The organism is Klebsiella sp. LY, from assembly GCF_004010915.1.
GTDB classification, from domain to species: domain Bacteria; phylum Pseudomonadota; class Gammaproteobacteria; order Enterobacterales; family Enterobacteriaceae; genus Klebsiella; species Klebsiella quasipneumoniae.
This window is the reverse complement of record NZ_CP022444.1, coordinates 4782386-4839904: the sequence shown is the minus strand read 5'-3', so window position 1 is coordinate 4839904 and position 57519 is coordinate 4782386. Positions and strand designations below refer to the sequence as shown.

Here is a 57519-nt window from a genome sequence, read left to right as displayed (position 1 = left end):
ATACGGGTCAGTCCGGACGAGATATTCACAATTCGCCCGCCATCCGCCAGCAGCGGCAATAATTTTTGGCTGAGGAAAAAAACCCCCTTCACATGGATGCGATAAAGCGCATCGAACTCCGCTTCGGTAGCATTCAGAAACCCCATGCCGCTGGCATTGCCGGCATTATTAACCAGGTAATGAAACCGATCGGCCCCCAGCGCCGTCAGCGCCTCCTGAAAGGCGCTGACAAACCCGTCAAAGGTGTCGGTTTCGCCGGCGCTGAAGGGCAGCGCGATCGCCCGCGAGCCCTGAGCTTCAACCCGCGCGATCTGGCATCCGGTGTGTTAACGGAGGTGCTGGCTGATTTTCGCCCTGCGCCGCTGCCGCTCTCCCTGCTCTACCCCAGCAGCCGGCAGCTCTCTGCCCGGGTACAGGTATTTATCGACTGGGTGACGGCGCTGATGAAGGCGCTCCTGGCGCAGCAGGCATCCGGAAGGCTAAAATAATGTTTGCTATTATTTGCGGCTCGTGCGTTAATCGTTAAGTTGATTTACCAGACGAAAAGTTATTATCTAAGTACGTGTTCTCATCTCCAGGCGTTATCCCTGATACCACCTTCCTTTGAGCAGTCCCGTTAGTATTTTGCTTTTTCTGTAAACAGGCCCTGTCAGCCCCCTGTTGGCTCGTTAAACAAGCCCTCCGACTGACCCAATACCCGGCTTACTCCTAACAAAAATCAGCCGCATTAATTTCCCTGAAAACGACCATTGTCTTTTCAACAGAACATTACCCATACAAGGTTTACATTATGATTGAACATATCCATTTTAGATGCCCATGCTGCCATGGCTCCCAGTACAGAACGTCCCAGTTTGACGTGACGGAAAAAAATCCCTTTGGTGCGAAATGCATTTTCTGCAAATCGGCCATGATGACGTTAGATACTCTTCGCCCTTATCACCTGGGCGCGCTGTCCACCGCTCAGGCCCAGCCATAAGACGGATGAAGAGGGTGAACGCGGGCGGGAAAATTCCCCCGGGGATTCACCTGGGGGCAAGCTCTGTTCCTTCACCTGACGCGATCGTCGGTGGAATGGCGAAGAGCGGCATCCGGCAACGCTTTTATCAGGGTCGTCACATTCTCCCCGGCGCGGGTTTCCACATTAAAATAGTCCACCGCGCGCAGAATAAGCCGCAAACCTCTGCCGCTTTCCGCTAACGGATCGACATCGAAGCGCTCATCGCCACGCGCCAGCGCCAGGCGCTCGGCCGGAAAGACCTCTCCCGCATCAATAAAGCGCAGCGTCACCCGGTCTTCCGCCGCGATAAATTCGACACGAAAAACACGTTGCCGATCCTCATGCAACGCATAGCGAATGATATTGGTGGCCGTCTCACAGACGGCAAGATCGAGCGCGAAGCGCCACTCCTCCCCGACGGGCAGCGGCGCCATTTGTTGAGCCAGCCACGCCGCCAGCGGTGATAGCGAGCTGAGTTGGGCAGGAAAATTCATGACGTTATTCACGGGCGCGTCACGGATTGAACTGCGCAAGGGCTGAAGTGCGATCCTCGCAAATACGAAAAATACGATCCATCCTGGTCAGGGTAAACATATTGCGAATGCCGGGGTTCAGCGCGCACAGTGTCATTTCTCCTTTACCGTTCATCATTTTCATCAGGGAAACCAGCGTTCCCAAACCGCTGCTGTCGATAAAATCGATTTTACTGAAATCAACAATCAGATCGGTGCTATCTTCGCCTATCTCCTGGGCGATTGCCGCCTTAAAGGCTACCGCGACGGAAGCATCCAGCCGACGCACCGCCGGCGTCAGGATCGTCACCGAGTCCTGCCGTTCAGTTTCAATTTTCATCACTGTCCCCTGTACGTTCAATAATCAAGAGTGAAACATCATCGGCCATCGCCTGGGTCTCCTGCGCGTCGCCGCTGCGCCAGCGGATCAGGTGCCGGGCAAACCGCGGCAGCAGCGCGGGCAGCGGCTGCGTCACGCTGTCCTGCAGCCACGCTTGCAAACGCGCCTCGCCAAACTGTTCACCGCTCCGGTTTTCACATTCGGTGATACCGTCGCTGAACAGGCACAGCCGCTCTCCCGGCGCCAGCGAAAAACTGACATCTGCCCACGAGAGATGGTCTATCAACCCCACCGGCGCCCCGCCGCTGCCGACCGGGCGGACGGTAGCGTCCGGGCTAACGATAAAAGGCGTGGGATGCCCGGCCTGACAGAGTTTGCCCGCACCGGTCTGCAGGTCGATCACGCCATAGATCAACGTGAAATAGCTGACGATCTCTGTTTCGTCACTGCAAAAACGACCATTGAGGATCGCCACCACCTCGGCCGGCGACGCCGGCTGGTTGTCTGCCGTAAAAAGAAAGCGCTCAACGGCCCTGCCATGCAGAAACTGGCGGGCGACGGCGAGCGACATCATCGCCGCCCCCACACCGTGTCCGGAGACATCCACGCAGTAAAATCCGAGACGATCGCCCAGCGGGAAGACGTTAAAAATATCCCCCGACACCCAGGCCGAGGGCAGGAAAATCCAGTCGGCGAAAAATCCCTGATGGCGCAGCTGATGAGCCGGGAGAACCGACTGTTGAATGCGCGCCGCCAGCTCCAGATCCTGTTCAATCTGTCGCAGCGCTTCGCTCAGCCGCGCATTGCGCGCGGCGAGGTCAGCCTCGAGGGAGAGGATCCGCGCCCCGGCGTGCAGCCGCGCCCGCAGCTCGCTCTGCTCTACCGGTTTGCTGAGAAAATCATCGGCCCCGGCCTCAAACCCCTGCGTTAGATCGCCAGGATCTTCGCGGGCGGTGAGCAATATCAGATAAACGTAGCGACCAAACTGGCGACGGCGAATTTCCCGGCACAGCGTCAGGCCATTCATCTCCGGCATTTCCCAGTCGCTTATCACCAGGCTGACAGGCTGGTTTTCGAGGATCGCCAGCGCGTCGACGCCGTTTTCCGCCTCACTGACGATATAGCCCCACTGCGTCAACATCCGACTTAGCAGCCGACGATAAACCAGCGAATCTTCAACAATCAGGACGTGCTGTGCCGACATCGCGCCTCCTAAATCGGCAAGAACCAGATAAGGCTGATCGTGCCTTCACGAAACTTGCCGCTGCCGCTGTCATGCCCCGGGTAGCGGGTACCGGCATAGTTGGCATACTGCACAGAGAACGATCCCGGCGTATAGCCCGCGTAGCCAAAACTGTAACTATAATCGCCATTCCACGGCTGCTGCTGACTACTGTCCGGATACCAGAAGGCGGTGGCGCGCACAAAAAAATGCTGCTTAAAGGTATATCCACACCCCCCAAGCAGCACATTTTTGTTTTTGCGGATATCGTTACTCTCCAGATCGTAATAACGCGGCACCCAGCTGTAGCCTGCCTGGCAGATAATGGCGTCGCCTTTGTTAATCAACAGCGCATGCTCCATGGGCTTCGGCAGCGAAAACTTATACGCCAGGGTAATCGCCCCCTGCTCAAAATAGGTGTGACGCTTGCTGCCCGAGGTCCAGAAGTGGTTATCGCCATAGTTACTGTAAACCAGGCTGAAGGTGTTGGCATGCCAGTCGTCGTAGCCAAAACTATAGCGAAAATCGGCGGTATAGCGGCTGGTGTCAGTCACCGGTAAACGGGATGTCACGTTGGCGAACCAGAAGCTGTAGGGCGAGTATTGCAGGCTAAGATTCAGAGTCTGATTATATTTTTTCTTCTGTTCTGCGCTGTCTGAGCTGTTGGGGACGGTCATCCACTGCTCTTTTAAACCCGAACTAAAGCTCAGCGCTCCCGAGAATACCTTGTCATTCCCGGAAAAAAGCCGTCCCCAGCGGCTGGTAAACACGCCGGCCTGCACCGGTTCACCATTTTTATCACGCAGCGGTTGTGCGTCGTTCTTCTCTGCGCCTTCCGCACCTGCGATGGCGCACCATAGCGCGCAGGCCAGCATATATTTCTCCCGCATTTGCCCTTCCTTAGTTAGGTATCCAGCGTGCGGCGACGCGGTATTTGGCCATCAGCCACAGAACGCCCAGCGCAGCGGCATGGATCAAGGTGTTCACTATCCACGCCTGGCGCCACAGATCGAAGGTGACCAGCTGGCTTACGGCGAGCACGATGTAAACATGCAAAATAAAGGTGTAGAGCGAACGCTGCCCGAGCGGGATCAGGAACCAGCCTGCCAGCCGGTTAAGGGGGCGCCAGCACCAGGTCAATAGCAGATAAATGGTGACCATCAGACTGATATCATTGAGGATCCGTACCGGACCGAGGCCGTTTTTCGCCGCCCAGGTATGGTAAAAGGCGTTAAAATCCGCCGGCGGGATTACGTGCATCAGCAGCGCGGGCGGCATAAAAGGATTGGTATGATTCTGGGCGACAAACGCAAGGATAAGCGCGATGAACACCAGCGCCGCCAAGGCGACTTTGCCGGGCGGCGTGCGGGCGAAAGAGATCAGTTCCGCTTTGTACCAGCCGCAGCACATGCCCAGCACAAAGATAAATTGCCAGGCCAGCAAGGGAAAGGCGAATTCAAATTCGCAGGGCGTGACCCGTATCGGCCAGCGTTGCCAGCAGCCGTATATCAGCAGCGAGGCGCCCAGTAAGGGGTAGACGTGACCCTTTTGCAGCATTCCCAGAAACAGCGGGCTGAGCAATAACAAAAAAATATAGAGTCCGAGGATCTGCGTCTGATGCGGGCCAATCTGCAGATAGAGGATAATGTTAAACCACGTCTCTTTTATTTGCGGGGTGAGCGGATAGAGCGACCAACTGGTCCCGGAAAAGCGGTCGGTAAAATGAGTGACTTCATAGACATTAATATAAGGCAAATATCTCAGCAAAAGAAAAGAGACAATAATAATAATATTAACCTGATATATTTTCCATGCGCGAAGATAAAGCCCCCAGCTCACCGTCAGTAATACTGCCTTTTGTAATCTGACACGATTTAGCATCCCTAACATGAAGCCGGACAGGATCACAAAGCCCTCGGCACCGGTGGTCAAACCAAATCGTTCCCAGCTGAAAATATTAAATATCGACATCACTTCGGTATGCGCCACCACCATCATCACAAGAGCAATACCGCGTATAAAGTCGATACGCAGGTCGCGATCCCCGGTCAGAGAGTAACGCCAGGGCATTGATTTATGAGTTTCTTTTTGCGAAATCGCTGAAGCAACCTGGCTCATTAGGGATCCTGCCGTCTACCCTGCAACATTTATTACAAATTATTTAGATAGTGTAGAATGGGCTATCTTGCAATGTTCGTTTTATAAATTCCGCCGGCGTGTATCACACTATGTTAAGTCATCCCGGTGACTATCAGTTCGCGCTGTTGAAATTTTTGCGCCACCATCTACACTCACTTTACTGTTATTTATAAGCCCCTGTGCGTTCTGCAGAACGCCCCCAATCGATAACAGACCTGTCATTCAAACTCAGCGCGGAATCAGGATATCCTTGCTATGGATTTTTATTTTTCCCGTTTTGAACATCGCCGACCGCCTGAACCGCTCAGCACCCCGCGCTGGGTGAGAATGATTTGGCAGGTATTAGCTGTGGCCGCCCTGGTTCTTGGCGCTAATTATATTTACTGGCGCTGGACCGCCTCCTTAAACACGGACGCCCTGTGGTATGCGATTCCTCTGGTGCTGGCGGAAACCCTGGCGTGGATTGGCACAGTTCTGTTCACCATTAATTTATGGCAGGAGAAAGATCCTCCGCCAGGGGTCCCCCCGACGGAGATCAACGACTGTCTGCGCGCGGATGAAGCGGTGGAGTCGAGGCCGATTAAAGTCGATCTGTTTATCGCCACCTACTCCGAAGACGTGGAGCTGGTCAGGCTATCGATTCGTGACGCCATGCGGATGACCTATCCTGGTCCGCTCGATTATAAGGTGCATGTCCTTGACGACGGGCGTCGCCCGGAGATGAAGGCGGTCTGCGAGCAGGAGGGGGCGAACTATATCACCCGTCAGAGCAATATCGGCTATAAGGCCGGTAACCTGCGCAACGGGCTGGAACATACCGATGGCGACTTTCTGATCATCTGTGATGCCGATACCCGCGTTTTCCCGACCCTGCTGAGCCACACGCTCGGCTATTTTCGCGATCCGGACGTCGCCTGGGTGCAGACCCCACAATGGTTTTTCGATCTCCCGGAGGGGGAGGATCTGGCGCGCTGGCTGCGGCGTAAAGCAGGCGGCGCAGGCTATGGCGTGGGCTGGCTGGCGCAGAAAATCGTCGGTCCGGTGACCATTGGTCGCGATCCTTTTTTCAACGATCCGCGCATGTTTTACGACGTGATTTTACGGCGCCGCAACTGGGCTAACGCCGCGTTCTGCTGTGGCGCCGCCTCCGTTCACCGACGGGAAGCGGTGATGCAGGCGGCGCTGCGCAGCTACGTCTGGAGCGTTGACGCCGAAATCGCGCGTCATACGCGGGATATTCGCGCCCCGGCAACGCGGGAAGCGCTGCAGGACGCCATGCGCCCCCACGTTGCCTTCGATACTGAACTGACGCCCTATAAGTTCCACGTCTCGGAAGATATTTATACCTCCATCCTGCTGCACGGCGACGCTGCCCGCCGCTGGCGCTCGGTAATGCACCCGCGGATCGAGTCGAAAATGCTCTCTCCGCAGGATATGCTGACGTGGATGATCCAGCGCTTTAAGTACGCCGCCGGATCGCTGGATATCCTGTTCCATGACAACATCTTCAACCGACGCCGCTTTAAACTCTCGCTGCCGCAAACGCTGATGTACGCGACCACCTTCTGGTCGTATCTGGCTTGCGTGTGGAACACCGTGTTCCTGATCTCGCCTGTTATCTATCTCTTCACCGGCATTCCGCCGGTGTCGGCGTGGTCTACCCCTTTCTATCTGCACTTTTTACCCTTTTTTATTGTCTCCGAACTGGCCTTTATGTTTGGCACCTGGGGCATTTCTGCCTGGGACGGCCGGGCCTCTTACCTCTCCTTTTTCTCGATGAATCTGCGGGCGCTGGACACCGTTTTGCGCGGGGAGCAGATCAAATTTCACGTTACGCCGAAAGAGCGACAGACGGGCCGTTTTCTCTATCTCGTCAAGCCGCAAATTGCCATCGTTTTGCTCACCCTGACGGGGCTGATATGGGGCGGTATTCAGGTGGTGCGCGGTCAGGTTGACGACCCCTCCGGGTACGTCATCAACATTTTCTGGGGCGCGGTGAATATTGCCGCCATGCTGCCACTGATCTTCGCCGCCATGTGGACGCCCCCCGAAGAGCAGGAGGCGAGCCGATGAGGATCCGCGACGCCCTGTTATCCGCGCGCAGCTATCTCACTATCCTCATTGGCTTCCTGCTGGGTTTTGCGATTGTCGTGTGGGTGGAAAAACAAATGCCCGCGCGCGTCGAGAGCAGCGGCGGGATGACGTTGAGCCAGGATTTTCCGCCGCTCCCTCCCCCGCGCGAGCTGACCTTTGACGAGGCGATCTGGGCGCGGGTGGCCTGGCAGTATTATGTCAACAATACCCAGCCAAACGGCCTGGCCAACGCGCACGATGGCGAACCCTGGCTCAGCCTGTGGAGCGTCGGCAGCTATCTTTTCGCCGTGGTCGCCGCAGAGCAGCTGCATATTGTGACCGCCGCCGAAGGTGATGAGCGCATTGCCGCCGCCCTGTTTACCCTCGGTCAACTGCCCCTCAACGCCCAGGGATTGCCCGCCGCTCAGTACCATGCCGACACGCTGCAGATCCTCGGCAACCCGGACTCCTCCGCCATCGGTATGGGACGCCTGCTCACCGCCCTGCAAACCCTGCTCTGGCGCTATCCTCAGCACGCCGCCGCGGTGCGGGATCTGTTTAATCAGTGGCGGGTCGGCGCGCTCATCAGCAACAGCCCCGCCAGCCAGGCCGCGGCGCCGCTGCACCACTGGGCGCTGGCGGCGGATGAACCGCGGGACAGCTTTGGCTACCGGCTGTACGCCAGCCATACGCTGCGGTTGATCGACAGCGCGGCGGGGCTGGCGGTGACCAACCCGCCGCAGGGGCAGCAGATGATCGATATCGACGGCATCATGGTGCCCGATGAGGGGCTGCGCACGCCCTGGGGTCGGCAGCCTTCGCTGATCAGCCTGCCGTACCTGCTCACCGGACTTGAGCTGGGCTTTGACGCGCAGAGTGCGGAGATCGCCTGGCGCATCATGCAAATCCAGCAGCGCCGTCATAGCCTGAGGGTCAGCAAGCCGCCGATCAGCACTGACTACGCCGAGCCCGCGCCGGATTATGCCAGCGCGCTGGCGGACCGGCAGCCGCAGAGCGCCTTCGCCCCACGCAGCACCGCCCCGGAGCAAACGGCGATCACCTCCACCCGCACCGCCTTTGCCTGGTACGCCCTGTTCCGTAATAGCTGGAGCGAGGCGCTGCGCCAGCAGGTGCAGACGCTGCAGGTCCCGGGCAAGGGCTGGCAGCGAGGGTTAAATCTCAACCGCAGCGTCAACGACGTTATTGACGGCGATACCAACGCGATCGTGCTGGAAAGCCTGGCCTACATTTCCCGGGGGCAGATGCTGTGTCTGGCCTGCCTGAGCCCTGCCCCTCTACCCTCTTCCTCAGCAGGAGCAACGCCATGAAGCTGACCTATTTTTCCCGTTTTCCCCTGCTGGCCGGACTCATGGCGCTGTGGCTCTCGCTCTCCGGCGCGCAGGCCGCGACCGGTCTGCCGGCTGCGGAATACGCCCCGCGCAGCGGGGAGCTGACGCCGAGGGAGATGACTATCGCCAGAAACGCCTGGCAATACTTCGTCGCCAACTTTCAGCCCACCACCGGGCTGGTGAATGCGGTAAACAAATACCCCTCCACCACCATGTGGGACAGCGCCTCCTATCTGGCCGCGATGACCGCAGCCCGTGAGTTGGGGATTATTGATAAGGCGGAGTTTGACCGTCGGATGCTGAAGTTTCTCGCCACGTTGAATAAGCTCGATTTATTCCGTAACGAACTACCCAACAAAGCCTATAACACGATAAGCGGACAAAAGGTTAACTACCAGAACAAGCCGGGTGAAATCGGCTTTTCGGCGCTGGATATCGGCAGAATGCTGATCTGGCTGAAGGTGATCAAGGAGCGCTATCCGGAATACAGCAACAGCATCGATAATGTGGTGCTGGGGTGGGATTTTAGCCATGTGGTCGATCCCTGCGGCACGCTGTACGGGGCGTATCTGGAAAACGGCCAGCCCAAATACGTTCAGGAAGGCCGTCTGGGATACGAGGAGTACGGCGCGGCGGGCTTTCAGCTGTGGGGATTTAACACCTGTCAGGCCAGCCGGCCGCAGCCCTACGAGCTGGCGGAGATTTACTGCGTGCTGGTCCCCTATGATTCGCGCGACCCACGGCAAACCAGCCAGCATAACTATGTGGTCAGTGAATCCTACGTGCTGTATGGCATGGAGTTTGGCTTTGATAACCCTGGTGACCGGAACAACAGCCCGCGCGAGTACTCCCATCCCTGGATGAAAAACTTCGCTGACCGGGTCTACCAGGCCCAGGAGAATCGCTACGCCATCACCGGGATCCTCACCGCCCGCTCCGAGCATCAGCTCGATAAATCCCCGTACTTTGTCTATGACACCGTGTTCAGCGACGGCTTTAACTGGAACACCATAACCGACAAGGGCCAGTTCGTACCGAATAGCGCCGCCGTGTCGCTCAAAGCGGCGATGGGGATGTGGGTGCTGTGGAACTCGCCCTATACCGATCGTCTGCTGGACGCCATTGAAAACGCGAACGAAGCGGGAAAAGGCTATTACGAGGGGTTGTATGAGAACGGCGACGGGCCAATCAATGAGTTTACCGCCAACAACAACGGCATCATGCTGGAAGCACTGCTATTTAAAAAGGAGGGAAAACTGCTGCAGTTTTCCAGCGACAATCCGAAAAACCGCGATTTCGCCCCGTCGCTGTGGGACAAGAAGCTGGTGGATCTCTTTGAACCCAATAACGGCCCGCGCAATCGCCCGTTCCTGAGCAACACCCCCGCCGTCAAAACATGGTGCGAGCAGACCGGGACCACGCAGCGCACCAAACCCGCCTGCCAGGCCTGCCAGTGTGCCGCCTGCAAGGCTGACGAGCCCGTTAAACTTCCGCCGGTGACCGCGCAATGCTTAAAACCATAGCCCGCTGGCTGGCCATCGCCGTCGTCCTTTTTCTTATCGCCCTGGCGCTGTTTGGTCGCGAAGGTGCGGGGTGGCGCTGGCTGACCAAAGGCGGCTGGCACACCACTGCCCGTATCAGCAGCCTGACGCCGCAGGAGCGAACGTGGGCGCAGATCGCCTGGCGGTACGTCGAGAACAATACCCAGCCGCAAACCGGCCTGGTCAACGGCAGCGACAAACAGCCCCGCGCAACGCTATGGCAGATGGGCGACACCCTTATCGCCCTGCTCGCCGCCAGAGAGCTGGGGTTGCTAAAGGAAGCGGAATTCGACGCCCGCCTGACGCCCCTGCTCGGCACCCTCAATCGCCTGACGCTGACCGACGGCGGTTCGCCGGGCAGGCTATACTCCACTCAGACGGCGACCCCTGTCGACTTCAGCGGCAAACCGGCGGCCAGCGGCTGGTCAGCAAAAGATATGGCCCGTCTGATGCTCGCCCTGCGGCTCACCGCCGAACGCGCGCCGCAGTATGGTGAATACATTGATAAAATTGTCCTGCGCTGGAACTTCTGTCCGGTTATCGATAAAGACGGGGAGCTGTGGTCCGCCTCACTGCAGAACGGTCAGCGGACGATCCGCGAGGAGCTCCGGCTGGGAGACAGTGAATACGCCGCCAGCGCGTTTCGCCTGTGGGGATTTCCGGCCGGCAAGGCCCTCTCCCCCCCGGCGCGCCATGTGATTATTTATCAGCGCCGCCTCGCCGTTGACGACCGCGACCCGCGAACCACCTGGCAACCCGTGGTGCTCTCTACACTGCCCGCCATGCTGCCTGGACTGGAGTTCGACTGGCGGCCGCCCGGCGTGCCGGAGATGGCGCAAAAAGCCATGCGCGAGCGGGCGGAAGGGATATGGCTCAGCCAGAAAACGCGCTGGACGCAGGATAAGGTGCTTACCGCCCGGGCCGATTTTTCGCTTACCCAGGCGCCCTGGCACGTGGAAGACACCGTCTGGGGGAATGGCTACGCCTGGAATACGCTCGGGGACGACGGGAAGTACTACCCCCGGCTGGCGCAGGTGACCACCAAAGCGGTCTTTGTCCTGTGGACGCTTTGGGAAACCGAGTATACCGATGCGCTGATGGCGGTCACTACCCATCTTAACGACCCGCAGCGCGGCTGGTTTGAAGGACGGGTCGAGGCCACCGGCGACGTCAACGCCACCCTCACCCTCTCCACCAACGCCATGGTGCTGGAGGCGCTGTTTTACAAACACAACGCCGGGCCGTTGTTCAAAAACGGCCTCGCGGATGACAACAGCTACTTTGCCCACCGCGCGACGGACGAATTTAACCCGCCCCGCCGCTGCCTGCCGGGCGAACGGGTCATGAGGAGCGCACCATGAAGTTTTATCGCGATCTCTTTGAAGCCAGCCTGAATCGCGTCGTACCAGAGCACGACAAACAGCGCTTCTTCCAGGCCTTCTACAGCACCTTTATCCATATGTCACCGGAAACCGAGCAGCACTTCTCCCAACGCTCCGGTGAGGAAGGCCAGCAGATGATCTTTAAGAGCTTTTTCGCCATGCTGGCGGTCAACGGCGACCTCTTTGTACCCGATTTTCTGGAACGGCTGGCGCGAGCGCAGAGCGAGGAAGGCCTGCGTCTACCGCCGCGGTTTTTTGCCCTCTGGCGGGAAGCGATGCTCAAAACCGTCCGCGCCTGCGATCCGCTGTGCGATGAGGAGATCCTCACCGCATGGGCAATGGCCATCGCCCCTGGGCTCGAGTATCTGCGCCGCCAGGCGGAGCTCCACTATCAAACTGTTGGCCAGTAATCATGCATGCCGCTAACCGTAACGACCTTAACCTCCTGCCCTCGGCGGTGATGATCTACGATGAGCGCGAACGACTGCAGGCCTGGAATGATAAGGTGGCGCTGTTTTATCCAACGATCGCGCCCTGGCTCGCCGTCGGCGCCTCTCTTGAGAGCCTGGCGGAGAAGTTTATCGATGCCGGATATAACATCGACCCAGGCCGGCAACAGACGCTGCGCGAGGCGATTATCCGCAACTGCCGCCAGACGAACCACTGCGAGGTCCGCCAGTCGGGCAACCGCCGGATTTACGTTCAGCATCAGCGGCTGGCGGATGGCGGGATTGTCAGCCTGCATACCGACATCACCGAGCTTGACGAGGCCCGGCGTTCGCGTCATCAACTGCATGATGACTTTTTATTCACCGCGGAGTCGATCCAGATCGGCATCTGGGACTGGCAGGTCTCCGGCGACAGCCTGCAGGTGAATGACACCCTGCTGGCGATGGTCGGCCAGTCGCGGGCGCAGTGGCGCTTTCCGCTGCGCTTTATGCTCAACCTGGTCCACGAGGACGATCGCGCCACTCTGCAGCAGGCGATGATCGCCTCGCAAAACGAGCACATGCCGGTTTTTGAATGTGAGCTTCGCGTCCAGCACCCGACGCAGGGCTGGCGCTGGATGCTGCTCTCGGGGCAGATCGTCACCCTCAACATGCAGCAGCAGGCAGAGCGGGTGATCGGCACCTTGCAGGATATTACCCGGCGCAAAGCCGCAGAGCTGCTGGCCATTGAGGCGGCGAAGGAGGCCCGTGAGGCGAACGAAGCGAAAAGCGCTTTCCTCGCCAATATGAGCCACGAAATCCGCACCCCGATGAACGGCATTCTCGGCATGACGCAGCTCTGCCTCGACACGCCGCTGACCGCGGAGCAGCGGGAGTACCTTTCGCTGGTGATGAGCTCAGCCCAGTCGCTGCTGCACATTATCAATGACATTCTTGATTTTTCACGCATTGAGTCGGGCAAGATGCAGGTGGACGTAGAGCCGCTGGAGATCCGCCCTTTTGTTCAGTCGCTGATCCGCCCGCATATGCCTGCCGCCAGCGAAAAGGGCATTGAGCTGCTGGTGGATATCTCCCCTGCGGTGCCTGAGGTGCTGATCGTCGATGGCCCCCGGCTGCGGCAAATCCTGACCAACCTGCTGGGTAATGCCCTGAAGTTCACTCATCAGGGGGAGGTCCTACTGGCGATAGCGCCGGCCGAGGACGAAAACCACTGGTGCTTTCGCATTCGCGATACCGGCATCGGCATTGCCCCGGAGAAGCAAAAGGCGATCTTCGAGGCCTTCAGCCAGGCCGATAGCTCTACCACCCGTCGCTACGGCGGCACCGGACTGGGGTTAACCATTTCGGCCCGCCTGGTCAGCCTGATGGGCGGTGAGCTGACGGTGGAGAGCCAGCCTGGGGCAGGCAGCGAATTTGCCTTCACCCTGCCGCTGGAAGGCCTGAACGCCGCGGCCTCCGGTAGCGCCCCGCTGAGCCGCTTCAATCACCAGCGGGTGCTGGTGGTTGACGACAACAGCACCAACCTGCGCCTGCTTGACGCCATGCTTCGCCAGATGGGACTGATGCCAACCTGCGTGAACAACGCTGGCGAGGCGCTACGCCGGGCCGCCGAAGGCCCGCCATGGCAGCTGATCCTGCTGGACGCGCAGATGCCGGATATGGACGGCGTATCCCTGGCGCTGGAGCTCTCCGCTTTGCCTGAAGCCAGGCAAAGCCAGATTATTATGCTCAGCTCCATGAGCCGTCATTTTGACGCCAATATGCTTAAGCGCATCGGCATTGCCCACTATCTGCATAAACCGGTGGCACAGCGCGAACTGCATCAGGTTATCGCCGGCATTCTGGTGCCCACGCCGGTGGTGACGACAACGCCTGCCCCCGTTGCGCAACCGGTCAGGGACCAGACCGGGCTAAATATCCTGCTCGCCGAGGACAACCTGGTAAACCAGAAGGTCGCCAGACGGCTGCTGGAGCAGTTGGGTCACCGCTGCGAGGTGGTGAACAACGGTCGGGAAGCGCTGGAGCGCTGGCGCGCAGCCTGCTGGGATCTTCTGCTGATCGATCTGCAAATGCCGGAGATGGACGGTGAAACCGCCATCCGCCTGCTGCGGGAAGAGACCCAGGCGCAGGGCAGACAACATCAGCCCACGATTGCCATGACCGCCCACGCTATGCAGGGCGATAGAGAACGCTGTCTGGCGATGGGTTTTGACGGCTATATCGCCAAGCCGGTGAGCCAGGAGGCGCTACGGGAAGCCATCGCCCGCGTCGGCGCGGCGGAAGATAGCGCGCCGGAGGAAGAGGAAGGCCTGCCGGACGAAGCCCGCCTGCTGAAACAGTGCGCCGACGATCCTGAGCTTGTCGAGGAGTTGCTGGGACTCTTCGCTGCAGGACTTAATGCTGCGGCCGCCGCCCTCAACCACGCCATTGACGCCAATGACCGGGAGACATGGCGCCGCGCCGCCCACAAGCTGCGCGGCGAGGCGGCCACCCTAGGTTTTCAACGCCTTGCCAGTGTGCTCCAGCGGCTGGAGAGCCAGGCGGCCTCGCCAGACCAAAGCGTGCCGGGCGACCTGCGCGACGCGCTGACCGAGGCGATCGCGGGCTGCCACCTGTGGCTGCGCCGCAGAACGCAGGAGGTTCCCCGTGATCGCTAGACGTCTACTGCTGCTGGTCATTTGCCTGCCGCTGGCGCACGCCGGTTCTGCGCCGGTGACCTGGTCACTGGCCGGACAATGGCGGGTGCATGACGCCAACGACAGCGCCTTCGCCGGCGCGCAGGCTTCGGACGGCGACTGGCGCACGCTGCGGGTACCGGCAAACTGGTACAGCGCCGGATACGATCATCAGGGCGCCCTGTGGTATCGCCATCAATTTACCCTGCATGGCCTGACGCCGGACGCCATGGCTACGCTGGTGTTTGACGGCGTCGATTACTTTGCCGAGGTGGCGCTCAACGGCAAGACGCTGACCCGGCACGAAGGCTATTTTCAGCGCTTCCCGGTGGACATCACCGGGGCCGTTCGCCGCCATAATCAGCTCGCCGTGCGGGTCGACAGCCCCTATGAAGACCCGCAAAAGATCTGGCCGCTGCACAAGACGCTGATGAAAGGGATCCTCAATCAGCACGATACCCGTCCGGGCGGCGCCTGGTCGGTTCAGGGGCAGGATGCCAACTCCGGGGGGATCTGGGCGCCGGTGAAGCTCCATCTGAGCCGCGGCGTCACTATCGACGAGGTGATCCTGCGCCCGGACTGGCGACAGGGGCTGGAGAAGCCCATGCTGCGTGCCGAAATCCGCTATCGGGCCGTGACGCCCGGCCCCGTCACGCTGCGCCTGACGGCCACCCCGGACAATTTTTCTGGCCCGCCTTTTCAGCAGGCCTTTGCGGTCACCCTGGAGAATACCGCAGGCACTCTGCGCGTCTCGCTGCCCATGCCCTCGGCAAAGCTCTGGTGGCCGGTGGGCACAGGTAAACCGAACCTGTACCGCGTGCGCGCCACCCTCGTGGATAAGCGGGGGATCATGGATACCGCCGTCACCCGCACCGGATTACGTAAGGTGGAAGCGCTGGCGGATAATCAAGGCTGGCGCATCAATGACAGACGGCTGTTCATCAAGGGCAGCAACTATATTGGCTCGCCGTGGCTGAGCACCATGACGCGGAAAAAGTATCTCCGGGATTTCAGACTGGTCACGGCGATGAACGCCAACGCCATCCGCGTTCATGGCCACGTGGCGGGCCGCGCGCTGTATGAGGTGGCCGATGAGATGGGACTCATAATTTGGCAGGATGTCCCGCTGCAGTGGGGTTATGATGACAGCGCCGCCTTCGCCGATAACGCCGTGCGCCAGACCCGGGCGATGATGGACCAGTTCGGCAATTCGCCGGCGATTATTGTCTGGGGCGGTCACAACGAGCCGCCGTGGAACTCGCCGTGGATGGAGAAACGCTTCCCCGACTGGCGTAAAACCTTAAACCAGACCCTGACGCAGCGGGTGGGCGATGCGCTGGCGGAAGACACCTCCCGCATCGTGCATCGCTTTTCCGCTGTCGAAGAGCACTACTGGGCAGGGTGGTATTTCGGCACCCTGCGCGACCTGCTCGCCCCGGCGAAAACCGGGATTATTACCGAGTTTGGCGCCCAGGCGCTGCCCCGCCTCTCCACCCTGAAGACCATTATCCCGGCCCGTCTGCTGTGGCCGAAAACCACCGCCGCCGACGATCCCGGCTGGGTGCGATGGAAGTACCATAATTTTCAGCCTTTCCAGACCTTTAAATTCGCCGGGATTCCGCGAGGCAACAATATTCAGGAGATGATTGAAAACACCCAGGCGTATCAGGCCAGGCTGGTGGCCCTGGCGGCGGAGAGCTATCGTCGCCAGCGTTATCAGCCGGTGACCGCCCTGTTCCAGTTTATGTTTGTCGAGACATGGCCCTCCATCAACTGGGGGGTGGTGGATTATCTGCGCCAGCCAAAGGCGGGTTACTATGCCCTGCAGCGCGCCTATCAGCCGATCCTGCCGTCCATCGAGCCGGTGACCGCCAGCTGGCGTCAGGGTAGCCCGGCGACGGTGCGCCTGTGGGCGATTAACGATACCTGGACAGCCTGCGAGGATTGTCGCCTGACCTGGCAGGTCAGGCAAAATGGTCGGATACTGACTCAGGGGGAAACCACGCGGACCCTGCCGCCCGACGCCGGCCAGATGGTCAGGGAGCTGACCGTCACCCCCGCCGGCCAGCAGCCCGTGACGATCGTCTACCGTATTGACAACCGTCGCGGCAAACGCGTGGGGGCTAACCAGCATAGCGAACCCGTCGCCGCGGCCCAGGCAGCGAAATGAAGGAGGCTTCCCGCTGAGCCGCGATCAGTCGTGGATTTTCACCCCCAGACAACCGCGAACGAATTGAGGGTTAAAGTGTTTTACCGCTTCGCCGACATAGCCTAAATCCAGAGCGCTGATTTGCGCCATTTCGCGCGCGGTGAGCGAGAAATCCCAGATGGCAAAGTTCTCTTCAATACGCTCCTGGCGGGTGGATTTTGGAATTACCGTGACGCCACGCTGCACGTTCCAGCGCAGGATAACCTGCGCAATGGTTTTATGATGGGCATCGGCAATCTCCTGCAGCGTTGCCTCTTCATACGGGTTATGTCTGCCGCCGCCTAACGGCGCCCAGGCTTCCGGCTGAACGTGATAGTGCTTCATGGTTTCCAGCGCCGCGGGCTGGGCGAAATAAGGATGCAGTTCGACCTGGTTCACCATCGGCTTAATTCTGACGGTTTCGCAGAAGTTCGCTAACACATGGGCGTAGAAATTGGACACGCCAATCGCTTTCAGGATACCGGCCTCATAAGCCTCCTCCAGCGCGCGCCAGGCGCTGAAATAATCGCCCATCGCCTGATGCAACAGATAAAGATCGAAGTATTCCAGCCCGGATTTTTTTAAGGACGCGGCGATACCGGCTTTCGCCATCCCGGCGTTGGCCATGTCCTGAACCCACAGTTTGGAGGTGATAAATAGCGCCTCGCGGGTACACAGACCTTCGGCGATGGCTTCGCGAACGGCCTCCCCCACCGCATCTTCATTATCGTAGACGGCAGCGGTATCGATAAGGCGATAGCCGGTACGAATAGCGTTCAGCACCGCCCGCTTACACTCTGCTTTATCGGTCACCTTAAAAACGCCAAAACCCAGCATCGGCATTTTACGGTTGTTACTTAATACACAATATTCCACGGTGCAGTCTCAGTTTGTTAAAAATTTCATGATAGACCAGAAACATCGCCGCGATTACCCCGTCATTTGTGATTTGACTTATGCATCCAGCTCATTAATCGCAGTGCGCTGATATCTCCTGTGTTTGACAGAAAGCAGGAAGCTCCCCCCTGCCGCGCCCAAAAGTAACAGACCGCTCAGAGCAAAAGTGCTGCGCCATCCCAGACTATCAAACACCAGGCCTCCTGCCGTTGACCCGAGGGCAATCGATAGTTGGATCACGGCGACCATCAGACCACCGCCCGCCTCCGCATCCTCGGGCAGCGTCCGCGCAATCCATGTCCACCAGCCGGTGGGCGCTGCCGTCGCCAGCAGGCCCCACAGGCTTAACAGTACGGCGACTGAACCTGTGTGGTGCCCGGCCAGCAGAAGCGTTCCGGCAATCGCGGCCATTAACAAAGGGATAGCCACCAGTGTCGGATAAAACCGGGCGTTCAGAACGGTCGTAATAAGCAGCGTGCCGACAAAACCGGCGGCGCCAATCGCCAGTAATATCAGGGAGAGGCCAGAAGGCTTGACTCGAGTCACTATCTCCAGAAACGGTCGCACATAGGTAAATAAGGTAAACTGCCCCATAAAGAACAGCCCGCAGGCCAACAATCCAAGGGATACCGTCGAGCGACGGAACAGACGCAGCACGGTTCCCTGCCGCTCTGGTGCGCGCTGACTTTTCATCGATGGCAGGCTAACGCATTGCCAGATGAAGGCTACCATCGCCAGCGGGACGAGACATAAAAAGGCGCCGCGCCAGCCGACGGTGGCCCCCAGGTAGCTGCCCAGCGGGGCCGCGACGACCGTGGCCAATGCGTTACCACCGTTAAAAATGGCCAGCGCGCGGGGAACCTGGCGTTGCGGCACCAGCCGAATGGCCGTTGCTGCCGACAATGACCAGAATCCGCCAATGACGATCCCGATGAGCGCCCTGCCCAGCATATAAACCGGAAAACTGGACGCCTGGGCAATCATCAATCCTGAGGCCGCCATCAGCGCCGTGAGCCCCAGCAGCAGCCATTTACGGTCCAGCGACCCGGTAAGAGGGGAAATCGTCAGGCTGGTCAGTACCGCCAGCGCGCCAGAAAGCGCGATCCCCTGGCCTGCTAATCCCTCGGTAATGTGTAAATCACCCGCGATGGGTGTCAACAGACTGACCGGCATAAACTCTGAGGCAATGAGCACAAATACGCAGAGCGTCATCGCCAGGACGCCGCTCCAGTATGCGCGGGTGTTATGTAATCCAGACATTATTTATCTCCGACAAAACAAAGCCGCCAGCAGGCGGCTTTGGGGATGTCTCCGGCACAGGAGAGCGATTACAGGTTGGTTTCGAAAAACTGCGCGAACGTAGCAAAGGGAATTTTGCCCGCGGCGTTGTCATAGAGGTCGACATGGTTTGCCCCAGGGACAATCACCAGCGCTTTCTCTTTGCTGCCGATCGCCTTGAAAGCATCTTCGGCAAAATAGCGTGAATGGGCTTGTTCGCCGGTCACAATAAGCGTCGGAATAGTCACCTCGCTGGCGTAACTCAGCAGCGGCATATTCATAAACGACAGCGGCATCGTCGCATTCCATGCCCCGGTTGAATTAACCGAACGCGCATGGAAACCTCGCGGCATACGGTAATAATCGAAGAACTCTTTCAGCACCGGGTTGGGGTTGGCGGGCAAGGTTTCCGGCAAAATACGAGCGGCAGCGCTGACGTTGCCTTTATCATCAACATATATGTCATGCCCACCTGGGGCGAAAGTGCCGTTTGCCGCATCCTTCCAGCGCTGCGCGTTCAAGTACTGCAGTACCGCTCGGCGGTCGGCTGTCGTGTAGCGGTCTTTGCCATCGCCTACCCCATGACCCATCGCGCGGCTCATGTCATACATGACGCTGGTCGCCACCGCTTTGACGCGTGTATCCATCGCCGCGTCGTTTAGGGCCATACCACCCCAGCCGCAAATGCCGAGCAAACCGATACGGTTGCGATCCACCTCTTTTTGCAGGCCCAGAAAGTCCACCGCGGCACTGAAATCCTCGGTATTGATATCCGGTGAGGCCACGTTGCGTGGGTAGCCACCGCTTTCGCCCGTATAGGATGGGTCAAACGCCAGGGTGACAAACCCCTGTTCGGCCAGCGTCTGGGCATACAGGCCGCTGGACTGCTCTTTTACCGCGCCGAAGGGACCGCTCACAGCAATAGCTGCCAGTTTGCGTTCACCGCGATCCTTCGGCAGGTAGAGATCTCCAACTAAGGTAATCCCGTAGCGGTTCTGAAAGGTCACCTTACGGTGATCCACTTTTGCGCTCTCCGGGAATGTTTTATCCCATTGTTCAATCAATGAAACAGGTGCGTTCGGGTTAGTTGTATCAGCATAACTCATCGTTGTGGCTCCACTTAATAAGGCGCAAAGCAGCATGGCGGGTATCGTGGCTGTCATATTTTTGCTGAAAACCGTCATTAAATCCCCCTAAATAAACGTGTGAAAACCAGTCTCCAGAGGACAACGCTGCTGGGCTTTGTTGTCATGCGCTTATTGTAGCTAGCAATAAAAGTGCTTATTAGAGGCTAAAAAATGCTAAGATTAATACCATTTAGTTCTAAATAGCGCGATTGTTACGAGGCGGAAGATGGCGAAACGGGAAAACTATAATGACCTCTACCTGTTTATGCAGGTGGTACGGGAAGGCAGTTTTACCGCCGCAGCGCAACGACTGGGTCTGGCGCAGTCCGGGATCAGCCGTGCGGTTCGCGAACTCGAAGAGCGGCTGGGCGTTCAGCTTCTGGTGCGCACCACCCGCCGGTTGTCGCTCACTCAGGCGGGTGAGCAGCTCTATCACAATGTCGAATCCGGTTTCGACGCCTTAGATATGGGACTCGCCACGCTGGCCCATTATCGGCAAACACCGTCCGGTACGGTTCGCATCAATGCCAGCCAGCACGCTATTGATAAAGTTCTGCTGCCTAAGCTGGCGATATTTAAACAACGCTATCCCGATATCCGCCTGGAACTGATCACCGAAAGCCGGTTCGTCGATATTATTGCGGAGCGTTTCGATGCGGGCGTGCGTCTGGGCCCGGAAGTGGGGAGTGGCATGATTGCGGTACGTATTTCGCCCGATATGGAGATGGCGGTTGTCGGAACCCCGGAGCATTTTCGTCGCTACGGCTTTCCGCAAACCCCTGCCGATTTAACCGGTCATCCCTGCATCGCCTATCAGTTCGGCGACGGCAGCCTTTACGCCTGGGAACTTAACGTGGAAGGCAAAAAAATTACCCACCCGCCTCAGGGACAGTGGGCTTTCGCCGACAGCTATATGGAGGCCAAAGCGGCGCGGCTGGGGCTGGGACTGGCTTATGTCCCGGAGGAGCTGGTCACAGATGATCTGCAACGCGGTACGCTTATCCGGGTGCTCCAGCGCTATAGCCAGCGTCTGGAAGGTTCATTTCTCTATTACCCGCACCGAAATGTGTCGCCCGCGCTGAGAGCGGTCATTGAGACATTGCGAATGTAGTAGAGGTCGCCTCCAGGCTTAGAGAAAACTGGTATTTTCACTTAAGTCGATCTTCGGTGCGACCAGTTACTGAATATATAATATGAAAAGGACAGCCTTTTTATATATTTCGAACATAAAATGTTATTTAGTTATGGTTCATCATTATAGGAATGACGATATAAATTTTTAAGATCTGGCAAAGCTTAAAGCACCAAATTCTCAATTGGCTGATTTACTTATTAATAAATAACTGGCGCCGCAATCCGCGCCAGTTCTGGGTTCAGCAATGGCTACCTGCCCTGAGCAGGAGGCCAGTACGCATCAGTGTTTAACGATATACATGGTACGGCTGTAGGCCACATCTTCCGGGTTGGTGATCGGGTAGCCTTTCAGCCACGGCTTAATCAGCCGACCGTTGGTGTACTGGTAGATCGGCGCAATTGGCGCTTTGGCCATAATGATCTTCTCCGCCGCGTTGTAATCGTCGTTACGCGCTTTGGCCGAATTCTCCACCGCCGCCTGGGCGAGGATTTTGTCGTACGCCGGATCGTTAAAGCGGGAAATATTTCCGCTGTGGGTGGAAGTCAGTAGCGACAGGAAAGTGGACGGCTCGTTGTAATCCCCTACCCAGGAGGCGCGGATCACATCGAAATTGCCGGTGTTGCGGCTGTCGATATAGGTTTTCCACTCCTGATTCTGCAGTTTCACATCCACGCCGAGGTTCTTTTTCCACATCGACGCCACTGCGATGGCAATCTTCTGATGGTTCTCAGAGGTATTATACAGCAGCGTCAGCTTCAGCGGGCGATTCGGGCCATAGCCGGCGGCGGCCAGCAGGGCTTTCGCCTGGGCGTTAAGCTCGGCCTGACTCATACTCTCAAACTGCGAGGGCTGCGGCGTGAAGCCCGCCGTTACGTCCGGTGTGAAACGCCAGGCCGGTTTTTCCCCGGTCCCTAGCACTTTCTCCGCCATCACCCGGCGATCGATGGTCATACTCAGCGCCAGTCGCACCCGCTCGTCCGCTGTCGGCCCTTTTTGGGTATTAAAGGCGTAATAGTAGGTGCCCAGCTGCGGCGGGGTATACACCTGTCCAGGAATATCCTTCAGCAGCTTCTGGTACATATTTTTCGGGAAAGATTCGGTGATATCGATATCGCCGGCCAGATAGCGCTTGGTGGCGGCGGACTCCTGGTTGATCGGCACAAAGGTGACCTGCTGGATCACCGTTTTGGCGTTATCCCAGTAGTGGTTGTTCGGCACCAGCATCAGCTTTTCATTCACGACGCGATCTTTCAGAACATAGGCGCCGTTGCCCACCAGGCTGCCGGGCCGCGTCCAGTTCGCGCCGCTGTCGACATTGGCTTTTTGCACCGGATAGAAGGCAAAGCTGGCGGTCAGGTTGCTGAACCATGGCAGCGGCTTATCCAGCTGCACCCGCAGGGTGTGGGCGTCGACGGCGGTGACCCCCAGGGTCTCCGCCGCGGCTTTGCCGTCGATGATGTTCTGCGCGTTGGCGATCCCCGCCAGCGCCGCGAACCAGGCGAACGGCGAAGTGGTTTTCGGATCCACCAGACGCCGCCAGCTATAGACGAAATCCTCGGCGGTGACCGGCGTACCGTCGGACCAGCGGGCGTTATCGCGCAGGGTAAAGGTCCAGACGCGGTTATCATTGCTCTGCCAGCGGGTCGCCACCCCCGGCACCAGGTTGCCTTTCGCATCCTGATTGACTAAACCTTCAAACAGATCGCGGATCACCTGGATTTCCGGCAGGCCCACCGCTTTGGCGGGATCTAACGAGGCGGGTTCATCTTTGATATGGCGCACCAACTGCTGTTTTTCCGCCAGTACCGTGCCCGGCGGTACGTCCGCCGCCCAGGCCAGAGAAGATACGCTGGCTAACCACAGCGCGCCGCATGTCAAAGCGACAGGATACTTCATAAGATCCCCTTTAAAATGAGAAAAAACACCGCCAACAGAGCGATAATTATTTGTTTCATCACCTGAAATTGCAAACAACATATGATAGAAAATTGATGTGCCGTCGGATTTCACGCCTCAGGGAATGGGTTTGATTCCAACACGCTTTTCGCCAACACTGAATAATAACGACACACAGGAAGCCCTATGTCTATTTCACGTCCTCGCCCGCAGCGCGGCGACTTTCCGCCGGGAACCCGGCAGTACGGCAGCTCTGAACTGGGCGCGCCGCTGCTGTGGTTTCCTGCGCCGATGGCCGACAGCCGCAGCGGCCTGATTATTGCCGGCACCCACGGCGATGAGAATTCGTCGATTGTGACCCTCTCCTGCGCCCTGCGCACCCTGAAGGCGGAGCTACGCCGCCACCACGTGGTCCTGACGGTCAATCCTGACGGCTGTCAGCTCGGGCTACGCGCCAACGCCCGCGGCGTGGACCTCAACCGTAACTTTCCGGCCGCTAACTGGAGACAAGGGGAAACGGTGTACCGCTGGAACAGCGCGGCGGCGGAACGAGACGTGGTGCTGTTGACCGGCGAGCAGCCTGGCTCGGAGCGGGAGACCCAGGCCCTGTGTCAGTTGATCCATCAGATCCATCCGGCGTGGGTGGTCTCCTTTCACGATCCGCTGGCCTGCATCGAAGACCCGGGACACAGCCCGCTGGGACACTGGCTGGCGGACGCCTTCTCACTGCCGCTGGTGGGCAGCGTGGGCTACGACACCCCAGGTTCCTTTGGCAGCTGGTGCGCCGATATCGGGCTCCCCTGCATCACCGCCGAGTTTCCGCCGGTCTCCGCCGACGAGGCAACGGAGCGTTACCTGCCGGCGATGACCGACCTGCTGCGCTGGCAGGCTTAAACTTAAAGATGAAGCACGCCGGTGCTGAACCGCAGCGCCGGCTCAACGTCCACCGCCAGCCATGTCGGGCCGTCGAGGTCGGCGAAGCGCGCCAGCGGCGCCAGGGGGAGCGCGGCGGCGATCCCGCGCGAGGTGCAGAGCATACAGCCCAGCATCCGTTCAAAGCCCTGCCGTTCCGCCTCCCCGGCCAGGGCCAGCGCTTCGGTCAGGCCGCCGGTTTTGTCCAGTTTGATATTGATCATCTCATAGCGCCCGCGCAGCCTCGGCAGGCTCTCCCGGGTATGGCAGCTCTCGTCGGCGCAAATCGGTAACGGATGAACGAAGTTTTCCAGCGCCGCATCGGCGTCGGCGGGGAGCGGCTGCTCAAGCATCGCCACGCCGAGGTCCGCCAGCAGCTGGCAGCGCGCCGCCAGCCCCTCGCTGTGCCAGGATTCATTGGCATCGACAATCAACGTGGCCTGCGGCGCCGCCTGGCGAATAGCGATTAACCGCTCGCTGATAAGCCGGTCGTCGAGCTTCACCTTCAACAGTTGAGCACCCTTCTGCCACAGCGTCGCGGCGCTGGCCGCCATCTGATCCGCCGTGCCAATGACCACCGTCTGGGCGGTGATCACCCGCTCGGGCAACGTCACTCCCAGCAGTTGGGGCAAGGTTTTGCCTTCGCGCCGCGCCTGCAGATCCCACAGGGCGCAGTCAATGGCATTGCGCGCGGCGCCTGCGGGCAGCAGCCGCTGCAGCTGTTCGCGGGTAAGTCCCGCCTCCAGCTGCTCGCCGATAGCCATCACCTGGGCCATGACCGACGCGATGCTTTCGCCATAGCGTGGATAAGGCGTGCATTCGCCCACGCCTTTCACACCGTCCTCTTCCAGTTCCACCACCACCACTTTTGCTTCGCTGCGGCTGCCGCGGGCGATCACAAAGGGGGTGTGGAGCGGCCAGGCTTCCTCATACACTCGCACGTTACGCATTCCCTTGTCCTCTCTGGTCAATGTTAAATAGGGTTTGCCGTGTAGCTGGCGGATGTCATACACTACTCGCGACGTTAACTATATGTAAACAGGAAGATAACCATGTCACAAACCGTGCATTTCCAGGGCAACCCCGTTTCTGTTCAGGGCACCATTCCGCAGGCAGGCGCTAAAGCGCAGCCGTTTACGCTGGTCGCCAAAGATCTCTCTGACGTCGCGCTGAGCCAGTACGCCGGCAAACGTAAAGTACTGAATATTTTCCCGAGCATTGATACCGGCGTGTGCGCCGCATCAGTGCGTAAATTCAACCAGCTGGCCGCTGAACTGGACAACACCGTGGTGCTGTGCATTTCCGCTGACCTGCCGTTCGCCCAGTCTCGCTTCTGCGGCGCCGAAGGCCTGAGCAACGTGGTGACCCTTTCCACGCTGCGCGGCGCATCGTTCCTCGCTGACTACGGCGTCGCTATCTCTGCCGGTCCGCTGGCTGGCCTGGCCGCTCGCGCCGTGGTCGTTATCGATGAAAACGATCAGGTCGTCTACAGCCAGCTGGTGAACGAAATCACCGAAGAGCCAGACTACGACGCCGCGCTGGCCGCCCTGAAAGCCTGATAACAGACTGCCCTGGCGCATCGCGCCTGCGGACATTCGCTTTGCTCAGCCCCCGCTCTGCGGGGGCTTTTTATTGCCGCGGCGCATAGCGGGAAATCGTCCGCGCCATCGCCGGACCGGTCAGCAAAATGGTAAACAGCCGCAGCGTCTGCAGCGCCATGATGAACGACATATCCGCCCGGGTACCGGCGGCGATAATCGCCACGGTGTCCAGCCCGCCGGGGCTGGTGGCCAGATAGGCGGTCATAAAGTCCATCGGCAAAATATGAGTCAGGGCAAGGGCCATCAGGGCGCACATCAGGATCAGCCCGAGGATGGAGGCGATAATCTGCGGCAGCGTCTTCAGGGCCAGTAGAAAAACCGCTTTGTTAAACTGCAGGCCCACCGTCCAGCCCAGCACCGCGTAGGCCATCGCCAGCAACCACTCCGGCAGCTCCAGCATCACCCAGCCGCCGCCCTGGACCAGCGCGCCGAACAGCATCGGCAGCAGCATGGCTCCTGAAGGGATACGCAGCCGGACGCCCAGCCAACAGGCCGCCGCCGTCAGCAACAGCGTGATAGGAAAATTGAGGGTCAACGGCGCAAACCAGACGATGGCCTGGCTCATTGCCTGCGCCTCGTTGCCCAGGGTATAGCGCACCACCAGCGCCGCCGCGCCGACGACAAACAGCACCCGTAGATACTGCATCAGCGCCACCAGCCGCACATCTGCCCCGTACTCCTGGGCCATCACTACCATTGCCGACGCCCCGCCGGGAGAGCTTCCCCAGGCGCCGGTGGCGCCCGGCAGCGCGCTATAGCGAACCAACAGCCAGCCGGTGAGGCCGCTGATCGCCAGGGTGGTCAACAGGATCGCCAGCACCAGCGCCCAGTTAGCGAACAGTACGCCAAAAACAGAGGGATTAATCGCCCTGGCGATCATGCAGCCAACAATGGCCTGCGCCGCCAGATAACAGGGGCGAGGTATGCTCAGCTTCACCCCGCGCAGGCTCAAAATGAGACCGGCGATCAGCGGCCCCAGCAGCAGCGCTGCCGGCAAATGAAGGCGTAACAGCAGCGAGGAAAAGAGAACGGAGAGCAGCAGCAATATCAGCCACTGCCCGATCGCGCGACGCGACGCCAAGATGCACCACCCCGGAAAAAGAATTAAAAAACCAGTATATACAGGTTTGGCCCGCTTTGCAGGCCGAATGCCGGCGACATAGGTCGCCGGCCTGGCGGGATTATTCGTCGCCCTTTTTCTGACTCAGACCATATTCACGCAGCTTATTAGCGATGGCGGTATGCGACACCCCCAGCCGCTTCGCCAGCTTACGGGTGCTGGGGTAGCTGCGATAGAGCTGGGTCAGCACCGAGCGCTCAAAACGGCGGGTAATGTCGTCCAGCGACCCTTCCATGGCCTCCTCGCCCACCGGCAGCGAGGCGACGTCGTGGTCCGGCAGCAGAATGTCCTGCGGACGCAGTTCGAATCCTTCCAGCTGGGTTAGCGCGCGATAGACAGCATTCTTCAGCTGACGAACGTTGCCGGGCCAGCTGTAGCGGGTAAGCACCGTACTCAGGTCGGCGGAGAGCTTCGGCCGCGGGATCCCCTGCTCATCAGCAAAGCGGGCAACAAACAGCTCCGTCAGCGGCATAATGTCCTGCGGGCAGTCGCGCAGCGGCGGCAGATACAGGGTCAGGACGTTGAGGCGATAGTAGAGATCTTCGCGGAACAGCCCTTTCTGCACCAGCTCGACCAGGTTTTTCTGCGTCGCGCAGATCACCCGCACATCGACGTGTACTTCATGATCCTCGCCGACGCGGCGGAAGGTGCCGTCGTTGAGAAAGCGCAGCAGCTTGGTCTGCATTCGCGGCGACATCTCGCCAATTTCATCCAGCAGCACCGAACCGCCGTTGGCCTGCTCGAAGAAGCCTTTTTTGCCCTGCAGGGCGTCGCCGAACAGTTCGCTCTCGACCGCGTCCTCGGGAATGGAGCCACAGTTAAGCGCCAGATAGGGTTTGCCCGCCCGCGGGCTGGCCAGATGGCAGGCATGCGCCAGCAGATCTTTGCCGGTGCCCGTATCGCCGACAATCAACAGCGGCGCGCTGAGCATCGCCAGCTTGCGCGCTTGCTCCACCACGTGGCGCATTTTCGGCCCCACCGCGAGGATCTGACTGAAGGCGCTGGTGTCCTGGCTGGTCATGGTCTGCAGCTGCCGTCCCATGCGCACGGTTGAGCGCAGCATCGCCACGGCGCCGGTCAGCACTCGCTCGTTATGCTCCCCTTCCAGATAGACCGGGGTCACTTCCAGCAGGTAGTTCTGCCCGTTCACCACCACATGCTCCGCATGCGTCTCCTGCGGGCTACTTTCCAGCCAGCGCTGGACGTTGAAATCGGCGATCAGCTGGGCCACCGGATGGTTGCGCAGCTTCGCCTGGCTTTGGCCAAACAGCAGGCAGCTGGCGGGGTTGGCCAGTTCGACCCTGCCTTTGGTATCCAGCGACAGCACCGGCTCCGGCATCGCCACCAGCAGCGCGCTGAGCGCAAGATGTTCACGCTCAGATGGCATCCACGGCACGGTGCGCACGTCTGTCACGCCGGCGATACGGCGGATCTCCGCCATCAGGCTGCTGAAGGTGGCGAACTCCAGTTCGGCAAAATTGAGGTAGATACGGCCAATAGGGTCAATATCGATACCACGCAGATCAATGCCGCGCAGCACCAGCAAATCGAGCAATTCACGAGTCAGACCGAGGCGGTCTTCACAAAAGACTTCAAGACGCATGGGAGTGTTCACCCTAAAAGTGCCAATGACCGGAGAATAATAGGCCAGGAATGGACTTTCGGGAAGCTAACTGTCAACAATTATTGACAGCATGGCGGAAAAATGGGCGTTGCGCCGTAAAGTCAGGCGGTCAGTGGTCAATTAACCGGCCATCCGGCCGGTTAATTGGGGGTTAAGCATGGAAGGCAGGCAGCCACTGGCGGTTATGGGCGATCACGTCATCCAACGCTTGTTCGAGCTTCTCGCCGCTGACAATCAGCGGATTCAGCACCAGCGCGCGCCACGCCGTATGGCGGTTGCCGGTGATGGCGGCCTCGATGGTCAGCTGTTCGAAAGATTTCATCAGCTGCAGCAAACGCAGGGTATCGTCAGGGAACGGCGCCACGTTGAGGGGCAGCGGACCGGAAGCGGTGATCAGCGAGCTGACCTCCACCGCACAGTCATCCGGCAGGCCATTGATGGCGCCGTTGTTGCGCGTGTTGACGTGCATGATAATGCGCTTGTCGTTGTAGATGGCATTCATCAGCTCGCAGGCCGCCTCGGAATAGTACTGACCGCCACGGCCCTCCAGCGCCTTCGGTTTAACCGCGAGGTGCGGGTCGCTGTACTGTTCAAACAAGGTTTTTTCCAGTTGCTTAACCACTTCGCCACGGGTCCCTTCGCCGCCCGCCTCCGCCAGCTCCTGACGCAGCAGATCGTCCTTCATGTAGTAATAACGCAGATAGGCGCAGGGGATCATGCCTAAGCCCTGCAGGAGATGCGACGGCCAACGGAACGGCGGAATGTTGCGCGGCACCAGCGGATCCCGACCGGCATTGATCTCGGCGATGACCTCCGGCAGCCACTCTTTTCCTTTGTGCAGGATCTGGCGCACGAAGATAAAGTGGTTCAGGCCGGCGACCTGCATCACTACCTCCTTTTCGTCAGCGCATTGCAGCAGGGTGGTCACCCCTTTTTGCATAATCACCGGCACATTACACAGGCCGACGGCTTTGATGCGACTGTGGCGCAGGATCGCTTCGGTCACCATCCCCGACGGGTTGGTAAAGTTCAGCAGCCAGGCGTCAGGGCAGAGTCGTTCCATATCGGCAGCAATCGCCAGGGCGATGGGAATGGTACGGCAGGCATTGGCGAAGCCCCCAAGGCCGTTGGTCTCCTGGCCGATCAGGCCATACTTGAGGGAAATACGTTCATCGCTGATGCGGGCGTCAAGGCAGCCGGCGCGAAACTGCGAGCAGACGAAATCGGCATCGCGCAGGGCGCTTTCCCGATCCAGGGTAGCCACCACCTCGATGGTCAGCCCGGCTTTGGCGATCATTCGCCGCGCCAGTCCGGCGATGATCTCGACTTTCTCTCTGCCCTCTTCAATGTCCACCAACCATAGCGAAGCGACCGGCATCTCGTGATAGCGGTTAAGCAAACCTTCAATCAGTTCCGGGGTGTAGCTGGAGCCGCCGCCAATCACCACAATTTTGAGTCCTGACATGGTATACCTCGGTTTAGTTACGATATAACTATTTAAAACCGGCCAAACTGGCGTAACAAACGAATTAAATCGGCCTATGCAAGAAGCAAATTAATGCATAAGGGAGACAACCTGTGCTTGAACAACAAAGCATCCTTGCGCTGCTGCAGACCTTTGAGGTGACCGCCCGCCATTTGAGTTTTACCCTCGCCGCGCATGAAATGAACCTGACCCAGGGGGCGGTCAGCCATCGGATCCGCAAGCTGGAGATGCATATCGGATTTCGCCTGTTTATTCGCATGACGCGTAAACTGGCGCTGACGGAGGAAGGCAAACGCCTGCTGACGACGTTGAGCCATTCGCTGCGGGCGATTAACGATGAAATTGAGGATATTCGCGAACAGGATCTGCGCGGCACGCTGCATATTGGTATTGCGCCGACCCTGGCCCATCTTTGGCTGATGCCGCGTCTGCCCCGCTTCCAGGCCCAGTGGCCGGGACTAAATCTACAGTTTCGCGTCCGCGCCGGGGTGATGGATTTTAACGAGGAGCGGGTGGATCTGGCAATTTACTACGGCGCCACGCGCTACCCCGATCTTTATCAACAGCGGCTGATGGCGGAAAGTTTGCTCCCGGTCTGCTCCCCGCGTTATCGCCAGCAGTATCGTCCGCTGAGCGGCGGCGACCCGGCGGCGCTCGTCTGGATCCATGCGTGCGAATCCACCGACGTACAGGATCAATTTGCGGAATGGCGCCTGTGGTGCCAGCACAGCGGACAGGCGTTACCTTTTGACGGCCGGTATTACGCGGTGAATAACCACTCGCTGGCCATCGAGATGGCGCTCAATGGACTCGGCGTGGTGATGGGGCGTAAAACGCTGATCCAGCCGCTGCTCGACGCCGGCAGGCTGGTGGCTTTGTCTGAAAATGAAGCGCCCTCGCCCTTTGGCTATGATCTGATTTGTCCGCAGGAGAACCGCTCGCGCCCGCGCTTTCGCGCCTTCAGCGAGTGGCTGGCGGCGGAATGCGTATGACCGGACATTGCCCGCGGCGCGGCAGGTGCGCAAGCCTGGACTCGACCTCGCAGGCCGGGCAAGGCGAAGCCGCCGCCCGGCAATGTCTCTGAGCGGAGGTTACTTCTCCGGACTGGTTTTGCTTTTCTGCAGGGTTTCTTTCAGCTGGCCAATCAGCTCACGACGAAAATCGCCGAGCCGCGGTTTATCATCGGCGAGCCACGGCAGCGGGCGGCACAGCTCCATTGCCTTGATCCCGAGGCGGGCGGTGAGCAGGCCGGCGCCGATGCCCTGCGCGGCGCGCGCCGACAACCGGGCCGCCAGATCCTGCGACATCCAGTCCATGCCCACCTCACGCACCAGTTCGCTGGCGCCGGCGAAAGCGATATTCAGCAGCACCAGGCGAAACAGGCGCAGGCGGCTGTAATACCCGAGCTCAATGCCGTACAGGGTGGCAATCCGGTTGATCAACCGCAGATTGCGCCAGGCGATAAACGCCATATCCACCAGCGCCAGCGGGCTGACGGCGATCATCAGCGTCGACTCCGCCGCCGAACGGCTGATTTCCCGCCGCGCCTGAGCATCAAGCACCGGCTGCACCAGTTGGGCATAGAGGCTGACCACTTCCCGGTCGCTTTGCGTTTCGTGGATGGCGGCATACCAGCGCTGCAGCGCCGGATGCGACTGATCCAGCCCGGCCTGCTGCGCCAGCTTCTCACAAAAGGCTTTCCCTTTACCGACCGCGTGACTGTGCAGCATATCGCGGGCTTCATCGCGTTCGTGGGCGCGCTGGCGCAGTCGCCACAGGCGGCGCCACTCGGTGGCCACCGATCCGACGCCGGCGCCGACGATCAGCGCCCCGGCGACGCAGCCGCCCAGCGCAATCCAGTCCTGGGTCTGCCAGGCGTTGGCGGTCCACTGCACCCCTTGCGCCACGACGCTGACGCCGAAGATCGCCAGGCCAGCGCTGACCATCCGCCGCCACAGACTGCGTTTCGGCCGCAGCACTGACTCCACCACCGCCTCTGCCGCCCCCTCTTCCTCTTCGCCGGTCACCAGACGCGCCGGCGCGAAGTTATCGGCTTCCAGTCGGTCGAAGGCGCGAGCGCTTTTCAGCGGCGGCGTTTTTTCCGCCTGCAGCGGGCCATCAAAATCAATCCGCGGTTTTAACGGTTCGCTCATCGCAGTTTATCTCCAATCAAAAATTCCAGCGCCGCGTCGAGGCGAATGTGCGGCAAGGGCCGATCGACATCCATGACCTGCGGACGAAAGTTTTCAAACTGAAAGCCCTGCTGCTGCCAGAAGGCCTGGCCCGGCAGGCGCGCTGGCACCTCGCCGGGATAGATGGTCAACGGCTGGCCGTCGCTCAGCCGATTGCCGCGCAGGGCGGGAATTTTCTCGCCGTTCAGCTCAATCAGCCCGCTCTGGGTCGCCTGAATGGACGCCAGCCCCAGACAATCCATACTGATCCCCTCGAAGGCGGCATTCTGCCACGCATCCTGGATCAACTGCTGCAGGAGCGACACCATATTGCTGTGCTGATCCACCGTGACGTGGTCGGCTTTGGTGGCAGCGAACAGCAGCTTGTCGATGACCGGCGAAAACAGCCGGCGAAATAAGGTGCGCTGCCCGTAATGGAAACTTTGCATCAGCTGGGTCAGCGCCAGGCGCATATCGTTAAACGCCTGCGGCCCGCTGTTGAGCGGCTGCAGGCAGTCCACCAGCACAATCTGCCGGTCGAAGCGCAGGAAGTGCTCTTTGTAGAACCCCTTCACTACCTTTTCGCAGTAGTACTTATAGCGTTCGCGCAGCATGCCGGCGTTGCTGTGTTTATCAGCTTGCGCCAGCTTGGCTTCGCCGACGGCGTCGACGTCTGGCCATGGGAAGAACTGTAGCGCCGGCGCGCCGGCCATTTCGCCGGGCAGGACAAAGCGCCCGGGCTGGATAAAGTGCAACCCTTCACGCTTACAGGCGTGCAGATAGTCCGTCCAGGCGGCGGCGATGTCGGCCAGACGGGCCTCGTCGGCAGGAGCCAGCGGATCCAGCCCGGCGCAGAGCTGCCGCCAGCGGGCCGACCACTCTGCACGCTGTCCCTGCAGGAGTCCGGTCATCTGCCGCGACCAGCTCAGATAATCCTGCGCCAGCATCGGTAAATCGAGCAGCCACTCCCCCGGATAGTCGACAATCTCCAGATACAGCGTGGAGGTGTCTTTAAAGTGGCGCAGCAGGGAGTCATTGGAACGGTAGCGCAGCGCGAGACGGATCTCGCTCACGCCGCGCGTCGGGGTTGGCCACATGGGCGGCTGGCCGTACAGCTGGGCCAGCCCTTCATCGTAGGTGAATCGCGGAATGCCGAAGTCCCGCTGCGGCACGCGCTTGACCCCAAGCAGTCGCTCTTCGCGCGCGGCGCTCAGCAGCGGCAGGCGGGCGCCGGTGTGAATATTTAACAGTTGGTTGACCAGCGCGGTGATAAACGCCGTTTTGCCGCTGCGGCTCAGGCCGGTCACCGCCAGGCGTAAATGCCGGTCAACCCCGCGGTTGACCAGCGCATTCAGTTCAGTTTTCAGTCGCTTCATCGCCAGTCCGTTATGCCCTGAAGGTGTGTCTCGTCATCATAAGCTATCCGCCGGGAATAAGCAGGACAACGTTAATCCTTTTGCGCCTTCCCCACGGCGGCGTTATTTCATCCCGCGCGTGACGCGGTTGGCCAGCCGGCTGAGCAGCGGCTCCAGCGCCACCGCCAGCAGCATTTTCAGCGGCCGCCGCGCGACCGATTTGACCGCCCAGCCGGCAACGCCCGCCGGGCCATAACGCAGCGCGGTCAGCAGCGCTAGCTTACCGACGATTTTCAGACCGGGCTTCAACTGCTGCCCGGCGCGTTGCCATTTGCTATTCATGCGTTGCCTCACTCGTTAACATCAGGGTTTACAGCTGACGAAAGCGGCTGCGCAGCGTAAAGGTGTCGGAGGTGACATACCGTTCCATCTCACGCAGACGCTGTTCGCCGGAGGCCAGTTCGGCATCCACGGCGGCCAACAGATCGCCATTGCTCGGCGCTTTATGGCCGTACAGCTCACTGTCCGGCATCGGGTCCAGGGCGAAGGTCAGAATGATGTAGGCCACCAGGACGAAGAAAAAGAGGCCAAAAATCATCGCCAGCACGGTAATCAGGCGCACCAGCTTCACCGGGACGTCAAGATGCTGAGCAATGCCCGCGCAGACGCCCTTGACCATCCCGCGCTGCGGAATACGCCACAGTTTTTTATTCAGATCCAGTCCAGCCATTATTTGTCTCTCCAGTTCGGATGTTCGGCATCCAGGATCGCTTCCAGCGCCTGAATGCGCTCGCGCATCCGCTTCGCGTCATCGGTCAACTGCAGCAGCCGTTGCTGCTCATTTTGCGTCAGACTGCCGTTGGCGCCGCGATTGTTGTAGTGCAGCCATAGCCAGACCGGCAGAACAAACAGCACAAACAGCGTCAGCGGAATGGCGAGAAAAAGCATGCTCATGTGTACTCCTTACAGGGGGTGAGCCGCGGCGCAACGCCGCGCCGCGCAATCGTACTTACTGGTTGGACTGATTCATTTTGGCTTTCAACGCCGCCAGCTGCTCGCTGATTTCATCGTCCGCTTTCAGTTCGGCAAACTGCTGATCCAGCGTCTGCTGCTTGCCAAAGCGGTGGCTCTCCGCTTCCGCTTCCATCTGATCGATGCGACGCTCAAAGGATTCAAAGCGGGCCATCGCCTCATCCAGTTTACCGCTGTCCAGCTGGCGACGCACATCGCGCGACGAACTCGCCGCCTGATGACGCAGCGCCAGCGCCTGCTGACGAGCGCGGGTTTCGCTGAGTTTGTTCTCCAGCTCGCCAATCTCTTTCTTCATCCGCGCCAGCGTTTCATCCACCAGCTGCACTTCGTGGTCCAACTGAGCAATAAGGTCGGTCAGCTTCTGTTTTTCGATCAGCGCCGCCCGGGCCAGATCCTCTTTCTCTTTGCGCAGGGCCAGCTCGGCCTTTTCCTGCCATTCCGCCTGCTGGGCGACCGCCTGCTCAATACGACGGGTCAGCTGTTTCTTTTCGGCCAGCGCGCGGGCCGACGTGGAACGTACCTCAACCAGCGTGTCTTCCATCTCCTGGATCATCAGACGCACCAGCTTTTGCGGGTCCTCCGCTTTCTCCAGCAGGGAGTTGATGTTGGCGTTCACGATGTCGGCAAAACGAGAAAAAATACCCATAATTTCAGTCCTCATAGTTCTGGTTGCAGGCATTCACCTGTGGGTTAGCTAATACAAATGGCGTGCCAACTTTTTATATTATTGATTTTAAACAGAGTGGTTGCGAATTGCGCAGGGCATTGCTACAGTCACCTGGTTAATCCCACTATTTAATGGCGAAATTCATCATGGCGCAGTACAAGGATAATCTGCTGGGCGAGGCCAACAGCTTTCTCGAGGTGCTGGAACAGGTTTCCCGACTGGCTCCGCTGGATAAGCCGGTGCTGGTCATCGGCGAGCGCGGTACCGGGAAAGAACTTATCGCCAACCGTCTGCACTACCTCTCCGCCCGCTGGCAGGGGCCGTTTATCTCGCTGAACTGCGCGGCGCTGAACGACAATCTGCTCGATTCGGAACTATTCGGCCACGAAGCCGGGGCCTTCACCGGCGCCAGCAAGCGCCATCCCGGGCGCTTCGAGCGCGCCGACGGCGGGACGCTGTTTCTCGATGAGCTGGCGACAGCCCCGATGCTGGTGCAGGAGAAGCTGTTAAGAGTGATTGAATATGGCGAGCTGGAGCGCGTGGGCGGCAGCCAGCCGCTGCAGGTTAACGTCCGGCTGGTGTGCGCCACCAACGCTGACCTGCCGCGGATGGTGGAGGAAGGCCACTTTCGCGCCGACCTGCTCGACCGTCTGGCCTTCGACGTGGTGCAGCTCCCGCCGCTGCGCGAACGGCAGAGCGATATCATGCTGCTCGCCAACCAGTTTGCCATTCAGATGTGCCGCGAGCTCGGTCTGCCGCTGTTTCCCGGCTTCAGCGAACGTGCCACCACAACGCTGCTCGGCTACCACTGGCCGGGGAATATTCGTGAACTGAAGAACGTCGTCGAGCGCTCGGTCTATCGCCATGGCGACAGCGAGCACGAGCTGGACGCCATTATCCTCAACCCTTTCCGTCAGACCGCCGCCTCCGTGCCGGAGGCCGCGTCCGGGGACGAACTGCCCGCCCTGCCGCTGGATCTACGCGATTTTCAGCTACAGCAGGAAAAACGCCTGCTGCAGCGGAGTCTGCAGCAGGCGAAGTATCATCAGAAGCAGGCGGCGGAGCTGCTGGGGTTAACCTATCACCAGCTCCGCGCGCTGCTGAAAAAGCATCAGCTGTGAGAGGTACGCGGCAGCAGCAGCGCGCTCACCGCCATCGCCCCCAGGCATAAGGCGGCGTTGAACCACAGGGCATACTGGGCGGCATGGGCCATGCCCAGCGGCAAAAACAGCGCGAAAAGTGACGCTGTCACGGCAATGCCCATCGCCCCGCCCAGCGAGCTGCCCATCTTGTAGATCCCCGAGGCGACGCCAATTTTGTTCTCCGGCGCGTTGGCCACCGCCGTATCCGTTGACGGCGTGGCGTAGCAGCCCAGGCCGAGGCCGAACAGCACGTTGCTGGCGAATACCACGCCGATATACAGCGCCTTATCGAGGAAGGTGCAGGATATCAGGCCGATGGCGATGGCGGTCAGCACCGGGCCGGCCATCATCGGCAGCCGGGCGCCATAGCGCTGCAGCAGCTTCTCGCCGACCCGGATCATCGCCAGGACGGTGACCAGATAGCCGAGGGTCATCATTCCGCTCTCCAGCGGCGTCAGGTGGTGCCCTTGCTGTAGCCAGATGCTGGCGATCATCATGGTGCCAATCGCCCCGTTGAGCAGAAAGTTCGACAGCACCGCCGCACCGTAGGCCCGGTTGCGAAACAGCGCAAAATCGATCAGCGCCGCCTCGCCTTTGCGCAGCCCGCTGCGAATAAACACCGCGCCAGCGATCAGCGCCCCCGCCAGCATGATCAACGACAGCGGACTGGCCCAACCCCAGCCGTGGCCTTTGCTGATAAACAGGTTCACCAGCACCAGCCCGACGATCAGGCTCAGCAGGCCGCCAACGTCCAGCTTATTCTGGCTGGCGCTGGCGCTGCGGCTCTCCGGCGTGCCGCGCAGCAAAAACAGCGCCAGCAGAGCGACGGCAATGGAGAAGACAAAGATCCAGCGCCAGCCCAGGCCGGTGGCGATAGCTCCGCCAACGAAAGAGCACAGGCCGCTGCCGCCCCACGAGCCGATGACCCAAAAGCTGACCGCCCGCTGACGCGCTCGCCCCTGGTACCAGGTCTTAATCAGCGCCAGCGTCGCCGGCATAATGCACGCCGCCGACAGCCCCTGCAGCACCCGGCCGGCGAGGAACAGCCCTGGCCCCTGGGCCAGTACCAGCATGGCGCTGCCGATGATGCTCAGCCCCAGTCCGAGGGCGGTCATCCGCATGCGGCCAAACTTGTCCGCCAGACCGCCGCTGGCCACCACGAAACAGCCGCTGAACAGCGCGCTGAGGCTGACGGCCAGGGTTAGGGTCTCAAGGGAAATATCAAGACTGCTTTTCATCGCCGGCACGACGTTAATCACCGACTGGGCAAACAGCCAGAAGGTTAAAACGCTCAGCACAATCCCTACCAGCAGACGATCGCTGCCGACAAAGGGGGTGTCGCTTACGGTGACAGTGCTCATTGCATGGCCCTCCCGTTTCCGGTGATTAACGCAGATAGTGTTCCGTCAGGCCGCACCACAGCGCCGCGCCGGTCAGCAACAGCGCGTCGTTGAAGTCATAGCCCGGGTTATGCACCATGCAGCGATCCGGCTCGTCGCCAGCGCCGATAGTGAAATAACTGCCGTGGGGGTGCTGCTCCAGCATGAAAGCGAAATCTTCACTGCCCATAAACGGCTTCACCTCGCCCACCTGCTCTGCGCCAAACAGCGCTGTCGCCACCTCCCGCACCATAGCGTTTGCCGCCGGATCGTTACGCAATACCGGGCTGCCGTTGACGTGGGTCAGCGTGGCCGTGGCGTTGAAGCTCTCCGCCTGGGCCACGGCAATGTCATGGATCCGCTGCAGCACGGTTTCACGTACCTGCTCATTGAGGGTGCGCACCGTGAGCTTCATCAGCACGTGATCGTTAATGATATTGGGCGCATGTCCGGCCTGGATGCTGCCGACGGTCACCACCGCCGGCTCAAACGGGGTGATATTGCGCGAGACGATGGACTGCAGCGCGAGGGTAATATGGCAGGCCACCAGCGTGGCATCCACCGTATGCTCCGGCACCGCGCCGTGGCCGCCAACGCCCTTCACTTCAATATGCAGCGTATCGGAGGAGGCCATCATCGCCCCGTCGCGCAGGCCGATTTTACCCAGCGGCTGACCCGGCATATTGTGCAGGCCGAAGATGGCGTCGCAGGGAAACTGGTCAAACAGACCGTCCTCGACCATTACCCGCCCACCGTACAGTAACTCTTCCGCAGGCTGGAAAATCAGCTGCAGCGTCCCGTTAAACTGGCGTGTGCGCGCCAGATATTCAGCCGCGTAGAGCAGCGTAGTGGTGTGCCCGTCATGGCCGCAGCCGTGAAAGCGCCCTTCGACCTGGCTTGCCCACGGCTTCCCGCTCCGCTCCTGCATCGGCAGCGCATCCATATCGGCCCGCAGGCCGAGGCGTTTTTTTCCGTGGCCGACGCGCAGCGTGCCCACCACTCCGGTGCCCGCCAGGCCGCGGTGAACCTCGTATCCCCACTCGCCAAGCAGTCGGGCGATCTCGCTGCTGGTCTGATGCTCTTCAAAGCCGATCTCCGGCTGCTGGTGGAACCGGCGACGTAAGGCAATAAATTGCGCCTCGTTGACCTGCAAGGCTTCAAGCAACGGATGTGTCATTTTTTTTATTCCTGTGTTGTGTTTGCACGACACTTTCGAGTTTATGCGGGTGAAACAGCTTTCAGGCACGGTTTTTTGTTTTATATTGACGAGAAATCAATGAGTGTTTTTCATACATATCGGTTATGACAAAAAACAACCGGTTGCTTTTTGTCGACAGAGGAGAGCCATGTGGAGCAGCATTCAGGCGACTTTAGCGTCACCGTGCGCGATGTGCGTCAGCTGAGCCAGCCGGAAAGCGATCTGCTGACGCTGCTGTGGGTGCTGGAAGGGAGCGTAAATCTAACGGAGGCGGAAGGTGCGCCGCAGCAGCTTGCCGTCGACGAGCTGGCGATCGTTAACCGCAACCGTCGCTGGAGCCTGCGCAGCGCCGGGGGCAACGCGGTGATGATCCTGACCCTCGCCGCCAGCTGGCTGGCCCGCCTCGACACCACTTTTTTTGCCGTCGACTACCAGATATCGCCGCGCACCCGGGATGCCGATGACGGCCTGCGCCGCCTGATGCGCCAGCTGCTGGTGAGCGGTCTGGTCAATCATCCCGGCCATTACCGGCTGGAGGCCAACCGCTGGTTGAGCGAGATAGCGCTGCTGCTGGCCACGCGCTTCAGCCAGCCCATCGTCTCCACGCCGCGACGCGATTCAGAAAAATGGAGCCGGAGGATAGCCAGCGTGGTGGCGCGGATCGACGCCAACTATCAGCGCCGTCTCTCTTTACAGGAGGTGGCGGCCGCAGAGTTTGTCTCCGAGGCCTGGCTGTCACGCCTGTTTCACAAGGAGGTTGGCGTCAGTTTTGTTCAGTACCTCACCGCGCTGCGCCTGCGCCACGCCGCCGACCAGCTGTTAACCACGCGCAAACCCGTTCAGCAAATTGCCCGCGAACAGGGGTTCGCCAGCACGCGAATGATGAGCGATCTGTTTAAGCGCCACCATGGCGTGACGCCGCGCCAGTATCGCGAGCAGTCCCCCCGGGAGCCTGGCCGACCGCGCCCGCCGCAGGGAGATCGCTGGCAGCCGGTGGCCGTGGACCGGCTCTACGCCCGCCTTAATGAGCCGGAACCACCCGACAGGGAGAGCCAGCCGCTGCTGATCAATCCGCCGCAAACCCGGGAGATCAACCTGCACCAGCGACCGGCGCGCGCCGCAGTGCTGCGCCATACCCGGATGGTGGTGACCGTGCGCGAGCTGGACGATCTGCTGCGGGAGGACGTGCGCCGCGAGCTGGAGCAGTTGCACCGCGTCCTGCCTGTGTATGCCATCGATATCAACGACGCCTTTCTCAGCAGCCGCCTGTTCGGCACCGGCTGGGACGATCCGCAGATGGCTGGCTACGCCTGCTGGTACAACCTGCAGCAGATCTTCAGCTGGCTGGCGGTGATGGGCTGGCAGGTGATCCTGCATACCGGGGTCACCACTCGCAGCGACCTGCTGCAGCGCTTCCTGCAACTCGCTGCCAACCATTTTCCGCCGGCGACGCTCAGCAGCTGGCGCTTTGTCTGGCACTGGTCGCCGCAGGCGAGCGAAGCGGCCCGCCAGGCCGCCTGGCGGCAGCAGCGCGAGGTTCTTCACCGTCTTCTGCCGCAGCCGCAGCTGGGGATCTGGCACCGCTTTGCCGCCAGCGCGCCGGGGGACGATTCCCTGTTCCACTCGCCGCTGCTGGCGGAAGCCGATTTTCTCGCCTGCCAGGCGGATGCCAACGAACAGCTCGATCTGGCCCAGGCGGACAGCAGCAGTCTGGCCTCCAGCGAGCACTATCCGGCGCATAAGCTGCGGCAGATCCACAGCGCCCTGCGTCAACGGCAGCTCAACCTGCCGCTATGGCTGCTCTCGTGGAATACGCTGACCGGCGATACGCGAGACACAAACGGGCGCTTTTTTCGCGGCGCGCTGTTGATGGATAATCTGCTGGGGGTCGCTGACCAGGTCTGGCTGGCGGGCTTCTGGTTAAATTCCGGCCTTCAGGGCGAAGCCCGCGCCAACGGCAAGCTGGATACCTCCAGCCTGGCGCTGCACTACCTGCACGGGCTGCCGCGCCCGGTTTACTGGGTGCTGTGGCTCTGGCGACGGCTGCGCGGCGAGATCCTGTTCCACGACAAAAACCTGCTGCTGCTCCATCATCAGGGGCACTACCAGCTACTGCTGCGCAATACGGTGGTCTACAACCCATGGCTCTCCAGCGAAGCGGCTTTTATTCAACGCTTCAGCCAGCCGTACAGTGTGCGGCTGCAGGGGCTCAAGGGCCGCTGGCGCGTCAAACAGCACCTGTTCGATCAGCACCACGGCGCGCTGTTCCCGCTGGTGGACGCCTTTCGCAGCCGCAGCGGCCCCGACGCCGAAGATTATCAGTGGCTGATGCATCAGGCTCGTCCGGCGCTCAGCGTGGAGGAGGCCCGGCTCGATGGCCACTGGCTGCGGGTCGACTCGCTGGAGAGCAACGCCCTGGCGCTGTACGAATTTACCCCTCAGCTCTCCCCCGGCGAGGATCCTGACGCCTGAAGCAAACCGTGAATTTTGCGCTGGCTCTCCGTCGTCGCCGGGTTGAAAACCAGCAGCGACAGATCGGGGCGGCCTTCCACGGCAAAAGAGGTGAACTCCAGATCGAGCGGGCCCATCTGCGGGTGGTTAATGCGCTTATAGCCTTCGCCGTGGCCGGCGACGTCATGGCTTTGCCAGAAACGGGCGAACTCGACGCTTTGCTGGCTGAGCTCCGCGATCAGTTGGTCAGTTTCTTTCGTGGCGCCCATTCGCGTGACGTCGGCGCGAAAGGCGTTAACGATAAGCTGCCCCACCGTCTGCCAGTCCTCCAGGGTGCAGCGGGCCTCAGGCCGGGTAAACAGGCGGCGCAGCACGTTGCGCTCCGCCAGCGGCAGCTGGCCGTAGTCGGTCAGCACCCTCGCCGCCGCCGTGTTCCAGGCGATCACGTCCCAGCTGGCGGAACGGATAATCGCCGGAATGGTGAAGGCGTCCAGCACCCGCTGCAGCCGCGGCGTCATATCATCTGTGACCGTCAAACGGGTCTGCGGCGGATGGCCGAAGGCAAGAATAAACAGATGTTCGCGCTCCGGGGTGGTCAGCCGCAGACCGCGGGCGATCCGCTCCAGCACCTCGCGGGAAGGCGCCCCGCCGCGGCCCTGTTCAAGCCAGGTATACCAGGTCGGGCTGATGCTGGCGAGTTGGGCGACCTCTTCACGACGCAGGCCCGGCGTGCGCCGGCGTCCCGCCGGGAAGCCAAACGTCGCCGGGTCGAGACGCTGACGCCTGGCGCGGAGAAAATCACCTAAAGCATGATTGTCAAAAGTGTTCATCATCTGCCTGTGAGTCTGCCTGTTAGAATTTATACCCCGATAATGTCTCTACTTTTATAGTATGACATCGTGGGTAGGATACGCCTGAAAACCCGTTCAGGAGGTTCATGATGCGTATATTTCTTACCGGCGCGAGCGGATTTATCGGCTCGCGTATTCTTCCGGCGCTGCAGGCGTCGGGTCATCAGGTTATCGGCCTCGCGCGCAGCGACGCTACGGCGCAGGCCCTGGAAGCGGCAGGCGTCGAGGTGCATCGCGGCACGCTGGATGCCCCCGATTCGCTGCTGGCGGGCGTCGAGCGCGCCGACGCGGTGATCCATACCGCTTTCGACCACGACTTCAGCCGCTTTGCCGCCAACTGCGAGAAAGACCGCCAGGCGATCCTGACCATGGGCCAGGCGCTGCGCGGCAGCGAGCGGCCGCTGGTCATCACCTCCGGCACGCTGATGGGCGACGACGGGAGCGGCGCCCCGGCCCGCGAGTCGTGCTTTAACGCAGCGCACCCCAGCCCGCGCACCGCTTCAGAGCTCGCCGGCCAGCAGCTGCTGGAGGCGGGAGTGGACGTCCGGGTGGTTCGCCTGCCGCAGGTGCATGACACCGTGCGCCAGGGGCTGCTGACCTGCTATATCGAGCGCGCGGTCACCAGCGGCGCGGTGGCCTTGCGCGGCGAGGGGAACAACCGCTGGTCCGCCGCCCATGTCGATGACGTCGCGCTCCTGTACGTCAGCGCCCTGCTGCAGGGCGCTGCGGGCGAACGCTACCATGCGGTGGCTGAAGAGGGGATCGCGTTACGAGAGATCGCCGCAGTCATCGCCCGGGGTTTAAATCTGCCGCTGACCCAGTTGGATGAGACGCAGGCCGACGCCTGGTTCGGCTGGTTTGCCCCCTTTACCGCCCTTGAGCTGCGCGCCAGCTCGGCATGGACCCGCGAGCGATTGCAGTGGCAGCCGGTCGGCCCCGGGCTGCTGGAGGATTTACGGAATATGGATTACCAAAAAGTGACGTTGTCACAATAAACGAAGACCTTCCGCCCCTTTATTACACCCGACGGGTAGGGTTAGCCGCCCGTCGGACCATCTGCTTTCTCCCCGCTATACTAAAGCTATTTCCCGGCGCTGGCGCCGTTTCCGCCGTCTTGTCAGCCGCGGCCAAACAGAGCTGACTGGCGATATCGGCGATAAAAAGTTACCATGTTTCATTATACAGACTCGGTTCCGCGACTATTTTAATCAATTGACTGAATACTATACGCCCCCGGTAACCGCATTATCCCTCAGGCTTGTTGAAGGCGGTGGTGAATGTCTATGAATCTTAATAAGATAGAGTTCAACTCTATAATCAAACAGAAAATATGCGCCTGAAATTGTCATCTCTCCTGGCAGCGGTTTCCCTGCTGTGTGGGCAGGCTTTTGCCGCCCCTGCGCTCCCCGACCGCGCCGATATTCGCGACAGCGGTTTCGTCTATTGCGTCAGCGGCCAGGTGAATACCTTTAATCCGCAGAAAGTGAGCAGCGGACTGATCGTCGATACGCTGGCTGCGCAGATCTACGATCGCCTGCTTGACGTCGACCCTTATACCTATCGGCTGGTCCCCGAGCTGGCGGAGAGCTGGGAAGTCCTTGATAACGGCGCCACCTACCGTTTTCACCTGCGTCGCCACGTCCCGTTTCAACGCACGGCATGGTTCTCCCCGACGCGGGATTTCAACGCCGATGACGTGATCTTTACCTTTGGCCGCATCTTTAACCGCGATCACCCTTGGCACAGCGTCAACGGCAGCAGCTTCCCCTACTTCGACAGCCTGCAGTTTGCCGACAGCGTGGAAAGCGTCCGCAAGCTCGATAATCAGACCGTGGAATTTCGCCTCAAGCGGCCGGACGCCTCATTCCTCTGGCATCTTGCCACCCACTATGCGTCGATTACCTCCGCCGAATATGCCGCCCGCTTAACGCAGGACGATCGTCAGGAACAGCTCGATCGCCAGCCGGTGGGCACCGGCCCGTTCCAGTTGTCCGAGTACCGCTCCGGACAGTATGTTCGCCTTCAGCGCCACCCCGGCTACTGGCGCGGCAAACCGTTGATGCCGCAGGTGGTGGTCGACCTCGGCTCCGGCGGTACCGGCCGCCTGTCAAAACTGCTGACCGGCGAATGCGACGTGCTGGCCTGGCCGGCCGCCAGCCAGTTGACGATCCTGCGTGACGACCCGCGCCTGCGCCTGACGCTGCGTCCGGGGATGAACATTGCCTGGTTGGCCTTCAACACCGCCAAGCCGCCGCTGGACAACCCGGAGGTACGCCACGCGCTGGCGCTGGCCATCAACAACCAGCGCCTAATGCAATCCATCTACTACGGCACCGCGGAGACGGCGGCGTCGATGCTGCCGCGCGCCTCCTGGGCCTACGATAACGACGCTAAGATTACCGAATATAATCCCCAAGAGGCTCGTGCTCGTCTGAAGGCGCTGGGGCTGGAAAATCTTACCCTCAAGCTGTGGGTTCCCACCAGCTCGCAGGCGTGGAACCCCAGCCCGTTGAAAACAGCCGAGCTGATCCAGGCGGATATGGCGCAGATTGGCGTCAAAGTGATCATCATGCCGGTGGAGGGGCGCTTCCAGGAGGCGCGGCTGATGGACATGAACCATGACCTGACGCTCTCCGGCTGGGCGACGGACAGTAACGATCCGGACAGTTTTTTCCGGCCGCTGCTGAGCTGCGCGGCGATCGCCTCGCAAACCAACTTTGCCCACTGGTGTAACCGGGAATTTGATGACGTGCTGCAAAAAGCGCTGCTCTCGCAACAGCTCTCGTCGCGGATGGACGCTTACAAAGAGGCCCAGCGCATCCTCGCCCGTGAACTGCCGGTCCTGCCGCTGGCCTCGTCGCTGCGGTTGCAGGCCTATCGCTATGATATGAAAGGTCTGGTGCTTAGCCCCTTCGGTAACGCTTCCTTCGCTGGCGTATCGCGGGAGAAAAACGAAGAGGTGAAAAAACCATGATTATTTTTACCCTGCGCCGTCTGCTGCTGCTGTTGGTCACCCTCTTTTTTCTGACCTTTGTCGGCTTCAGCCTGAGCTACTTCACCCCCCATGCCCCGCTGCAGGGCGCGACCCTGTGGAATGCGTGGCTGTTCTGGTTTGAAGGGGTACTACACTGGGATTTTGGCGTCTCCAGCATCAACGGCCAGCTGATTTCCGAGCAGTTGCGCGAGGTGTTCCCGGCGACCATGGAGCTGTGCATCCTCGCCTTCGGCTTTGCCCTGCTGATTGGCATTCCGGTGGGGATGATCGCCGGCGTGATGCGCAACAAATGGCCCGATACCCTGATCAGCGCCGTTGCGCTGGTCGGTTTTTCGATCCCGGTCTTCTGGCTCGCGCTGCTCCTGACCCTCTTCTTCTCCCTGACCCTCGGCTGGCTTCCGGTCTCCGGCCGCTTCGACCTGCTGTATGAGGTGAAAAACGTCACCGGTTTCGCGCTGATCGACGCCTGGCTTTCGGACTCGCCGTGGCGCCATGAGATGATCGTCAGCGCCGCCCGGCATATGGTGCTGCCGGTGCTGACCCTGGCGGTAGCCCCTACTACCGAAGTGATCCGCCTGATGCGCATTAGCACCAGCGAGGTCTATGACACCAACTACGTCAAGGCGGCCGCCACCCGCGGCGTGTCGCGACGCAAAATTCTACTGCGCCACGTGCTGCACAACGCCCTGCCGCCGGTGATCCCGCGCCTCGGCCTGCAGTTTTCCACCATGCTCACCCTGGCGATGATCACCGAGATGGTGTTCAGCTGGCCCGGACTGGGCCGCTGGCTGATCAACGCCATTCGTCAGCAGGACTACGCGGCGATCTCCGCCGGAGTAATGGTGATTGGCGCGCTGGTGATTATTGTCAACGTGATTTCCGATATTCTCGGTGCCATGGCTAACCCACTGAAACATAAGGAATGGTATGCCCTACGATAGCGTTTATCTGGAAAAGCGTCCGCCCGGCGCGCTGCGCACCGTATGGCGTAAATTCTATGGCGACACCACGGCGATGATCGGCCTGTACGGCTGCGCGGGGCTGCTGCTGCTCTGCGTCTTCGGCGGCTGGTTCGCCCCCTACGGCATCGACCAGCAGTTCCTCGGCTACCAGCTACTGCCGCCATCGTGGTCGCGCTATGGCGAAGTCTCTTTCTTCCTCGGGACCGATGACCTGGGGCGCGATGTGCTCAGCCGGCTGCTGAGCGGCGCGGCGCCGACCGTCGGCGGCGCTTTTGTCGTCACCCTCGGCGCCACGCTGTTTGGCCTGGTGCTGGGCGTCATTGCCGGGTCGACCCACGGCCTGCGCTCGGCGGTGATGAACCATATCCTCGATACCCTGCTCTCCATCCCCTCGCTACTGCTGGCCATCATCGTCGTCGCCTTTGCCGGGCCGCACCTCAGCCATGCGATGTTTGCCGTCTGGCTGGCGCTGCTGCCGCGGATGGTGCGTTCCGTCTACAGCATGGTCCACGATGAGCTGGAGAAAGAGTACATCATCGCCGCCCGCCTCGACGGGGCGTCGACGCTGAATATTCTGTTGTTCGCCATTCTGCCCAATATCGCCTCAGGCCTGGTGACCGAGATCACCCGCGCCCTGTCGATGGCTATTCTGGATATCGCCGCGCTGGGCTTTCTTGACCTCGGCGCTCAGCTGCCTTCGCCGGAATGGGGAGCGATGCTGGGCGATGCGCTGGAGCTTATCTATGTTGCGCCGTGGACCGTGATGCTGCCCGGGGCCGCGATTATGCTCAGCGTACTGCTGGTCAACCTGCTGGGCGACGGTATTCGCCGGGCGATCATTGCCGGGGTAGAATAATGCCGTTACTCGATATTCGTCACTTAACCATCGAATTTAAAACCAACGAAGGCTGGGTGAAAGCCGTCGATCGTGTCAGCCTGACCCTGACCGAAGGCGAAATCCGTGGCCTGGTCGGGGAATCCGGCTCCGGGAAGAGCCTGATCGCCAAAGCTATCTGCGGCGTGACAAAGGACAACTGGCGGGTCACGGCCGACCGCATGCGCTTCGACGACATCGACCTGCTGCGGCTGTCGAACCGCGAGCGCCGAAAACTGATCGGCCACAACGTGTCGATGATATTCCAGGAGCCGCAGTCGTGCCTCGATCCCTCTGAGCGCATCGGCCAGCAGCTGATCCAGAGTATTCCCGGCTGGACTTACAAAGGGCGCTGGTGGCAGCGACTTGGCTGGCGCAAGCGGCGGGCCATCGAGCTGTTGCACCGCGTCGGGATTAAAGATCACAAAGACGCCATGCGCAGCTTCCCCTATCAGCTGACCGAAGGCGAGTGCCAGAAGGTGATGATTGCCATCGCCCTGGCCAACCAGCCACGCCTGCTGATCGCCGATGAGCCGACCAACGCCATGGAGCCAACGACTCAGGCGCAGATTATCCGCCTGCTGACGCGGCTCAACCAGAACAACAACACCACCATTTTGCTGATCAGCCACGACCTGCAGATGCTCAGCAAATGGGCGGATAAAATCAACGTCATGTACTGCGGGCAGACGGTGGAGAGCGGGCCCAGCGAAGAGCTGATCACCCTGCCGCATCACCCCTACACCCAGGCGTTAATCCGCGCTATCCCGGATTTTGGCAGCGCCATGCCGCATAAAAGCCGCCTCAACACCCTGCCGGGGGCGATCCCGCTGCTGGAGCAGCTGCCCATCGGCTGCCGGCTGGGGCCCCGCTGCCCGTACGCCCAGCGCGAGTGTATTGAAACGCCGCGTCTTACCGGGGTGCGCAATCACCTGTACGCCTGTCATTTCCCGCTGAACATGGAGAAAGAGTGAAATGGTCGAAACATTGCTGGAAGTGCGCCAACTCAGTAAGACCTTTCGCTACCGCACCGGCTGGTTTCACCGCCAGACGGTGGAGGCGGTTAAGCCGCTGAGTTTTACCCTGCGCGAACGGCAGACGCTGGCGATTATCGGCGAGAATGGCTCCGGAAAATCCACCCTCGCGAAGATGCTGGCGGGCATGGTGGAGCCCACCAGCGGCGAGGTGCTGATCGACGACCATCCGTTGACCTTCGGGGATTACTCCTACCGCAGCCAGAAAATTCGCATGATCTTTCAGGATCCGTCGACGTCGCTAAACCCGCGCCAGCGCATCTCGCAGATCCTCGATTTTCCGCTGCGGCTGAATACCGATCTCGACGCCGAAGCGCGACAGAAGCAGATCATCGACACCCTGCGCATGGTCGGCCTGCTTCCGGACCACGTCAGCTACTATCCCCATATGCTGGCCCCGGGTCAGAAGCAGCGTCTTGGCCTCGCCCGGGCGCTGATCCTGCGCCCGAAGGTCATCGTCTGCGATGAGGCGCTGGCCTCGCTGGATATGTCGATGCGCTCCCAGCTCATCAACCTGATGCTGGAGCTGCAGGAGAAACAGGGCATCTCCTACATCTATGTCACCCAGCACCTGGGCATGATGAAGCACATCAGCGATCAGGTGCTGGTGATGCATAACGGGGAAGTGGTTGAGCGCGGCAGCACCGCCGATGTGCTGGCCTCACCGCTGCACGACCTGACCCGACGTCTGATTGCCGGCCATTTCGGTGAGGCTCTCACCGCCGACGCCTGGCGCAAAGACGGCAAATAGCGTCGTCTCATTCACCTCGCCCGCTGACCTCACGCCGGCTCGTGGCCAGCGGTTCGCTTAAGGATGGCCACCGCGCTGGCAATGTCCGGCGCCAGCCAACGATCGTCCTCCCAGCCAGGCACGCTTTCGCGCAGCAGGTCTCGCGCCCGGCGCGTGCCCGCGGCCAGCTTCTGCGGCTCGTGAAAATCGAGCCCCTGGGCAGCGAGTAAATATTCGATGCCGAGGATCTGATAGAGGTTGCCCAGCAGGCGCTGCAGTTTCAGCGCAGCGCTGGTGCCCAGACTTAAATGATCCTCCTGCAACGCCGAGGTAACAAAATTATCCAGCACCGCTGGCTGCGCCAGCTGCTTGTTTTCCGCGCACAACGACGCGGCGACGTACTGGGCAATCATCATCCCTGAATTCACGCCCGGTCGGGCGACCAGGAACGCCGGCAGCCCGCTCACCAGAGGATTCACCAGCCGGTCAAGGCGTCGTTCAGCGATAGCGCCCAGCTCTGCCATGGCAATGGCCAGCAAATCGCAGGCCATTGCCACTGATTCGCCGTGCGGATGCGCCTGGGAGACCACCCGCCACTGCTCAACGGTCCCCAGGATCAGCGGATTATCGGTACAGGCGTTGAGTTCGATATTTATCTGCGTCTGCGCGTGGCTAAACTGATCGCGGCAGGCGCCATGCACCTGAGGCATCGAGCGAAGGCTTAGCGCATCCTGGGTGCGAAGTCCTTGACTTTCGGCCAGCAGAGGGCTGTCCGCCAGCAGCTCACGCAGCCGCTGGCCGCTGGTCTGGATACCGGGGCTGGCTTTCAGCGCCAGGATCTCGGCATCGAATGCCACAAGCTGGCCGCGCAGCGCTTCAAAGCTCATCGCGCCGGTTACATCGGCCCAGTCCATTAAGCGCTCGGCGTCGTCTAACGCCAGACAGGCCAGACCGGTCATGCACGGCGTACCGTTGACCAGACTCAGCCCCTCTTTCGCTCCCGGCGCGATGGGCTGCAGATTCAGCTGCGACAGGACCTCTGCCGCAGGCCACGTTCGCCCCTGCCACAGCACATCGCCAACCCCCATCAGGGCCAGGCCAATATGCGCCATATGCGTTAAATAGCCAACTGACCCCTGGGAGGGCACCTGAGGGGTGACGCCATGCTGCAAAAACGCCAACAGTTGCTGCACTATCCCGGCGGAGATCCCGGATTTACCGTGGCTGAAATTGGCCACCGCGGCGCACATAATTGCCCGGGTTGGGGCGACCTCCAGCAACGGTCCCACCCCGCAGGCATGGCTGAGCAACGTATTGCGCGACAGCTGGTGCAGCTGTGCTTCCGGCAGCGTAATATTGCACAGCGCCCCCAGCCCGGTATTGATCCCATAGGCTACCTGGCCGGCTTTAACGATATGCTGGACGATCGCCCGTCCTTGCGCGATACGCGCCCAGGCGCTGTCGCTGAGGCTCAAGGTCGCCTCGCCCCGGGCGACGCAAGCCACCTCCTGCCAGCGTATCGGCGCATCGCCCCACTGGATCATTTTCATACGACCTGTCCTGGCTGTTGATGGCTGGAGATAAATTGCTTAAAGCGCGCGGATCCCTGGCTGCCAAACAGCGCCTCAGGCGCGCCGTCGCAGTCAATCGTCCCCTGGTGCATAAAGACCACCCGGTTGGAGACATGGCGGGCGAATCCCAGCTCGTGGGTGACCACCAGCATCGTCCGTCCCTCCTCCGCCAGGCTGCGCATCACCTTTAGCACCTCGCCGACCAGTTCAGGATCCAGCGCTGAGGTGGGTTCATCAAAGAGCATGACGTCCGGCTCCATCGCCAGCGCGCGGGCTATCGCCACGCGCTGCTGCTGGCCGCCGGAGAGCTGCGCCGGATAAAAATCCTTTCGGTTCAACATCCCCACCCGCTCCAGCAGCTGCTCGGCCTGTTCAATGCAGGTCCGTTTATCGCGTTTGAGCACATAATGCGGCCCCTCAATGACATTCTGCAGGACCGTCATATGCGACCACAGGTTAAAACTTTGGAAGACCATCCCCAGCCGCGAGCGCAGGCGCTCTATCTGCCGGGGATTCGCCGCCAGCCGATGCCCGCGAGCGTGGTGTTTCATTTCAATCGTCTCCCCGCCGACGCTGACCACTCCGGCATCGGGCGTTTCCAGCAGGTTAATGCAGCGCAGCAGCGTACTTTTACCGGAGCCGCTGGCGCCAAGGATCGAAATAACATCGCCCTGCTGCGCCTGGATGGTGATCCCCTTCAGGACATCCAGGGAGCCAAAGGACTTATGAATATCGCTGACCGATAAGGTCACCGGACGTGAATCGAGCATCTTACTCTCCTTTGGTTATCGGCTTGAGCGACACGGTCGCCGGATTTGGCCTGGTATGGGGGGTTAAACGCCGTTCAAGCAGGGCGTATAATTGCACAATGATGAAATTGAGCAGCAGGTAGATGGCCGCCGCGCAGAGAAATACCTCCATCGTCCGGTAGGTACGCTGAATAATCTGTTGGGCCACCCCCGTGACGTCCCAGACGGTCACCAGGCTTGCCAGCGCCGTCGACTTGACCAACAAAATGGCCTCCGTGGAGTAGGCTGGTAGCGCATAGCGCAGCATCACCGGGGCAATGATCCGCCGCAGCAGCAGCCAGCGCGACATACCGCAAGCCTGGCCGGCTTCAATCTGACCCGGCGGTATCGCCAGCAACCCGCCGCGCAGAATTTCCGCGGTATAGGCCGCCGTACAGAGCGCCAGCGCCAGAACGGCGCAGATGAAGGGTTCGCGCAGCAGCGGCCACAGGAAACTGTGGCGGATCACCCCAAACTGACCCAGCCCGTAATAAATGAGAAACAACTGGATCAGCAATGGCGAGCCGCGAAAGATCAGGATATAGCCTTTGGCGAAGCCGCTTGCCAGCGGCCAGCGGCTCATTCGCAGCGCCAGAACGCCAAGGGCCAGCACGCCGCCAAGCATAAAAGAGCAGATAAAGAGCCCCAGCGTCACCGGCAGCGCCGCGCCGAGCTTCAACAACGTCTCACCGAGGAAGGCAAAATCGATAATCATACGGGCTCCTTACGCCTGCGCGGCGCTGCGACGCAGCCAGGCGCGGTTCAGATGGCTCTCCGCCCGGGTAAACGCGCGGTTAGAGAGCAGCGTCAGGATCAAATAGCAACCGCCGCCGATGAGATAGAACAGGAAATAATCGCGGGTAGAGCCAGCGGCAATCTGGCTGGCGCGCATCAATTCAACCATCCCGGTCACTGATACCAGCGCCGAATCTTTGAGGCTCATCTGCCAGACGTTGGACAACCCCGGCAGCGAATAACGGACAATCTGCGGCAGCAGGATGCGCTGCAGGATCCGCCAGCGCGGCATGCCAATGGCGGTAGCTGCCTCCACTTCACCGGGCATCAACGCCAGGCGAGCAGCACGGTAGACTTCCGCCTGATACGAGGAGGAGATCAAACCAATCGCCAGGGCGCCAATCAGAAATGGCGGCACCTCAATAAAGCCGTCTGCGCCAAACAGGCGACCCAGCCATGAAATCATCCCTGAGCCGCCAAAATAGAACAGATAGATCACCAGTAATTCAGGGATACCGCGGAATACCACCGACCAGGCGGCGCCGAACCAGCGCGCTGGCGCGTGCCGGGACAATTTCGCGGCGGCGATGACGCCGCCCACGCCCGCACCGACGGCCAGCGCTGCAAGCGACAGCAGCAACGTGGTCAGCGTTGCGCTGAGGATCAGCGTCCCCCACCCGTTTTCACCCAAACTCAGAAGATTTAACATGGTTGCCTCGCTCAGGGAGTCACGTCGCTTTTAAACCATTTCTCACTCAGTTTTTTTACCGTCCCATCGGCCAGCGCCGCCTGAATGGCGCTATCCAGTTTCGCTTTGAGATCGGTATCGGTAAGGCGCACACCCATCGCCTCACCGCCTCCCCAGATTGGGCCGCTCATCAGCGGACCGCTCAATGCCAGATTGCTATTCTCCGGACGCGACAGGGTGGTGTTGGCAAAGGTAATATCATCAAACACCGCATCGATGCGCTCAGCCTGCAGGTCGAGGATCGCATCCGCTGAGTTGTTATATTCCCGGACGTCAGCGATATCCTTGAAATACTTATCAATAAACGGGGTGTAGACGGTGCCGGAAGCGATGCCGATGGTTTTCCCTTTCAACGCCGCGCGCAGAGGCGCAATCGCCGCCTGAATCTCTTTCTCATCATCATGAAGTTTGACCGCCGGGGACGGCGGTAGCAGCGACCCTTTTACCGCAATGAAAGAGGCCGGCGTGGCAGCGTATGCCTGGGTAAACGCCACGACCTTCGAACGCTCTGGGGTGACGACGATAGCATCCATGATCACGTCATATTTTCCGGCGTTAAGTCCGGCAATCATGCCATCCCAGTTCTGCACCACCAGTTTGCATTCGATCTGCATTCGCTGGCATAAATTCGCCATTAGCTCGGGCTCGAAGCCGCTGAGTTTCCCTCCGGGAAGCGTCAAATTCCAGGGCTCATAGCCGCCTTCCGTAGCGATGGTGATCGATTTCCACTCTTTAGCGTATGTTGAGCCACCAGACAGCAGTAGCCCCGAAAACAGGGTGACCAGGCAGGCCTGGCGGAAAGTAATACGCTGTTGCATTTTCATTCTCCCGATCGCGTTTTGTCATGATGGCTCTGGTCACGGCGATAAGATAATTCGCAGATGACTGCTCATGTATATACAAGCATTGACAAACCCGCACACGCGCTCAATGATGGATTTGTGAGCCCTGTTGTAAATAATTTGTAAGCACATTGAGACAAGCGTGTAACAAATACTATCCACTCCAGATTTCCGCCGAGCAAACTATGATCACGTATTTTGATTACGCTACTTTACCCGTCACGCCGTGGAAGAACGGTGCCGGCGCCACGCGCGAAATTATCGCCGTTCCTTCCGTAGATGCCCCTTTTCTCTGGCGCGCGAGCATTGCCACCCTGCAGGCCGATGGCCCTTTCTCCCCCTTCCCCGGGGTCGACCGGACGATCGTCTTGCTGGCGGGGCGACCGCTACGGCTGCGCGGGGAGGAGATCGACCATCCGCTGGCGCTCTGGCAGCCGTGGGCATTCCCCGGCGAGTGCGTGCTGTCCAGCGTCGGGATCGTTGAGCCTGGACTGGACTTCAATGTCATGACCCAGCGGGGTCGAGCCTCAGCGAAGGTTGAAGTGGTGAGCGACCGGCAGCGAGCGGCCACCGAAGGCGTCGCTTATGTGCTGCAGGGGGAGTGGGATCTGGCCGGGCGGCGCTGCGCCGCCGGCAGCGGTCTCTGCTGGCGCGGCAACGCCCCGGGCGAGCTGCGGCCTCTCGGTGCCGATGGGCGCCTCCTGCTGGCAACGATTGCGCTCAAATAATCAGCTGAGAAAAGGGTATACTTGAGCCATCACGATCGGCTTTTGCCCCGCGCGGCGCGGGCCGGCTGAAAAATATCGTGACACAAGGGGTCGTCAGTGGGATATAATTCCTGGCTAAATTTGAGTTATTTTGAAATAACAATGTTAACGTTATGATTGTTAAAGTAAAAATAAGCAATAACGATAAGGATTAAAGCTATGGGTTTTCTTTCCGGTAAGCGCATTTTGATCACTGGCGTCGCCAGCAAACTGTCCATCGCCTACGGTATTGCGCAGGCAATGCACCGCGAAGGCGCGGAACTGGCATTCACCTATCAGAATGAAAAACTGAAAGGTCGCGTTGAAGAGTTTGCTGCCGCGCTGGGTTCTGACATTGTGCTGCCGTGCGACGTTGCTGAAGACGAGAGCATCACCGCGCTGTTCACCGAGCTGGAAAAAGTCTGGCCAAAATTCGATGGTTTCGTCCACTCTATCGGTTATGCCCCGGCTGACCAGTTAGACGGCGACTACGTCAACGCGGTCACCCGCGAAGGTTTCAAAATCGCGCACGACATCAGCGCCTACAGCTTCGTGGCGATGGCCAAAGCCTGCCGCACAATGCTGAACCCGGGCTCTGCTCTGCTGACGCTCTCCTACCTGGGCGCCGAGCGCGCGATCCCGAACTACAACGTCATGGGTCTGGCGAAAGCCTCTCTGGAAGCTAACGTGCGCTATATGGCGAACGCGATGGGTCCGGAAGGCGTTCGCGTCAACGCTATCTCCGCCGGTCCGATCCGTACCCTGGCCGCGTCCGGTATCAAAGATTTCCGTAAAATGCTGGCGCACTGCGAAGCGGTCACCCCGATCCGTCGCACCGTCACCATTGAAGACGTGGGTAACAGCGCAGCCTTCCTGTGCTCCAACCTGTCTGCGGGTATCTCCGGTGAAGTCGTTCACGTTGATGGCGGGTTCAGCATCGCCGCCATGAACGAGCTGGAACTGAAATAAGTTCCTTACCCTCCTCGCCCCGGTGAGGAGGGCTCTCCCTTCCCAGGCCTTGTGCCCCCCCTGTTATTCCAATCGGCTATTTGTTAGCACGTATCAATATTTTCTCCTGCTTCCGGGTTACGCCAGGATAGTTCTGCATAAACGATCCGCGGAACGGCGGTTCGCCACATACCGAACAAGGAAAGCCCATGGAGCCACGCCGCGTGAATGGCAAAAACCACTGGTATCACGAAACCCAGTCAACAATCTGCCCGGTGGATGTCCTGCCGCTCGTCCCTGAAGCCGCCCATGTTGAAGACCGCTTTTTGCTGGACCTGACGCTGCCGGACGCCTGGCTACACGCCCACGCAGGCTGGCTACGCCCCGCGCGCCAGCTGGCCGAGCGGCTGTTTCCCGACCAGGTGGCGGTGAGCCGCCTGCAAACCTTTACCGCCTACGATCGCCTGAGCACTGCGCTCACCGTCGCCCAGGTCTACGGCGTCCAGCGGCTGTGTAACCACTATGCCGCCCGCCTGGCGCCCCTGCCGGGGCCCGACTCTTCGCGCGAGAGCAACCGTCGTCTGGCGCAGATCACCCAATACGCTCGTCAGCTCGCCGGTTCACCCTCCGTCATTAACGCCCTTTCCCGCAGCCAGCTGGACGAAGTGGGCCTGACCAGTCGGGATATTATCCTGATCAACCAGATTATCGGTTTCGTCGGCTTCCAGGCGCGGGCGATTGCCGTGCTGCAGGCGGCCCAGGGCTTCCCGGTGCGCTGGATCCCCGGTATGCCGCAGCAAGAGGAGGCGCCCGCCGACCTGTTCGTCAACCCACCAGGAGAGTGGGTAACCGACATTGAGGATCCCGATCTGCAGTATGCCGATGACGAGCGCCAGCGGCGTATCGCCAGCTGGCAGTCACTGCCCGGCCTGGGCCCGCTGGCTCCGTTGCTGGCCTGCGACCCGCAGCTGATGGCGCCTCTGGAGACGCTGTTACGCCAGCTCAGCGGCAACGGTACCTTTGGCCCGCAGGTCGCCTTACTCACCGCGCGCACCAATGGCAGCGCCACCTGTTTTGACGCCTGGCTCTCCCACTGGCACGGTGAAGAAGCGTTCGGCAGCCATTTGCGCGAGGGCGATCAGGCTCTCCATCGCTGGCTTGGGCAGCATCCGCGGTCGCGCGCGCTCGTTACCGCGGTACAGTTGTTAACCCGCTCCCCGGACCGGTTTAGCGCCGCCCAGTTAACACCCCTCGGCGAATATGGACTCTCAGCGGAACAGGCGATCGATCTGTTAACCTGGAGCGGACTATGCGGCTGGATGAATCGTCTGAAAATCGCCCTCGGCTATGTGCGTCAGCAGACGTAAATTGCTGAAACAGCGCTTGCTGCGACAGGCATAATCGCGTAAAAATGTCAGCCGCTCTTTTAGCCACGAAAATACCTAATTATGTTTCAGGATAACCCGCTGCTAGCGCAGCTTAAACAGCAACTGCATTCCCAGACGCCGCGTGCGGAAGGGGTCGTTAAGGGCACGGAAAAGGGCTTTGGCTTCCTCGAAGTGGACGCTCAGAAGAGCTACTTCATTCCGCCGCCGCAGATGAAAAAAGTGATGCATGGAGACCGTATCGTTGCGGTGATCCATTCTGAAAAAGAACGCGAAAGCGCCGAACCGGAATCGCTGGTTGAGCCCTTCCTGACCCGTTTCGTCGGTAAAGTCCAGAAGAAAGACGATCGCCTCGCTATCGTTCCTGACCATCCGCTGCTGAAAGACGCCATTCCCTGCCGCGCCGCCCGTGGCGTTGAGCATGATTTCAAACAGGGTGACTGGGCCGTCGCAGAAATGCGCCGTCATCCATTAAAAGGCGACCGCGGATTTTACGCGGAGCTGACCCAGTTCATTACCTTCAGCGACGATCACTTCGTCCCGTGGTGGGTGACGCTGGCGCGCCATAATCTTGAGAAAGAGGCACCGGACGGCGTCGCCACCGAGATGCTTGACGAAGGGCTGACTCGCCGCGATTTGACCGCCCTCGACTTCGTCACCATTGACAGCGCCAGTACCGAAGATATGGACGATGCGCTGTATGTCGAATCTGGCGCCGACGGCAAACTGTTGCTGACGGTGGCGATCGCTGACCCGACCGCGTGGATTGCCGAAGGCAGCAAGCTGGATAACGCCGCAAAAGTACGCGCCTTTACCAACTATCTGCCGGGCTTCAACATCCCGATGCTGCCGCGCGAACTGTCAGACGACCTGTGTTCCCTGCGTGCCAATGAAGTGCGTCCGGTGTTGGCCTGCCGGATGACCCTGGCGGCCGATGGCACCATCGAAGACAATATCGAGTTCTTTGCC

At 60.1% G+C, this 57519-nt stretch carries 51 protein-coding genes and 3 pseudogenes (2 of these 54 only partly in view); 25 read left to right on the top strand and 29 right to left on the bottom strand.

What is annotated here, in order from left to right; genetic code table 11:
* Positions 1 to 311: pseudogene (locus CE636_RS26765) on the bottom strand (SDR family NAD(P)-dependent oxidoreductase) (its annotated part extends 313 nt beyond the left edge of the window); the annotation flags it as partial.
* On the opposite strand from CE636_RS26765, the pseudogene CE636_RS26760 reads away from it, so the two are divergent.
* Together CE636_RS26760 and CE636_RS26755 are read left to right on the top strand one after the other, a co-directional pair.
* Positions 309 to 488, top strand: a pseudogene (locus CE636_RS26760) (LysR family transcriptional regulator); the annotation flags it as partial. The pseudogenes CE636_RS26765 and CE636_RS26760 overlap by 3 nt on opposite strands.
* 302 nt (positions 489 to 790) lie before the next feature.
* Complete coding sequence (locus CE636_RS26755; RefSeq protein WP_004183775.1) at positions 791 to 979, top strand: hypothetical protein; 189 nt, start codon at positions 791 to 793, stop codon at positions 977 to 979.
* A gap of 71 nt (positions 980 to 1050) precedes the next feature.
* Here the strand turns inward: CE636_RS26755 and CE636_RS26750 are convergent, their stop codons facing one another.
* The 5 genes from CE636_RS26750 to opgC are packed head-to-tail and all read right to left on the bottom strand — an operon-like array spanning position 1051 to position 5192.
* On the bottom strand, positions 1051 to 1494 hold the full coding sequence (locus CE636_RS26750; RefSeq protein WP_032446984.1) for an ATP-binding protein: 444 nt from the start codon (positions 1492 to 1494) through the stop codon (positions 1051 to 1053).
* Between the two features lie 19 nt (positions 1495 to 1513).
* Positions 1514 to 1852 (bottom strand): STAS domain-containing protein, encoded by a 339-nt coding sequence (locus CE636_RS26745; protein ID WP_017898773.1) that lies wholly within the window; start codon positions 1850 to 1852, stop codon positions 1514 to 1516.
* Positions 1842 to 3056 (bottom strand): PP2C family protein-serine/threonine phosphatase, encoded by a 1215-nt coding sequence (locus CE636_RS26740; RefSeq protein WP_017898774.1) that lies wholly within the window; start codon positions 3054 to 3056, stop codon positions 1842 to 1844. The genes CE636_RS26745 and CE636_RS26740 overlap by 11 nt, the downstream gene beginning before the upstream one ends.
* Before the next feature lie 8 nt (positions 3057 to 3064).
* Complete coding sequence (locus CE636_RS26735) at positions 3065 to 3964, bottom strand: hypothetical protein (RefSeq protein WP_004203934.1); 900 nt, start codon at positions 3962 to 3964, stop codon at positions 3065 to 3067.
* Positions 3965 to 3974: 10 nt separating this feature from the next.
* Entirely contained in the window at positions 3975 to 5192 is a 1218-nt protein-coding gene (gene opgC / locus CE636_RS26730; protein WP_017898775.1) for an OpgC domain-containing protein, read from the bottom strand.
* A 276-nt stretch (positions 5193 to 5468) separates the two neighbouring features.
* Between opgC and CE636_RS26725 the strand changes: the two genes are divergently transcribed.
* Genes CE636_RS26725 through CE636_RS26695 form a run of 7 tightly spaced genes read left to right on the top strand, consistent with a single transcriptional unit; the run spans position 5469 to position 16852 of the window.
* Complete coding sequence (locus tag CE636_RS26725; protein ID WP_017898776.1) at positions 5469 to 7286, top strand: glycosyltransferase; 1818 nt, start codon at positions 5469 to 5471, stop codon at positions 7284 to 7286.
* A complete protein-coding gene (locus tag CE636_RS26720) occupies positions 7283 to 8614 on the top strand; it encodes a DUF3131 domain-containing protein (protein ID WP_017898777.1) in 1332 nt (443 codons plus the stop codon). The genes CE636_RS26725 and CE636_RS26720 overlap by 4 nt, the downstream gene beginning before the upstream one ends.
* Positions 8611 to 10158 carry a DUF3131 domain-containing protein gene (locus CE636_RS26715; protein WP_004203929.1) on the top strand — a complete coding sequence of 516 codons (1548 nt, stop codon included), beginning with the start codon at positions 8611 to 8613 and terminating at the stop codon, positions 10156 to 10158. Before CE636_RS26720 ends, CE636_RS26715 begins: the two co-directional genes overlap by 4 nt.
* A complete protein-coding gene (locus CE636_RS26710; protein WP_017898778.1) occupies positions 10143 to 11537 on the top strand; it encodes a DUF3131 domain-containing protein in 1395 nt (464 codons plus the stop codon). Before CE636_RS26715 ends, CE636_RS26710 begins: the two co-directional genes overlap by 16 nt.
* Complete coding sequence (locus CE636_RS26705; protein ID WP_004179506.1) at positions 11534 to 11968, top strand: globin; 435 nt, start codon at positions 11534 to 11536, stop codon at positions 11966 to 11968. Before CE636_RS26710 ends, CE636_RS26705 begins: the two co-directional genes overlap by 4 nt.
* A gap of 2 nt (positions 11969 to 11970) precedes the next feature.
* Entirely contained in the window at positions 11971 to 14664 is a 2694-nt protein-coding gene (locus tag CE636_RS26700) for a hybrid sensor histidine kinase/response regulator (protein WP_017898779.1), read from the top strand.
* Positions 14654 to 16852: a glycoside hydrolase family 2 protein gene (locus CE636_RS26695; RefSeq protein WP_017898780.1), complete on the top strand. Its 2199-nt coding sequence runs from the start codon at positions 14654 to 14656 to the stop codon at positions 16850 to 16852. The genes CE636_RS26700 and CE636_RS26695 overlap by 11 nt, the downstream gene beginning before the upstream one ends.
* A 24-nt stretch (positions 16853 to 16876) precedes the next feature.
* On the opposite strand, the gene CE636_RS26690 is transcribed toward CE636_RS26695, so the two are convergent.
* From CE636_RS26690 to CE636_RS26680, 3 genes are all read right to left on the bottom strand, one after another.
* On the bottom strand, positions 16877 to 17746 hold the full coding sequence (locus CE636_RS26690) for an aldo/keto reductase (protein ID WP_017898781.1): 870 nt from the start codon (positions 17744 to 17746) through the stop codon (positions 16877 to 16879).
* Positions 17747 to 17824: 78 nt separating this feature from the next.
* Positions 17825 to 19027 carry an MFS transporter gene (locus CE636_RS26685; RefSeq protein ID WP_017898782.1) on the bottom strand — a complete coding sequence of 401 codons (1203 nt, stop codon included), beginning with the start codon at positions 19025 to 19027 and terminating at the stop codon, positions 17825 to 17827.
* Between the two features lie 68 nt (positions 19028 to 19095).
* Positions 19096 to 20229: an alpha/beta hydrolase gene (locus CE636_RS26680; RefSeq protein WP_017898783.1), complete on the bottom strand. Its 1134-nt coding sequence runs from the start codon at positions 20227 to 20229 to the stop codon at positions 19096 to 19098.
* A 169-nt stretch (positions 20230 to 20398) separates the two neighbouring features.
* On the opposite strand from CE636_RS26680, the gene CE636_RS26675 reads away from it, so the two are divergent.
* A complete protein-coding gene (locus CE636_RS26675; protein WP_032455893.1) occupies positions 20399 to 21283 on the top strand; it encodes a LysR family transcriptional regulator in 885 nt (294 codons plus the stop codon).
* A 303-nt stretch (positions 21284 to 21586) separates the two neighbouring features.
* Here CE636_RS26675 and CE636_RS26670 read toward each other — a convergent pair whose 3' ends face one another.
* Entirely contained in the window at positions 21587 to 23203 is a 1617-nt protein-coding gene (locus tag CE636_RS26670; protein ID WP_017898785.1) for a peptide ABC transporter substrate-binding protein, read from the bottom strand.
* Positions 23204 to 23317, bottom strand: a pseudogene (locus CE636_RS29080) (hypothetical protein); the annotation flags it as partial.
* A 72-nt stretch (positions 23318 to 23389) separates the two neighbouring features.
* Between CE636_RS29080 and mpaA the strand changes: the two are divergent.
* On the top strand, positions 23390 to 24097 hold the full coding sequence (mpaA, locus tag CE636_RS26665; RefSeq protein ID WP_004203919.1) for a murein tripeptide amidase MpaA: 708 nt from the start codon (positions 23390 to 23392) through the stop codon (positions 24095 to 24097).
* A gap of 2 nt (positions 24098 to 24099) precedes the next feature.
* Here the strand turns inward: mpaA and ycjG are convergent, their stop codons facing one another.
* Positions 24100 to 25065 (bottom strand): L-Ala-D/L-Glu epimerase, encoded by a 966-nt coding sequence (gene ycjG / locus CE636_RS26660; protein ID WP_017898786.1) that lies wholly within the window; start codon positions 25063 to 25065, stop codon positions 24100 to 24102.
* Between the two features lie 102 nt (positions 25066 to 25167).
* On the opposite strand from ycjG, the gene tpx reads away from it, so the two are divergent.
* Positions 25168 to 25674, top strand: a complete 507-nt coding sequence (gene tpx / locus CE636_RS26655; protein ID WP_004203917.1) for a thiol peroxidase — start codon at positions 25168 to 25170, stop codon at positions 25672 to 25674.
* A gap of 70 nt (positions 25675 to 25744) precedes the next feature.
* Here the strand turns inward: tpx and CE636_RS26650 are convergent, their stop codons facing one another.
* The 3 genes from CE636_RS26650 to CE636_RS26640 all read right to left on the bottom strand — a co-directional run bounded on the left by CE636_RS26650 (position 25745) and on the right by CE636_RS26640 (position 29925).
* A complete protein-coding gene (locus CE636_RS26650; RefSeq protein WP_017898787.1) occupies positions 25745 to 26797 on the bottom strand; it encodes an AbrB family transcriptional regulator in 1053 nt (350 codons plus the stop codon).
* A gap of 100 nt (positions 26798 to 26897) precedes the next feature.
* Positions 26898 to 28439 carry a transcriptional regulator TyrR gene (tyrR, locus tag CE636_RS26645; protein ID WP_004203915.1) on the bottom strand — a complete coding sequence of 514 codons (1542 nt, stop codon included), beginning with the start codon at positions 28437 to 28439 and terminating at the stop codon, positions 26898 to 26900.
* Positions 28440 to 28611: 172 nt separating this feature from the next.
* The gene (locus CE636_RS26640; protein ID WP_017900788.1) at positions 28612 to 29925 is read right to left on the bottom strand and encodes a 6-phospho-beta-glucosidase; all 1314 of its coding nucleotides are present in this window, start codon (positions 29923 to 29925) and stop codon (positions 28612 to 28614) included.
* Positions 29926 to 30068: 143 nt separating this feature from the next.
* Here CE636_RS26640 and CE636_RS26635 point away from each other — a divergent pair, with 143 nt between their 5' ends.
* The gene (locus tag CE636_RS26635; protein ID WP_223171674.1) at positions 30069 to 30938 is read left to right on the top strand and encodes a LysR substrate-binding domain-containing protein; all 870 of its coding nucleotides are present in this window, start codon (positions 30069 to 30071) and stop codon (positions 30936 to 30938) included.
* A gap of 99 nt (positions 30939 to 31037) precedes the next feature.
* Here CE636_RS26635 and CE636_RS26630 read toward each other — a convergent pair whose 3' ends face one another.
* The 6 genes from CE636_RS26630 to pspA form a co-directional block, all read right to left on the bottom strand.
* Positions 31038 to 32099 (bottom strand): YcjF family protein, encoded by a 1062-nt coding sequence (locus CE636_RS26630; RefSeq protein WP_017900790.1) that lies wholly within the window; start codon positions 32097 to 32099, stop codon positions 31038 to 31040.
* Complete coding sequence (locus tag CE636_RS26625; protein WP_017900791.1) at positions 32096 to 33493, bottom strand: YcjX family protein; 1398 nt, start codon at positions 33491 to 33493, stop codon at positions 32096 to 32098. Before CE636_RS26625 ends, CE636_RS26630 begins: the two co-directional genes overlap by 4 nt.
* A gap of 102 nt (positions 33494 to 33595) precedes the next feature.
* Positions 33596 to 33814: a phage shock protein PspD gene (pspD, locus tag CE636_RS26620; RefSeq protein ID WP_017900792.1), complete on the bottom strand. Its 219-nt coding sequence runs from the start codon at positions 33812 to 33814 to the stop codon at positions 33596 to 33598.
* Between the two features lie 28 nt (positions 33815 to 33842).
* Positions 33843 to 34202 (bottom strand): envelope stress response membrane protein PspC, encoded by a 360-nt coding sequence (pspC, locus tag CE636_RS26615; protein WP_004203911.1) that lies wholly within the window; start codon positions 34200 to 34202, stop codon positions 33843 to 33845.
* On the bottom strand, positions 34202 to 34426 hold the full coding sequence (gene pspB, locus CE636_RS26610; RefSeq protein ID WP_002901911.1) for an envelope stress response membrane protein PspB: 225 nt from the start codon (positions 34424 to 34426) through the stop codon (positions 34202 to 34204). Before pspB ends, pspC begins: the two co-directional genes overlap by 1 nt.
* Before the next feature lie 55 nt (positions 34427 to 34481).
* Positions 34482 to 35150 carry a phage shock protein PspA gene (pspA, locus tag CE636_RS26605; protein ID WP_004203910.1) on the bottom strand — a complete coding sequence of 223 codons (669 nt, stop codon included), beginning with the start codon at positions 35148 to 35150 and terminating at the stop codon, positions 34482 to 34484.
* Between the two features lie 152 nt (positions 35151 to 35302).
* Between pspA and pspF the strand changes: the two genes are divergently transcribed.
* A complete protein-coding gene (pspF, locus tag CE636_RS26600) occupies positions 35303 to 36292 on the top strand; it encodes a phage shock protein operon transcriptional activator (protein WP_017900793.1) in 990 nt (329 codons plus the stop codon).
* Here the strand turns inward: pspF and CE636_RS26595 are convergent.
* Complete coding sequence (locus tag CE636_RS26595; protein ID WP_017900794.1) at positions 36283 to 37674, bottom strand: MFS transporter; 1392 nt, start codon at positions 37672 to 37674, stop codon at positions 36283 to 36285. The genes pspF and CE636_RS26595 overlap by 10 nt on opposite strands.
* Before the next feature lie 25 nt (positions 37675 to 37699).
* Entirely contained in the window at positions 37700 to 38869 is a 1170-nt protein-coding gene (locus CE636_RS26590) for a M20 aminoacylase family protein (RefSeq protein WP_017900795.1), read from the bottom strand.
* Between the two features lie 171 nt (positions 38870 to 39040).
* Between CE636_RS26590 and CE636_RS26585 the strand changes: the two genes are divergently transcribed.
* Positions 39041 to 41362 carry a helix-turn-helix domain-containing protein gene (locus CE636_RS26585; RefSeq protein ID WP_017900796.1) on the top strand — a complete coding sequence of 774 codons (2322 nt, stop codon included), beginning with the start codon at positions 39041 to 39043 and terminating at the stop codon, positions 41360 to 41362.
* Here the strand turns inward: CE636_RS26585 and CE636_RS26580 are convergent.
* Positions 41329 to 42171, bottom strand: coding sequence for a helix-turn-helix transcriptional regulator (locus CE636_RS26580; RefSeq protein WP_025999299.1), 843 nt, complete (start codon positions 42169 to 42171; stop codon positions 41329 to 41331). The two genes, CE636_RS26585 and CE636_RS26580, sit on opposite strands and share 34 nt — an antisense overlap.
* 107 nt (positions 42172 to 42278) lie before the next feature.
* Here CE636_RS26580 and CE636_RS26575 point away from each other — a divergent pair, with 107 nt between their 5' ends.
* The 6 genes from CE636_RS26575 to sapF all read left to right on the top strand — a co-directional run bounded on the left by CE636_RS26575 (position 42279) and on the right by sapF (position 48808).
* Positions 42279 to 43187, top strand: a complete 909-nt coding sequence (locus CE636_RS26575) for an SDR family oxidoreductase (RefSeq protein WP_164852375.1) — start codon at positions 42279 to 42281, stop codon at positions 43185 to 43187.
* Between the two features lie 335 nt (positions 43188 to 43522).
* Positions 43523 to 45166, top strand: a complete 1644-nt coding sequence (gene sapA / locus CE636_RS26570; RefSeq protein ID WP_017900866.1) for an ABC transporter substrate-binding protein SapA — start codon at positions 43523 to 43525, stop codon at positions 45164 to 45166.
* Positions 45163 to 46128 (top strand): putrescine export ABC transporter permease SapB, encoded by a 966-nt coding sequence (gene sapB, locus CE636_RS26565; RefSeq protein WP_017900865.1) that lies wholly within the window; start codon positions 45163 to 45165, stop codon positions 46126 to 46128. The genes sapA and sapB overlap by 4 nt, the downstream gene beginning before the upstream one ends.
* A complete protein-coding gene (gene sapC / locus CE636_RS26560) occupies positions 46115 to 47005 on the top strand; it encodes a putrescine export ABC transporter permease SapC (protein WP_004151901.1) in 891 nt (296 codons plus the stop codon). Before sapB ends, sapC begins: the two co-directional genes overlap by 14 nt.
* Positions 47005 to 47997: a putrescine export ABC transporter ATP-binding protein SapD gene (gene sapD / locus CE636_RS26555; RefSeq protein ID WP_004203899.1), complete on the top strand. Its 993-nt coding sequence runs from the start codon at positions 47005 to 47007 to the stop codon at positions 47995 to 47997. The genes sapC and sapD overlap by 1 nt, the downstream gene beginning before the upstream one ends.
* 1 nt (position 47998) lies before the next feature.
* Entirely contained in the window at positions 47999 to 48808 is an 810-nt protein-coding gene (gene sapF / locus CE636_RS26550; RefSeq protein ID WP_004203898.1) for a putrescine export ABC transporter ATP-binding protein SapF, read from the top strand.
* Positions 48809 to 48837: 29 nt separating this feature from the next.
* Here the strand turns inward: sapF and CE636_RS26545 are convergent, their stop codons facing one another.
* Genes CE636_RS26545 through CE636_RS26525 form a run of 5 tightly spaced genes read right to left on the bottom strand, consistent with a single transcriptional unit; the run spans position 48838 to position 53447 of the window.
* Positions 48838 to 50337 carry an HAL/PAL/TAL family ammonia-lyase gene (locus tag CE636_RS26545; protein WP_017900864.1) on the bottom strand — a complete coding sequence of 500 codons (1500 nt, stop codon included), beginning with the start codon at positions 50335 to 50337 and terminating at the stop codon, positions 48838 to 48840.
* Positions 50334 to 51128 carry an ABC transporter ATP-binding protein gene (locus tag CE636_RS26540; RefSeq protein WP_017900863.1) on the bottom strand — a complete coding sequence of 265 codons (795 nt, stop codon included), beginning with the start codon at positions 51126 to 51128 and terminating at the stop codon, positions 50334 to 50336. The genes CE636_RS26545 and CE636_RS26540 overlap by 4 nt, the downstream gene beginning before the upstream one ends.
* A gap of 1 nt (position 51129) precedes the next feature.
* Complete coding sequence (locus CE636_RS26535; protein WP_004203893.1) at positions 51130 to 51861, bottom strand: ABC transporter permease; 732 nt, start codon at positions 51859 to 51861, stop codon at positions 51130 to 51132.
* Positions 51862 to 51870: 9 nt separating this feature from the next.
* Positions 51871 to 52590: an ABC transporter permease gene (locus tag CE636_RS26530; protein ID WP_004203892.1), complete on the bottom strand. Its 720-nt coding sequence runs from the start codon at positions 52588 to 52590 to the stop codon at positions 51871 to 51873.
* Positions 52591 to 52601: 11 nt separating this feature from the next.
* Positions 52602 to 53447: a transporter substrate-binding domain-containing protein gene (locus tag CE636_RS26525; protein WP_004203890.1), complete on the bottom strand. Its 846-nt coding sequence runs from the start codon at positions 53445 to 53447 to the stop codon at positions 52602 to 52604.
* A 209-nt stretch (positions 53448 to 53656) separates the two neighbouring features.
* Between CE636_RS26525 and CE636_RS26520 the strand changes: the two genes are divergently transcribed.
* The 4 genes from CE636_RS26520 to CE636_RS26505 all read left to right on the top strand — a co-directional run.
* Positions 53657 to 54199, top strand: coding sequence for a HutD family protein (locus CE636_RS26520; protein ID WP_004203889.1), 543 nt, complete (start codon positions 53657 to 53659; stop codon positions 54197 to 54199).
* A gap of 198 nt (positions 54200 to 54397) precedes the next feature.
* Positions 54398 to 55186, top strand: a complete 789-nt coding sequence (fabI, locus tag CE636_RS26515; protein ID WP_004203888.1) for an enoyl-ACP reductase FabI — start codon at positions 54398 to 54400, stop codon at positions 55184 to 55186.
* A gap of 188 nt (positions 55187 to 55374) precedes the next feature.
* Complete coding sequence (locus CE636_RS26510; RefSeq protein ID WP_004203887.1) at positions 55375 to 56532, top strand: CMD domain-containing protein; 1158 nt, start codon at positions 55375 to 55377, stop codon at positions 56530 to 56532.
* Between the two features lie 81 nt (positions 56533 to 56613).
* Positions 56614 to 57519 carry the 5' portion of an exoribonuclease II gene (locus tag CE636_RS26505; protein WP_004203886.1) on the top strand. Its footprint extends 1029 nt past the window's final position, so the window shows 906 of its 1935 coding nt (coding positions 1-906); the start codon lies at positions 56614 to 56616; the stop codon falls past the right edge of the window.

Coding starts and splice junctions, on each gene's coding strand:
- CE636_RS26630 (WP_017900790.1), bottom strand. CDS start 32,099: ATGAGCGAACCGTTAAAACCGCGGATTGATTTTGATGGCCCGCTGCAG.
- tpx (WP_004203917.1), top strand. CDS start 25,168: ATGTCACAAACCGTGCATTTCCAGGGCAACCCCGTTTCTGTTCAGGGC.
- sapF (WP_004203898.1), top strand. CDS start 47,999: ATGGTCGAAACATTGCTGGAAGTGCGCCAACTCAGTAAGACCTTTCGC.
- CE636_RS26670 (WP_017898785.1), bottom strand. CDS start 23,203: ATGAAGTATCCTGTCGCTTTGACATGCGGCGCGCTGTGGTTAGCCAGC.
- CE636_RS26750 (WP_032446984.1), bottom strand. CDS start 1,494: ATGAATTTTCCTGCCCAACTCAGCTCGCTATCACCGCTGGCGGCGTGG.
- CE636_RS26530 (WP_004203892.1), bottom strand. CDS start 52,590: ATGTTAAATCTTCTGAGTTTGGGTGAAAACGGGTGGGGGACGCTGATC.
- CE636_RS26575 (WP_164852375.1), top strand. CDS start 42,279: ATGATGCGTATATTTCTTACCGGCGCGAGCGGATTTATCGGCTCGCGT.
- CE636_RS26720 (WP_017898777.1), top strand. CDS start 7,283: ATGAGGATCCGCGACGCCCTGTTATCCGCGCGCAGCTATCTCACTATC.
- sapA (WP_017900866.1), top strand. CDS start 43,523: ATGCGCCTGAAATTGTCATCTCTCCTGGCAGCGGTTTCCCTGCTGTGT.
- pspA (WP_004203910.1), bottom strand. CDS start 35,150: ATGGGTATTTTTTCTCGTTTTGCCGACATCGTGAACGCCAACATCAAC.
- CE636_RS26710 (WP_017898778.1), top strand. CDS start 10,143: ATGCTTAAAACCATAGCCCGCTGGCTGGCCATCGCCGTCGTCCTTTTT.
- CE636_RS26520 (WP_004203889.1), top strand. CDS start 53,657: ATGATCACGTATTTTGATTACGCTACTTTACCCGTCACGCCGTGGAAG.
- tyrR (WP_004203915.1), bottom strand. CDS start 28,439: ATGCGTCTTGAAGTCTTTTGTGAAGACCGCCTCGGTCTGACTCGTGAA.
- CE636_RS26705 (WP_004179506.1), top strand. CDS start 11,534: ATGAAGTTTTATCGCGATCTCTTTGAAGCCAGCCTGAATCGCGTCGTA.
- sapC (WP_004151901.1), top strand. CDS start 46,115: ATGCCCTACGATAGCGTTTATCTGGAAAAGCGTCCGCCCGGCGCGCTG.
- CE636_RS26700 (WP_017898779.1), top strand. CDS start 11,971: ATGCATGCCGCTAACCGTAACGACCTTAACCTCCTGCCCTCGGCGGTG.
- CE636_RS26740 (WP_017898774.1), bottom strand. CDS start 3,056: ATGTCGGCACAGCACGTCCTGATTGTTGAAGATTCGCTGGTTTATCGT.
- CE636_RS26525 (WP_004203890.1), bottom strand. CDS start 53,447: ATGCAACAGCGTATTACTTTCCGCCAGGCCTGCCTGGTCACCCTGTTT.
- CE636_RS26725 (WP_017898776.1), top strand. CDS start 5,469: ATGGATTTTTATTTTTCCCGTTTTGAACATCGCCGACCGCCTGAACCG.
- ycjG (WP_017898786.1), bottom strand. CDS start 25,065: ATGCGTAACGTGCGAGTGTATGAGGAAGCCTGGCCGCTCCACACCCCC.
- CE636_RS26510 (WP_004203887.1), top strand. CDS start 55,375: ATGGAGCCACGCCGCGTGAATGGCAAAAACCACTGGTATCACGAAACC.
- CE636_RS26540 (WP_017900863.1), bottom strand. CDS start 51,128: ATGCTCGATTCACGTCCGGTGACCTTATCGGTCAGCGATATTCATAAG.
- CE636_RS26745 (WP_017898773.1), bottom strand. CDS start 1,852: ATGAAAATTGAAACTGAACGGCAGGACTCGGTGACGATCCTGACGCCG.
- CE636_RS26590 (WP_017900795.1), bottom strand. CDS start 38,869: ATGACACATCCGTTGCTTGAAGCCTTGCAGGTCAACGAGGCGCAATTT.
- CE636_RS26685 (WP_017898782.1), bottom strand. CDS start 19,027: ATGTCTGGATTACATAACACCCGCGCATACTGGAGCGGCGTCCTGGCG.
- CE636_RS26535 (WP_004203893.1), bottom strand. CDS start 51,861: ATGATTATCGATTTTGCCTTCCTCGGTGAGACGTTGTTGAAGCTCGGC.
- CE636_RS26735 (WP_004203934.1), bottom strand. CDS start 3,964: ATGCGGGAGAAATATATGCTGGCCTGCGCGCTATGGTGCGCCATCGCA.
- CE636_RS26675 (WP_032455893.1), top strand. CDS start 20,399: ATGGCGAAACGGGAAAACTATAATGACCTCTACCTGTTTATGCAGGTG.
- CE636_RS26625 (WP_017900791.1), bottom strand. CDS start 33,493: ATGAAGCGACTGAAAACTGAACTGAATGCGCTGGTCAACCGCGGGGTT.
- pspD (WP_017900792.1), bottom strand. CDS start 33,814: ATGAATAGCAAATGGCAACGCGCCGGGCAGCAGTTGAAGCCCGGTCTG.
- CE636_RS26640 (WP_017900788.1), bottom strand. CDS start 29,925: ATGTCAGGACTCAAAATTGTGGTGATTGGCGGCGGCTCCAGCTACACC.
- CE636_RS26580 (WP_025999299.1), bottom strand. CDS start 42,171: ATGAACACTTTTGACAATCATGCTTTAGGTGATTTTCTCCGCGCCAGG.
- CE636_RS26755 (WP_004183775.1), top strand. CDS start 791: ATGATTGAACATATCCATTTTAGATGCCCATGCTGCCATGGCTCCCAG.
- CE636_RS26595 (WP_017900794.1), bottom strand. CDS start 37,674: ATGAGCACTGTCACCGTAAGCGACACCCCCTTTGTCGGCAGCGATCGT.
- CE636_RS26680 (WP_017898783.1), bottom strand. CDS start 20,229: ATGACGGTTTTCAGCAAAAATATGACAGCCACGATACCCGCCATGCTG.
- fabI (WP_004203888.1), top strand. CDS start 54,398: ATGGGTTTTCTTTCCGGTAAGCGCATTTTGATCACTGGCGTCGCCAGC.
- CE636_RS26715 (WP_004203929.1), top strand. CDS start 8,611: ATGAAGCTGACCTATTTTTCCCGTTTTCCCCTGCTGGCCGGACTCATG.
- CE636_RS26545 (WP_017900864.1), bottom strand. CDS start 50,337: ATGAAAATGATCCAGTGGGGCGATGCGCCGATACGCTGGCAGGAGGTG.
- opgC (WP_017898775.1), bottom strand. CDS start 5,192: ATGAGCCAGGTTGCTTCAGCGATTTCGCAAAAAGAAACTCATAAATCA.
- mpaA (WP_004203919.1), top strand. CDS start 23,390: ATGTCTATTTCACGTCCTCGCCCGCAGCGCGGCGACTTTCCGCCGGGA.
- pspB (WP_002901911.1), bottom strand. CDS start 34,426: ATGAGCATGCTTTTTCTCGCCATTCCGCTGACGCTGTTTGTGCTGTTT.
- sapD (WP_004203899.1), top strand. CDS start 47,005: ATGCCGTTACTCGATATTCGTCACTTAACCATCGAATTTAAAACCAAC.
- sapB (WP_017900865.1), top strand. CDS start 45,163: ATGATTATTTTTACCCTGCGCCGTCTGCTGCTGCTGTTGGTCACCCTC.
- pspF (WP_017900793.1), top strand. CDS start 35,303: ATGGCGAAATTCATCATGGCGCAGTACAAGGATAATCTGCTGGGCGAG.
- pspC (WP_004203911.1), bottom strand. CDS start 34,202: ATGGCTGGACTGGATCTGAATAAAAAACTGTGGCGTATTCCGCAGCGC.